Annotated in this window: 47 protein-coding genes and 1 pseudogene (2 of these 48 cut by a window edge); 15 read left to right on the forward strand and 33 right to left on the reverse strand. The window is 52.7% G+C overall.

The window, feature by feature from the left end:
• Positions 1 to 496, forward strand: the end of a protein-coding gene (locus H2508_RS03845; protein ID WP_182169049.1) for a heavy metal sensor histidine kinase. Its footprint begins 956 nt before the window's first position; the window shows 496 of its 1,452 coding nt (coding positions 957-1,452); its start codon lies beyond the left edge, outside the window; the stop codon is at positions 494 to 496.
• Positions 497 to 1,606: 1,110 nt separating this feature from the next.
• Positions 1,607 to 1,777: a hypothetical protein gene (locus H2508_RS03850; RefSeq protein WP_182169050.1), complete on the forward strand. Its 171-nt coding sequence runs from the start codon at positions 1,607 to 1,609 to the stop codon at positions 1,775 to 1,777.
• 518 nt (positions 1,778 to 2,295) lie between these two features.
• On the opposite strand, the gene H2508_RS03855 is transcribed toward H2508_RS03850, so the two are convergent.
• Positions 2,296 to 2,487, reverse strand: coding sequence for a CsbD family protein (locus tag H2508_RS03855; RefSeq protein ID WP_220463570.1), 192 nt, complete (start codon positions 2,485 to 2,487; stop codon positions 2,296 to 2,298).
• A gap of 603 nt (positions 2,488 to 3,090) precedes the next feature.
• On the opposite strand from H2508_RS03855, the gene H2508_RS03860 reads away from it, so the two are divergent.
• The gene (locus H2508_RS03860; protein ID WP_220463571.1) at positions 3,091 to 3,591 is read left to right on the forward strand and encodes a lipid-binding SYLF domain-containing protein; all 501 of its coding nucleotides are present in this window, start codon (positions 3,091 to 3,093) and stop codon (positions 3,589 to 3,591) included.
• Positions 3,592 to 3,726: 135 nt separating this feature from the next.
• Here the strand turns inward: H2508_RS03860 and H2508_RS03865 are convergent, their stop codons facing one another.
• From H2508_RS03865 to H2508_RS03885, 5 genes are all read right to left on the reverse strand, one after another.
• Positions 3,727 to 4,992 carry a cytochrome P450 gene (locus H2508_RS03865; RefSeq protein WP_182169052.1) on the reverse strand — a complete coding sequence of 422 codons (1,266 nt, stop codon included), beginning with the start codon at positions 4,990 to 4,992 and terminating at the stop codon, positions 3,727 to 3,729.
• Between the two features lie 119 nt (positions 4,993 to 5,111).
• Entirely contained in the window at positions 5,112 to 6,284 is a 1,173-nt protein-coding gene (locus H2508_RS03870; RefSeq protein ID WP_182169053.1) for an amidohydrolase family protein, read from the reverse strand.
• An 82-nt stretch (positions 6,285 to 6,366) separates the two neighbouring features.
• Entirely contained in the window at positions 6,367 to 7,200 is an 834-nt protein-coding gene (locus H2508_RS03875; protein WP_182169054.1) for an enoyl-CoA hydratase-related protein, read from the reverse strand.
• An 89-nt stretch (positions 7,201 to 7,289) separates the two neighbouring features.
• Positions 7,290 to 9,023 carry a class I adenylate-forming enzyme family protein gene (locus tag H2508_RS03880; RefSeq protein ID WP_182169055.1) on the reverse strand — a complete coding sequence of 578 codons (1,734 nt, stop codon included), beginning with the start codon at positions 9,021 to 9,023 and terminating at the stop codon, positions 7,290 to 7,292.
• 43 nt (positions 9,024 to 9,066) lie between these two features.
• Positions 9,067 to 11,301 (reverse strand): TonB-dependent receptor, encoded by a 2,235-nt coding sequence (locus tag H2508_RS03885; protein WP_182169056.1) that lies wholly within the window; start codon positions 11,299 to 11,301, stop codon positions 9,067 to 9,069.
• A 467-nt stretch (positions 11,302 to 11,768) separates the two neighbouring features.
• Here H2508_RS03885 and H2508_RS03890 point away from each other — a divergent pair, with 467 nt between their 5' ends.
• The 3 genes from H2508_RS03890 (at position 11,769) to tmpT (ending at position 13,920) form a co-directional block, all read left to right on the forward strand.
• Positions 11,769 to 12,614 carry an SDR family NAD(P)-dependent oxidoreductase gene (locus H2508_RS03890; RefSeq protein WP_182169057.1) on the forward strand — a complete coding sequence of 282 codons (846 nt, stop codon included), beginning with the start codon at positions 11,769 to 11,771 and terminating at the stop codon, positions 12,612 to 12,614.
• Between the two features lie 80 nt (positions 12,615 to 12,694).
• On the forward strand, positions 12,695 to 13,234 hold the full coding sequence (locus H2508_RS03895; RefSeq protein ID WP_182169058.1) for a DUF924 family protein: 540 nt from the start codon (positions 12,695 to 12,697) through the stop codon (positions 13,232 to 13,234).
• Positions 13,235 to 13,281: 47 nt separating this feature from the next.
• Positions 13,282 to 13,920, forward strand: a complete 639-nt coding sequence (gene tmpT, locus H2508_RS03900) for a thiopurine S-methyltransferase (RefSeq protein ID WP_182169059.1) — start codon at positions 13,282 to 13,284, stop codon at positions 13,918 to 13,920.
• A 32-nt stretch (positions 13,921 to 13,952) separates the two neighbouring features.
• On the opposite strand, the gene cydX is transcribed toward tmpT, so the two are convergent.
• The 5 genes from cydX to H2508_RS03925 are packed head-to-tail and all read right to left on the reverse strand — an operon-like array spanning position 13,953 to position 20,112.
• Entirely contained in the window at positions 13,953 to 14,099 is a 147-nt protein-coding gene (cydX, locus tag H2508_RS03905; RefSeq protein WP_182169060.1) for a cytochrome bd-I oxidase subunit CydX, read from the reverse strand.
• A gap of 17 nt (positions 14,100 to 14,116) precedes the next feature.
• Positions 14,117 to 15,277, reverse strand: a complete 1,161-nt coding sequence (gene cydB, locus H2508_RS03910; protein WP_182169061.1) for a cytochrome d ubiquinol oxidase subunit II — start codon at positions 15,275 to 15,277, stop codon at positions 14,117 to 14,119.
• A gap of 5 nt (positions 15,278 to 15,282) precedes the next feature.
• Positions 15,283 to 16,896 (reverse strand): cytochrome ubiquinol oxidase subunit I, encoded by a 1,614-nt coding sequence (locus tag H2508_RS03915; protein ID WP_182169062.1) that lies wholly within the window; start codon positions 16,894 to 16,896, stop codon positions 15,283 to 15,285.
• Between the two features lie 25 nt (positions 16,897 to 16,921).
• Positions 16,922 to 18,520, reverse strand: coding sequence for an amino acid ABC transporter ATP-binding/permease protein (locus H2508_RS03920; RefSeq protein WP_182169063.1), 1,599 nt, complete (start codon positions 18,518 to 18,520; stop codon positions 16,922 to 16,924).
• A complete protein-coding gene (locus tag H2508_RS03925; protein ID WP_220463572.1) occupies positions 18,517 to 20,112 on the reverse strand; it encodes an ABC transporter ATP-binding protein/permease in 1,596 nt (531 codons plus the stop codon). Before H2508_RS03925 ends, H2508_RS03920 begins: the two co-directional genes overlap by 4 nt.
• A 276-nt stretch (positions 20,113 to 20,388) precedes the next feature.
• On the opposite strand from H2508_RS03925, the gene umuD reads away from it, so the two are divergent.
• Both umuD and H2508_RS03935 read left to right on the forward strand, forming a co-directional pair.
• Entirely contained in the window at positions 20,389 to 20,820 is a 432-nt protein-coding gene (umuD, locus tag H2508_RS03930) for a translesion error-prone DNA polymerase V autoproteolytic subunit (protein ID WP_182169064.1), read from the forward strand.
• A complete protein-coding gene (locus H2508_RS03935; RefSeq protein WP_182169065.1) occupies positions 20,808 to 22,061 on the forward strand; it encodes a Y-family DNA polymerase in 1,254 nt (417 codons plus the stop codon). The genes umuD and H2508_RS03935 overlap by 13 nt, the downstream gene beginning before the upstream one ends.
• 27 nt (positions 22,062 to 22,088) lie before the next feature.
• Here the strand turns inward: H2508_RS03935 and H2508_RS03940 are convergent, their stop codons facing one another.
• Together H2508_RS03940 and H2508_RS03945 are read right to left on the reverse strand one after the other, a co-directional pair.
• Positions 22,089 to 22,856 carry an SDR family NAD(P)-dependent oxidoreductase gene (locus H2508_RS03940; RefSeq protein ID WP_182169066.1) on the reverse strand — a complete coding sequence of 256 codons (768 nt, stop codon included), beginning with the start codon at positions 22,854 to 22,856 and terminating at the stop codon, positions 22,089 to 22,091.
• The gene (locus H2508_RS03945; protein WP_182169067.1) at positions 22,856 to 23,686 is read right to left on the reverse strand and encodes an SDR family NAD(P)-dependent oxidoreductase; all 831 of its coding nucleotides are present in this window, start codon (positions 23,684 to 23,686) and stop codon (positions 22,856 to 22,858) included. Before H2508_RS03945 ends, H2508_RS03940 begins: the two co-directional genes overlap by 1 nt.
• Before the next feature lie 351 nt (positions 23,687 to 24,037).
• Between H2508_RS03945 and H2508_RS03950 the strand changes: the two genes are divergently transcribed.
• Entirely contained in the window at positions 24,038 to 24,907 is an 870-nt protein-coding gene (locus H2508_RS03950; protein WP_182169068.1) for a TlpA disulfide reductase family protein, read from the forward strand.
• Positions 24,908 to 24,942: 35 nt separating this feature from the next.
• Here H2508_RS03950 and H2508_RS03955 read toward each other — a convergent pair whose 3' ends face one another.
• The gene (locus tag H2508_RS03955; protein ID WP_182169069.1) at positions 24,943 to 26,361 is read right to left on the reverse strand and encodes a dihydrolipoyl dehydrogenase; all 1,419 of its coding nucleotides are present in this window, start codon (positions 26,359 to 26,361) and stop codon (positions 24,943 to 24,945) included.
• Between the two features lie 233 nt (positions 26,362 to 26,594).
• On the opposite strand from H2508_RS03955, the gene H2508_RS03960 reads away from it, so the two are divergent.
• Positions 26,595 to 27,344: a succinate dehydrogenase iron-sulfur subunit gene (locus H2508_RS03960; RefSeq protein WP_182169070.1), complete on the forward strand. Its 750-nt coding sequence runs from the start codon at positions 26,595 to 26,597 to the stop codon at positions 27,342 to 27,344.
• 201 nt (positions 27,345 to 27,545) lie between these two features.
• Entirely contained in the window at positions 27,546 to 27,761 is a 216-nt protein-coding gene (locus H2508_RS03965) for a DUF3820 family protein (protein ID WP_182169071.1), read from the forward strand.
• A 41-nt stretch (positions 27,762 to 27,802) separates the two neighbouring features.
• Here H2508_RS03965 and H2508_RS03970 read toward each other — a convergent pair whose 3' ends face one another.
• Entirely contained in the window at positions 27,803 to 28,771 is a 969-nt protein-coding gene (locus H2508_RS03970) for a zinc-dependent alcohol dehydrogenase (RefSeq protein WP_182169072.1), read from the reverse strand.
• Positions 28,772 to 29,005: 234 nt separating this feature from the next.
• Here H2508_RS03970 and dauA point away from each other — a divergent pair, with 234 nt between their 5' ends.
• Entirely contained in the window at positions 29,006 to 30,751 is a 1,746-nt protein-coding gene (dauA, locus tag H2508_RS03975) for a C4-dicarboxylic acid transporter DauA (protein ID WP_182169073.1), read from the forward strand.
• A gap of 69 nt (positions 30,752 to 30,820) precedes the next feature.
• On the opposite strand, the gene H2508_RS03980 is transcribed toward dauA, so the two are convergent.
• The 6 genes from H2508_RS03980 to H2508_RS04005 form a co-directional block, all read right to left on the reverse strand.
• Complete coding sequence (locus tag H2508_RS03980; RefSeq protein ID WP_182169074.1) at positions 30,821 to 32,302, reverse strand: sensor domain-containing diguanylate cyclase; 1,482 nt, start codon at positions 32,300 to 32,302, stop codon at positions 30,821 to 30,823.
• Between the two features lie 254 nt (positions 32,303 to 32,556).
• A complete protein-coding gene (locus H2508_RS03985) occupies positions 32,557 to 33,429 on the reverse strand; it encodes a hypothetical protein (protein WP_182169075.1) in 873 nt (290 codons plus the stop codon).
• A 227-nt stretch (positions 33,430 to 33,656) separates the two neighbouring features.
• The gene (locus H2508_RS03990; RefSeq protein WP_182169076.1) at positions 33,657 to 34,460 is read right to left on the reverse strand and encodes a DODA-type extradiol aromatic ring-opening family dioxygenase; all 804 of its coding nucleotides are present in this window, start codon (positions 34,458 to 34,460) and stop codon (positions 33,657 to 33,659) included.
• On the reverse strand, positions 34,453 to 36,351 hold the full coding sequence (locus H2508_RS03995) for a propionyl-CoA synthetase (protein ID WP_182169077.1): 1,899 nt from the start codon (positions 36,349 to 36,351) through the stop codon (positions 34,453 to 34,455). Before H2508_RS03995 ends, H2508_RS03990 begins: the two co-directional genes overlap by 8 nt.
• A 61-nt stretch (positions 36,352 to 36,412) precedes the next feature.
• Positions 36,413 to 37,552: a cell division protein ZapE gene (zapE, locus tag H2508_RS04000; protein WP_182169078.1), complete on the reverse strand. Its 1,140-nt coding sequence runs from the start codon at positions 37,550 to 37,552 to the stop codon at positions 36,413 to 36,415.
• Between the two features lie 59 nt (positions 37,553 to 37,611).
• Positions 37,612 to 39,402 (reverse strand): acyl-CoA dehydrogenase C-terminal domain-containing protein, encoded by a 1,791-nt coding sequence (locus H2508_RS04005; RefSeq protein ID WP_182169079.1) that lies wholly within the window; start codon positions 39,400 to 39,402, stop codon positions 37,612 to 37,614.
• A 197-nt stretch (positions 39,403 to 39,599) separates the two neighbouring features.
• On the opposite strand from H2508_RS04005, the gene H2508_RS04010 reads away from it, so the two are divergent.
• A complete protein-coding gene (locus H2508_RS04010) occupies positions 39,600 to 39,815 on the forward strand; it encodes a hypothetical protein (RefSeq protein ID WP_182169080.1) in 216 nt (71 codons plus the stop codon).
• A 10-nt stretch (positions 39,816 to 39,825) separates the two neighbouring features.
• Positions 39,826 to 41,994: a TonB-dependent receptor gene (locus H2508_RS04015; RefSeq protein ID WP_328799333.1), complete on the forward strand. Its 2,169-nt coding sequence runs from the start codon at positions 39,826 to 39,828 to the stop codon at positions 41,992 to 41,994.
• A gap of 130 nt (positions 41,995 to 42,124) precedes the next feature.
• On the opposite strand, the gene H2508_RS04020 is transcribed toward H2508_RS04015, so the two are convergent.
• The 6 genes from H2508_RS04020 to H2508_RS04045 form a co-directional block, all read right to left on the reverse strand.
• On the reverse strand, positions 42,125 to 42,766 hold the full coding sequence (locus tag H2508_RS04020; protein WP_182169082.1) for a glutathione S-transferase family protein: 642 nt from the start codon (positions 42,764 to 42,766) through the stop codon (positions 42,125 to 42,127).
• 24 nt (positions 42,767 to 42,790) lie between these two features.
• Complete coding sequence (gene purU, locus H2508_RS04025; RefSeq protein ID WP_182169083.1) at positions 42,791 to 43,648, reverse strand: formyltetrahydrofolate deformylase; 858 nt, start codon at positions 43,646 to 43,648, stop codon at positions 42,791 to 42,793.
• A gap of 106 nt (positions 43,649 to 43,754) precedes the next feature.
• On the reverse strand, positions 43,755 to 44,567 hold the full coding sequence (fdhD, locus tag H2508_RS04030; protein ID WP_328799307.1) for a formate dehydrogenase accessory sulfurtransferase FdhD: 813 nt from the start codon (positions 44,565 to 44,567) through the stop codon (positions 43,755 to 43,757).
• Between the two features lie 47 nt (positions 44,568 to 44,614).
• Positions 44,615 to 45,562 carry a 2-hydroxyacid dehydrogenase gene (locus H2508_RS04035; protein ID WP_182169085.1) on the reverse strand — a complete coding sequence of 316 codons (948 nt, stop codon included), beginning with the start codon at positions 45,560 to 45,562 and terminating at the stop codon, positions 44,615 to 44,617.
• A 12-nt stretch (positions 45,563 to 45,574) separates the two neighbouring features.
• Complete coding sequence (locus H2508_RS04040) at positions 45,575 to 46,417, reverse strand: SDR family NAD(P)-dependent oxidoreductase (protein ID WP_182169087.1); 843 nt, start codon at positions 46,415 to 46,417, stop codon at positions 45,575 to 45,577.
• Between the two features lie 58 nt (positions 46,418 to 46,475).
• Positions 46,476 to 48,128 carry a M28 family metallopeptidase gene (locus tag H2508_RS04045; protein ID WP_182169090.1) on the reverse strand — a complete coding sequence of 551 codons (1,653 nt, stop codon included), beginning with the start codon at positions 48,126 to 48,128 and terminating at the stop codon, positions 46,476 to 46,478.
• Positions 48,129 to 48,379: 251 nt separating this feature from the next.
• Between H2508_RS04045 and H2508_RS04050 the strand changes: the two genes are divergently transcribed.
• Positions 48,380 to 50,536: a carboxy terminal-processing peptidase gene (locus H2508_RS04050; protein WP_235964805.1), complete on the forward strand. Its 2,157-nt coding sequence runs from the start codon at positions 48,380 to 48,382 to the stop codon at positions 50,534 to 50,536.
• Between the two features lie 408 nt (positions 50,537 to 50,944).
• Here the strand turns inward: H2508_RS04050 and cysG are convergent, their stop codons facing one another.
• The 6 genes and pseudogenes from cysG to H2508_RS14970 form a co-directional block, all read right to left on the reverse strand.
• Entirely contained in the window at positions 50,945 to 52,330 is a 1,386-nt protein-coding gene (cysG, locus tag H2508_RS04055) for a siroheme synthase CysG (protein WP_182169092.1), read from the reverse strand.
• A gap of 6 nt (positions 52,331 to 52,336) precedes the next feature.
• Complete coding sequence (gene serS, locus H2508_RS04060) at positions 52,337 to 53,644, reverse strand: serine--tRNA ligase (RefSeq protein WP_182169094.1); 1,308 nt, start codon at positions 53,642 to 53,644, stop codon at positions 52,337 to 52,339.
• Between the two features lie 151 nt (positions 53,645 to 53,795).
• Positions 53,796 to 54,944, reverse strand: a complete 1,149-nt coding sequence (locus tag H2508_RS04065) for a glycosyltransferase family 4 protein (protein ID WP_220463573.1) — start codon at positions 54,942 to 54,944, stop codon at positions 53,796 to 53,798.
• Between the two features lie 70 nt (positions 54,945 to 55,014).
• Positions 55,015 to 56,088 carry an EpsG family protein gene (locus tag H2508_RS04070; RefSeq protein WP_182169096.1) on the reverse strand — a complete coding sequence of 358 codons (1,074 nt, stop codon included), beginning with the start codon at positions 56,086 to 56,088 and terminating at the stop codon, positions 55,015 to 55,017.
• Between the two features lie 11 nt (positions 56,089 to 56,099).
• On the reverse strand, positions 56,100 to 57,434 hold the full coding sequence (locus tag H2508_RS04075; RefSeq protein ID WP_220463574.1) for a phenylacetate--CoA ligase family protein: 1,335 nt from the start codon (positions 57,432 to 57,434) through the stop codon (positions 56,100 to 56,102).
• Between the two features lies 1 nt (position 57,435).
• Positions 57,436 to 57,671, reverse strand: a pseudogene (locus tag H2508_RS14970) (CapA family protein); it runs 865 nt beyond the window's last position.

Here is a 57,671-nt window from a genome sequence, read left to right on the forward strand (position 1 = left end):
GATCAAGCCTAAGTTTGAGGCCTTGGACTTAGCCACGGAAGTGCAGGCCATACTGGAGTTTTTTGAAGCTTTGGCTGAGGAGGAAAACATCCAGCTGCGATTGCAAGGCCGCGCACCGAAGATATTGGGTGACAGGGCCATGCTTCGCAGGGCAGTGTCTAACTTGCTGTCAAATGCATTACGCTATACGAAATCTGGTGAACAGATAACGGTACAGCTGGCTACAAAAGATAGTGGTGAGGTTGCGTTGTCGGTACAAAATACCGGCTCGGAAATTCCGGCAGAGCTGCAGGGAAAGTTATTTGATCGCTTTTACCGCGCTGATCCAGCGCGAGCTCGACAAAGTGAGGGGGCCGGACTGGGGCTGGCGATTACCAAATCGATTGTCGATGTCCACGGAGGACGGGTACAGGTGTCCAGTGATAAAGAACTCACTAAGTTTATTCTGATTTTCCCGCCAATGGGATATGACTTGCTGCTAGGAATCAATGATTAGCTGCAATATGGGCCTATGCATCCTCAACATGAGAAATCATGGCTTTACTTTCCTGACACAGCAGCATTGAGCCCAAGTATAGAATTTCTGCGATCTATTGTTGGATCTAGCCGCACAACACCGACTCATAAGTATGCGATAGCTCTCATGGTTAGAGATTAGAGCCGCTGATATTAAAATCCTGCGCCTAGAAGCGCATGCATATTCACCCAAAATGCTGCCGCCTTGATCAATGCAAGGGGGATACTTTGATACGCCAAGATTCCCATCAGTGTATTTGGAATGGGCGGTGGGAAGATCGTAAGCCCTTAGTACAGCAATTAGATGCCAGCCAGCCAGACAGCCAGCGCATATGAATAATTCCAGTCATTTCAGCGCTTAACTCATTCTCATATGTCTCAAGGTAAGTGAGAATAGGGCTTAATTCTCATTGAAAATGAGATTTACCACTACAGACAAAGGCTATTGTGGCTATCCCCAGTCTATCCACATGTGCGTATAATATATATTATGTTAAATTAGATGTTTGAGCACATAGTTACACACAGGCTTAGTTATGCCCAAGCCCTACCTGGATACTAATCAGATATCTGGCTCGCCTAAGTGCCTAGGCTAGATAAAAGACAGCTTCAACAGTCAAAGCACTAACACTCGTTCGATCGTGAGCCCCTAGTGCTTACAAAACAGCTTGCTGTAAAGACAACACTGCTAAGGCAGAAAAACTTTCGGCTTGTTATTTGCCAGAGAAATTATCATTTGCAGCAAAGCATTTACTAGAAAGGAATTGCCGACAGAATTTGCAAAATTAATTATTGTGTTTTCTATTCACTGCATAAAAAGAACTATCAGCTCGATAATCAAAGGAACCATCATTGGCTGCGGCTACGGCTACGGCTACGGCACAAGTAAGATAGCTTTTGCAGTAGCGAGTCAGTCTCTATAACAATGCGACAGCAGCCATATCAGTGAGCTCCAATCTATTCTCAATAATCGCCCTTAGGCTCAGACCGCAGGGATCCCTGACTTCCCTGCCCTTATAGCTTTAATAATTTGCTTGAAATCCGGCTACTCAGCCTATTATCTACAGCCGATTTGTAGCCAAGGGATTAGATGTCCACAATAAATATGAACAGCCTGTGGATTACTCGTGGTCAAGGTATGTACAAGGAGCTGCAAGCCGCATGCTTAGTGGCTTCAAGTTTCACTGCTCATATTTTGTACAGTGTGATTATCGACAGTGAATACTTTGACTTTACAGAGATAAATGCTGTTAAAGCTTGACAGTGACCTGCCCTTTTCCGCCGTAGCAGCAGTACTTTTGTTTATTGCTGCTCAACTGAGCCCAGTTTATCCAGAACCTTGCTGACGATGCTGTTGCAGCGCTGGCCAGCAAACTCGTGCACCTCGACACCGACGGAGTCGCTGTATTCCATCAGTCGTTAAAGAGATTTTGGATTCAACTATTGCACAGTTCTCTCGTGCAGAACCCTGCACACTGCATTCATCACCTCGAAGCGGCCTCTTCGTCTAGTCGCAATATAAATGCCCTACTCGCGTTCTAGGCCGATCATAGTGCGCCCCGCTTGTGCACAGGAGTGCGAGTATCTACTTCAGTTCGCTTTGATCTTCAATTGTATTTTTGGCTAGTCAAAAAAAAACCGGCCTAGACAATATTGCCTAGGCCGGTTTCTTAAAGTCTTAGCTATTGATGTACTGACAGATCAGAGCATCAGTTAAGTGATGATGCGAGAAAATAACCTATATTCTCCATATTGCATGTCATCTCAAAGAATTAGGGCTCAGGATTTATCCATCTTATCCTTGATGTCCTTTTTGAGATCGCCGTATTTTCCTTGTGCTTTACCAATGATTTTTTCAAGCTTACCTTTTCCTTCGAGTTTTTCATTACCCACAAGTTCGCCAGTAGCTTCTTTTACCTCACCTTTTACTTCTTTAGCTTTACCCTTTACTTGGTCCTTGTTAATACTCATGTCCTGCTCCTGATATTTTACAGCGGCTAGTTGCGGCGGCTTTGCTATAGGCTTAGCCGAGTGGCGTCGGCAAAAAGACGCTGACTTTCATTAAGCTCAATGCACTATAAGCAATTCTCGGCGGCCCGAGGACAGTCTAAATCCCGTGGCTCAGACACAATATGGCAGTTATTTCCTGCACAGTCTGTGCGCTAGGACACAGATCTGCAGGCCTTGGAGCATGCTGCGACTGCCGAATTCGCTTGAGTTGGCAAGGAGCTAATAATGACTCAAGAACTGATTATTCGCCGTTAGGGTGTCACTGAGGCGGCCAGAGACCTACAGCGCGGCGGCTTTATCCACTACCAAGGCAACTAGGCAAAGTTTTTCTCTGTTTAGTCCTTCCGCTTATATCCGCGATATGTCTGCTAGCGCACGGACTTCTCCTGCCCTGCAGCCTAGTCTTAGTGTCGGCAGCACAGATGTGTGCTTATCAAAGCGTAGGCAATACTCCAACATTTGTTGCTGTAATTGCAAAGCTCACTGAGTAGGAAGGAATAAGAAATGTTCAAAATCCAAAGAACTATAATCAACATCATGATGACAGTGCTTGCAGTCGCCGGAATGAGCGTAGCAAACCTGGCAAATTCAGCTACCGCAGAGGATCTCAATAAGGATTCTATGCAAGCATTGGAGACGCTTTATGAAACCCAATCCGTGGCAGAAACCCTGTCACAAAACGCCAAGGCCGTACTGGTATTCCCCAATATCGTGAAGGCGGGTTTGGTATTTGGTGGTAGCTATGGCGAAGGCGTGTTGCTCGAGGGCTCGAAAGTTCTCGATTATTACAACTCCGTTACGGCATCTTGGGGTCTACAGATTGGTGCGCAGTCCTATGGTTATGTCGTCTTTCTGATGACCGACAAGGCCCTTAACTATCTGAAAGAATCCAATGGCTGGGAGCTTGGTGTGGGCCCAACTCTAGTTGTGGTTGACGAAGGAGTAGCAAAGAATTTGTCGACATCCTCACTGAAAGATGATGCCTATGCTTTCATCTTTAGCCAGCAGGGTCTGATGGCAGGTGTCAGTGTTGAGGGTACCAAAGTTTCCAAGATCGAGCGCTAAACGGGGCCGGCTCCACTGCCCCTTAGGACTTAGCTCTCGGCTTAGTAGCTGAATGAGCTAGCGACATTCACCGGGACCTAGCGCCGCTATAAGCCAAGCGGCGCTAGGCAAAAGCCTGTTAAGCGCAGCAATAGCTCATGCCGCTGGCTCTGGATCAAACTCTATCGGCATGGTCTTCATGGTATGGGCGAAGATATTGCGCATGTAGCTGATATCGCCTACCAACCTCGGATTTCTCAGGCGCGGAATGATTTCCTCAAACATCACCCTCAGTTCCAGCCTTGCCAAAGACGCACCTAAGCAGAAGTGCTCGCCAATACCGAATGAGCGGTGTTGCCTGGACAGGCCTTTCATACGCTTGGCTCGGTGAATATCAAAGACCATGGAGTCATCGCCAAAGACATCTTCGTCATGGTTAACCGAGTGATAGCTGAGGAGCACCTTGTCGCCTTCCTTGATCTGATGGCCATTAAATTCGACATCTTGCATAGCTGTGCGCCGCATGAAAATAAAGGCTGTGTGGAAACGCAGAATCTCCTCGATGGCATCGGGAATATCTTCGGGATGATCAACGAGGTGCTGCAGCTGATCGGGGTGGCTCATCAGTAAGCGTAAACCGTGGCTGATAACGGTTCTGGTTGTCTCATTGCCGCCAACCAATAACAACAGGAACATCCAGGCAAACATTTCGCTGGTGACTTTTTGACCATCTACCTCTCCCTCTAGTAAGGCAGCAGCTACCGTACTGGTGGGATTCTTTTTTTGCTGCTCGGCAATTTCTGCCGCATAGGTCAGCACCTCCATGACCGCCATCTGCCCTTCTTCTGGCGTCGTGGCGGCATCGGGGTCGTCGGCAAATGTCATGGCGTTGGTCAGATCGAGAAAGCGCTGACGGTTGTCTGTTGGCACACCTAACATCTCAAGGATTGTGATCAGGGGTAGCTCTGCTGCTACCTCGTTGACGAACTCACACTCCCCTCTCGAGGCCACTCGATCGACAATCTCTTTAGCATGCTGACGCAGGATGGGCTCCATCTCTGCGACGGCTCGCGGGGTAAAAGCATCACTGACCACTTTGCGGTATTTGATATGGCGCGGCGGATCCATATTGATAATGGAGTTCTCGGCCATAAGCTGAGTGGTCATTTCAGCGATTTCTCGCTCCTCTTCCTTAGGTTCCTGGGGAAAGGGTGTCTTAACTGAGGAGGAAAATATCTGTGGGTTTTTGGAGACAAAATCTAAGGCGTCGCGCTTAACCGCCACCCAGTAAGGGACTCCCGTTAGCGGATCATCCATTTTGACGAGGGAGCCGCGCTCCCGAAAGCGCGACAACAGCTCGTAAGGCACGCCATCCTGATACAACTCTGGATCGGCGAGGTTGGCTAAAGGACATTTACTCATTGTTAACTCCTATCGATAACTTAAACCCGCATATCACTGCGGTCATTATTATTTTCATCATGCACAACACTAGCTATCGATCAGCTCGATATACCTCCGGTTAAAGGCCTGCCCTGCGCTTAGGACAGTAAGCTCATGGCGTTATCGTGCATCACTAGCTTGCGCTCTTCATCGCTAAAGCCTTTTAATTCATGCACAAAATCCAGCGGATTAGGTAGACCTTCCGCATGGGGATAATCAGAGCCAAAGAGGATGCGCTCGGCGCCAATGGTAGACTTCAGCTGCAGCAAATCATCCTCATAGTAAGGCGCTATCCAAACGTGCTCCCGAAGCTGCTCAACTGGGTCGCGCTGGAAGTCTGTGGACATCTGACCATAAGCTTTTTTCAGTTTGGCGATCAATGTCGGCACCCAGTCACTGCCCGACTCGATGGAGGCCACGCGGAGTTTGGGGTGTCGTTCAAATACGCCATGACAGACCAGCGAGGCGATGGTGTCGTGGATAGCGGATGCAGAGAGACAGCCAATCAGAGGATCGGTATCGAAGGCTTTGAACTTGGCATTACCACCCCACATTTCCAGATGTCGACGATAACCGGAGTCACCTGAATGGTAGGCCACGGTGATGCCAGCTTCAGCCACTACCGACCAGAAGCGATCATAGTCTGGATGTCCGGGTGAGCGCCCACCATCTTCACCGTAGGGAATAGGCCCAGGCACCATGGAAATCAGACGCGCACCCCGAGCAATGACAGCCTCGACTTCTTTTACGGCCCACTCGGGGTCCATCAGGCTAATGTAGGGTGCTGCGTAAAGCACATCTTGATAGCTAAAGCCCCAATCCTCTTCTAGCCAGAGGTTAAAACCGCTGAAAGCTGCACAAGCCGCTTCAGGGTCACCGCGCAGAGCTTCTTGCATGCCCACGCCGAGGGTGGGAAACATCATTACACCGCGCAGTCCCTGCTGTTTAATTTGATCGACACGGACATCGCGGTCGCGATAGGCGGGGTTAATCGGTTCAAGTTCACCAAAGAGCTCGACGATGCTCTTGTTCTCTGGGTTATTGCCGCGAAAAAACTCGTCGAGAATACCCGGCTTAGCGACTGGGTCAAAAGTCGGGTTGGGGATAAAGTTATTGATTTTACCGCCCACTAACAGCCGCTTCCGTCCGTTAATCTCAGCCCACTGAATACAGCGGCGCTGCATCTTTTTGTCCACGTGACGGGTAAAGGCATCCTCCGCCTCATAGTAGTGGTGATCTGCATCAAATGGTTTGAAATCGATAGAGGCCATAATCAAATTCCTATTGCTTCAAATATGCCAAGGCCCTTGGGCCACTGGTGAAATAGAGCTTCGCAAGTGAGCTATAAGCGCCCTACTTCTTCGCATTGCTGGTGCGGTAGTCACCGTGAGGCGCATCGCGCTCTTGTAGTTTAGCTGTTAGGTTCTGTTTTGCTTCAGCCATCCATTGCTGGAAACTTTCCTGATTAATACCCAGAGCACAGAGCTCGGTGCCCATGCGGATGGCTGTTCGGAAGCCCTGTGCTTCCATTGCCCGATGCACCAGGCGCTTATTGATCTGCAAGATGTCAGGATTGGTGTGAGTGATTCTCTTGGCGATTCCAATCACATAGTCGTCTAACTGATCTTCAGGTACCGCAGCGTTAGCCCAGCCTAGCTCAACCGCTTGCAGGCCAGTGATTGAGTCACCGGTCAGCATCATTTCCATTGCCGCGCGCATGCCCACGATATGTGCATGGAAATGCATATCGGGCACGCCAAAACGCACTGCTGGATAACCTATTTGGGCATCCTCGGCGCAATAGACCAGATCACAACCGGTGGCTAATTCAGAGCCACCGGCCAGGCAGTAGCCGTGCACCTGAGCAATTACTGGTTTGGCCATATCCCAGATGCTCATCCAGCCATCGGTGACATGACGTGGCCACTGGCTGTCACCTTGAGCGGTAAAAAATGGCAGCTCATGGCCTTCATTACCATTGGCCAAATCATAACCGGCAGAGAAACAGGTACCGGCACCGCGAATAATAGACACCCTGATCTCAGGATCCATATCGTTTTTTTGCAGCTGTTCGAGGATGGCCCCTCGCAGTGGATGAATAAGCGAGTTTCGACTCTTGGGTCGGTTCATGGTTAAGCGAGAAACACCTTCTGCCGGCGTATCTACTATGAGAATGTCATCAGTCATACTTCACTCCAAAATTTTATAATAATTGTATTTAACGAAGGCCACTTAGGCAGACTTAGCCGCTCGGGCAGTTGACAGCTAGCAAGCCTCTATACCTCGACAGTTGCAGAAGTGGCTTGAGCCATGGCGGCATTATTAGCGCCATAATTCTGGGACAGGACATGCTTGAGTATCTTACCGGTCGCATTCCTCGGTAAAGGGCTGTTGGTAAAATGAATGCTCTGGGGCACTTTATAATGAGCGAAACTATCGCTCAGGAGCTGCTGTAAAAGCTCAGCGCTAATATCTGCTCGATCATTTAAACGCACTACGGCAACAGGCACTTCGCCAAAGGCCTGGTCGGCAACGCCAATCACCGCGGCCTCCGCCACGCCCTGTACCTTCTCTAGGGCATGCTCAATTTCAACAGGAAAGATGTTTTCACCACCGCGGATGATGACGTCTTTAGAGCGACCTGTAACATGTACACAGCCGCCCTCATCAATATGTCCTAAGTCGCCACTGGGGAAAAACTCGGGGACGGCTTCATTTCTTCCCCAATAACCACTCATCAGCGTGGGCGTTTTAAGATGTAGTTCACCGCTGACACCCGGGGGCAATTCCTGACCGTTTTCATCCCGCACGCTCAGTTCAACAATCGGATGGACGAAGCCGGCCGCCGTTTTCTTTTGCTGTAAGGCAGCCCCCACAAAGGAGCAGCCGGTCGCGTTAGTCTCTGTCATGCCCCAACCAGCGGCAGGGGCTGCAAAGGCTAATTGATCAGCAATGGTGTCCACCAAACGCTCCGGTGTAGCCGAGCCCGCCACACCAACACTCATCAATGAATCCGTGTTGTGCTGGGCAAACTCAGGGTGGCGCAATAGCTCTTCCAGCATGACCGGTGCACCGCCAAGCAGTGTCACTTGATACTTTTCAATGAGCTTTAAAGCCTTCCCTGCATCCCACTTAGGCATGATCACAATACGAATTTGTGAGCGCAGAGAATTAAGAAAACCAGTGTGTAAACCACTGACGTGGAATAAAGGTAAAGCGAGTAAAACTGTGTGCCTGGGTATCTCCGGCGGCTGTTTGCTACTAGCGGGTTTATCAGTATTAAGCTCTTGGTTCATGAGCGTCATCGCTGCACCCATGACTTCCAAGTTGTACAGTGACTGAGTCACTGCCCGGTGGGTAGAACAAGCGCCCTTTGGAAAGCCCGTCGTCCCCGAGGTATAAAGAATCATCGCCGGATCCTCTGGCCCGACTAGGTTGAGCTCTCGGCTAAAGGGTTGATGAGCAGCTTGGCATAGCTCCTCAAAGCGATAGGCATCTACGGGCCTATCCGAGGCGCCCACGACGGCTAGCTGCAGAGGATAATCAGCCGCTATCGCCTGTAGATGCTGGTATCTTGGTTCATCGCAAAAAGCGAACTTGGCGCCCGAGTCGCGCAGCATATAATCCAGCTCTTGCTGCTTGCACCAGCTGTTTAAGGGTACCGCTATGGCGCCTAAGTCGGTGATAGCTATAAAGGCGACCATCCACTCAGGACAGTTGCGCATGGCTATCGCGACCCGCTCGCCCTTCTCAATGCCAATGTTGTCACGAAGAAAAGCACTGACTGCTGCTGCACCATCTAATAGTCGCTGTCGCGACCAACTATCCTGTTCATAATGGATAAAATCATAATCAGCAGCCTTGGCTGAAGATTCATAGATATCCAATAAAGTCGCAGGAGCGTTGCGATAGAGCTTATGTCTGATGCCAGCTAAGTCCCTCTCCTCAATCTCGTAGGGACCACCTGGCTGAGTGAGAGTCAGCAGGATCTCGTCTAATTTTAACCGCACATTGCTCATAACTTTTAAACCAAATCCTGCTTTCGATAGTTATTTAGAAAAAACGGCGCACTTCTAAAGTCACTGTTCTCTCGCGAAGAACGTTGACTAAACCATCAGTGGTTTGAGCCCGCACTACGCCAGAGCTAATCACTCTCTCGTTGGTCAGGTTGCGCCCCATCAGAGAAATACGCCAGTTCCGATCAGCATCCTCAAAGCCGACACCAGCATTCACTTTCCAGAAGCTATCCTGAATAAAAAGCGGGTCGTTGGTGACGGTCGTGTGGAAATCGTCGCTCCAGGTCGTATCGATCGAAATATCCATATTGGCACCATTGGCCAGTGGGTAATCAAAGTAAGCACTGAGACCAAAGGTATATTCAGGCGCTCGGGGCAGACTCTTGCCATTTATGTTTTGCAGTTGTGTGTCTGGGTTACAGCCCTGCTGTTCAGTTTGGAACAAGTAACACTCGACAAAGAAGTCTTGGTAGCTACCATCGTTATAGGTGGCATTACCGCGTATGTTCAGATGCTGGCTCGCCTGCCATCCGATACCCACTTCCACCCCAATCGTCTCGGCGCCGTCGGCATTAGTAACGACAAATGAAGCGGTATCGGGTTGATAGAGGTTTACTTGCGTATCCGTAAAGTCATAGGCGAAAGCGATGACATCTAGGCTCATGCGTTGATCAAAGAAAAAGCCCTTATAGCCTATCTCGAAGCCGTCGACAGTTTCTTCATCAAACAAGTAGTCAGCCAACTCATCATCGGCATTAGGCATACTGGTGATGGATATACCACCTGGCTTAAAGCCCTCTTTATAAGAGGCGAAAGCTGTCGAGCCGTTATCAAAGGTCCACTGCAGAGTAGCCGCTGATGACCAGTTGTCGGTCTTAACCTTCGGGTTAACTGCCCAGCCCGCCGGTTTCCACAGGTTGAGGCCAATAATGTCAAACCAGCCGTTGACAAAATGAAGCTCTCGGATCACGTCTAAGTCGACTTCGGTGTAACGAGTACCGATAGAAAAGGTCAGTGCTTCGTTAATATCCCAGGTCAACTCACCATATACGGAGACTGTCTCTTCCTCAGATTTGGTGCGACTCGTGGTCGAGTTATGGCTACCGGTGACAGGGTCCGGCAGGTTTAAGAACAGCTGTGCATCGGCGTATCGCTCTAGGTCCGTTGAGGAATAGATACCGCCAAAGAGGTAATTTAAACCATTATCAAAATTACTCGAAACCCGTAGCTCTTGGGAAATCGTCTCATATTTATGCTTTTTCATATGCACCGAGATAAGACCCTGAGAGGCTGCCAAACCGGTCTCATACTTCTCGGAGTAACTGCCGTAGCCAGTAATAGCTGCTATATCCCAGTTGTCATTTAGCTCCCAGTCAACAACCAGAGAGTTGGTCCAGAACTCCCAATCCCCATACACTTTGTTGGCATAATCAAGTCCGGGTGGCGCCGGGTAAACCGAAACTTTATTATCGATTTTACAGTTGTCGGTCATCTCATAAGCAGCGCCAAGCACTCGCAAGTCAGAAGGTATCCCAGTAATTTCTGTGCCACCTAGAGCAGGCCCTCTACAGAAGACGGCCTGAGTCCTAGTGCCGGGGCCATCATCACTGACTTCTGAATACTGAGACTTAAATGTCACATTCAAGTTATCGGCAACTGCCCAAGCCAAGCCGCCGCGAACAATCACTTCTTTAGAAGCGTCCCAATCCTCACCGGCAAATGGAGGCGCCTCATTTTTTAACCAACCATCAGACTCCGACCACTTGAGGGCAAGTCGTCCATTCAAGTTATCCAGTAATGGCCCCGAAACCACGGCTTCGACATAGTCTTGTTTAGCTGAAAACTCATGCCCCACAGCAATATTGCTCTCAAATTCAGGGGTGGGGTCATTGGTATGAATAACGATTGCACCGGCAACAGTAGACTTGCCGAAATACATCGCTTGAGGGCCCTTCAAAATCTCAACACTGCCGATATCGAGGTAGGAAGGAATAATGAACTCTGCGCGATCATAGAACACATTATCAACCTCCAAACCGACCGATTGCGCAAAACCGGGGTTGGTGGTGTCAGCACTGATACCGCGTATAGACAGCGAAGGCTGAGTGCCCTCTCGGCTCATCATCACACCGCCACCAGCTAAGGCGCTGACATCCTCCACGGACTGAATGCCATAGCGCTGCAGCTTTTCGCCATCCAGTACCATGACCGAGATGGGCGCTGACTGCAGCGACTCCACCTTGCGGCGGGCCGTCACTAGAACCTCTTCCAATCGAAGCGACTCTTCAGCATGTACCGTTACTGCAAGTGGAGGTGCAGCAAGGCATAGCGGCAGTATAGAAGCACTGCATAAAGAACGAATTTCAAATAATCTAGATCTCATTGTTATATTTCCCAGATTGCAGGTTTCATTCGTAAATCAATAATTGATTAAAGCGTCTTACTAAACTCAGATACTCCTATCTACCCAACTCTGAAGTTGATGGTCTTGCTATAAAAACAGGGGCTTTTTTCGCCCCATTAAGCTAATCCTGATCTCCATACTATATAAATTGAAACATGTGTCAATTATTCATTATTAAGTGATTAAAGCCCCTTAGACACTGTAATATAGCCACTATCAGCGTAAAGCTAGCGGCAAAATAGACTGCTGGGTATAACTGAGTATGCTCGTCCGCAGACAGGCCATTGTTGGCTCTCTGCCCTAGCCCAAAATCAATAATAAAAGGATCTCAGATCATGAATGGCTTTTTAGGCAAACACGCCTTAATCACCGGCGGATCAGGTGGCATAGGCGCGGCCACTGCCCGGCAATTCTTAAGCGATGGCGCCTCAGTCAGCTTACTTAGCAGAGGCCTCGATGCCCTTGAGCGCACCGAAGAGAGCTTGCGCAATGAATTTGGTGAGCGAGCACAAATCCAAGTGCTAGCCGGCGACGCCTTAAATGCTCAGGATATGAAACAGGCGCTGCAGTCGGCTCATGACTTTGCCGGACGCTTAGATATCTGCGTTTCTACGGTTGGCGGCGGGGCCATTCGGCCACTGCTCATGCATGATGAAAATAGCTTTATGGATGAGCTAAGGCTTAATATCCAGAGTGCCTTTTTGATCTTGAAATACGCCACGCCGCTAATGAAAAGCAAAGGCGGTTCGATTGTCTGCGTATCCTCAGATGCAGCAAAACTTGTTTTCCCCTGGCTGCCAGCTTACACAACGGCCAAGTCAGGACTGGAGGGCCTAGTGAGGGCGGCAGCGGAAGAGCTATCGCCGTTTAAAATTCGTGTGAATGCGGTTCGCCCGGGGCTCACCCGTACCGAAGCGACCCAAAGCTTATTTGAAAATGACGCGATATATAAGAAATTTGCCGAGGAAAAACCCCTCGGTCGTCTAGGCGAACCGGAAGATATTGCCCACGGTATTCGCTATCTATCTGGCCCTGAATCAAGCTGGGTCACTGGACAAAGCTTTGCTATCGAAGGCGGCAATGAACTCAGAAAAGCTCCCGATATGGCGCTGATGGTCGAACATATCTTTGGCGAAGAAGCCTTCGAGCAGGTTAAAAAAGGTGAGCTACCTTTCGGTTAAAAACTTCTTAAGCCATCAGACAGTTGGAATAAACAGGGCTAATGCTAAGCTCAGTAAAACATTGGCAAAAGGAGACCCTGATGTACCAGCAAGTATTAGATTTTTGGTTTAAAGAAGCCGGCCCATCCACCTGGTTTGACAAAAATCTCGCCTTCGATGAAATGCTCAGTGAACGTTTTTCAGAGCTGCTGAAGCGAGCCGCCGCTGCAGAGTTTTATACTTGGCGCAGTAGCTTCGAGGGCCGTCTCGCTGAAATCATTGTTCTGGATCAGTTTTCCCGCAATATCTACCGCAACAGCCCCAGTGCTTTTGCTCAGGATCCGATGGCTTTAACCCTCGCTCAGGAAGCAGTGGCGGCGGGCGCACTCGACAAGCTCAGCAGCCTCGATGAGCGGAAATTCCTGCTAATGCCCTATATGCACAGTGAATCGAAGCTCATTCACCAACAAGCGGAGCTCCTATTCAAGGACTACACTGACGAACAAACCCTCAGCTATGAGATTAGACACAAGGTCATCATTGATCGCTTTGGCCGCTACCCGCATCGCAATGACATTCTGCGCCGCCCCTCCAGCGCCGAAGAAATAGAATTTTTAAAGCAGCCAAATTCCTCTTTTTAACCTAGGCTAAATATAGCCTCCATAACTTTGGAGTTGGGTGCACAGTGATGAACGAAGAATTTTGGCATGAAAAGTGGGCCAAGAATGAAATTGGCTTTCATGAAAAAGATGGCAACCGCTTACTCAGCGAGCACTTACATCAGCTCGCTTTGCAGCCGGGGCAGCGCATACTGCTGCCCCTCTGTGGTAAAACCCGCGATATCGCTAGGCTGCTAGCACAGGGCTACCAAGTCGTGGGGATTGAATTAAGTGAGCTGGCAATCGAGCAGCTTTTTGAAGAGCTTGAGATTAAAGCCAAGATCGCCCAAGCAGGCGAGCTGTCGATTTACAGCGCTGACAGTATCGATATTTTTGTCGGCAATATCTTCTCGGTCGATGAAAACACTCTGGGGCATGTTGATGCCATTTACGACAGAGCCGCTTTGGTCGCTCTGCCAGAAGTATTGCGCATGGAATACGTCGACCACTTAGCGAGGATCGCTCATCAGGCAGCGCAACTGCTCATTACCTTTGAATACGATCAAAAGGCAATGGATGGCCCGCCCTTCTCGATCACTCAGGCAGCGATCAAGCAGTACTATGGCGATGCCTATCAGATAGAGCACATTGCCAGCGAAGCCGTATCGGGCAAGCTCAAAGGCCTAGTGGAAGCCAGCGAGGATGTCTGGCTACTTAAGCCTCGCTAAAAGGGCAGCTCGCTAAAAGCTTCGCTGCCCAGTCATTGCCCTGACTGTGACTTATCCTGCTGCTCGCGCACTGCATTCTGCGCCATCAGGCGATCACTCTGCATTTCTAACCACATGGCGTTAATAACTGCGAACATCGCTGCTAAGGGCAGGCCTAGTATCCAAGCGAAATACCACATTGCTTAATCCCTTATAATCAGTAAGCGGAGTGAGAGTCGGTGACATCGGCTTCCGTCACCTTGCCCCAGAGCACACGGTAAACCCATGCCGTGTAAGCCAGAATGATGGGCATGAAGATGGCCGTTGACACCAGCATCACAAAGAGGGTTTGGTGTGAGGAGGAGCTATCCCAGACCGTCAGGGAAGAGCGCGGGTCCAGTGAAGACGGCAATAGGAAAGGAAACATCGTCAAACCGACCGAGGAAATTGTGCCCAGAATGCCCAACTTAGACCACAGCAAGGTCGATCCCTCGCGCCCTGCCCTCAGTCCCAGCACGGTCATTGTCATACCCAGCAAGCCCAGTAACGGCGCCACAGCGGCCCAAGGGCGCTCACTGTAAGTGCTCAGCCAAGAGTCACTGCGCACTACCTCACTGTACAAGGGGTTGGAGGGGCCATTGGCCACCACCTCTCCAACTAAGGCATAGCCTTCAATGCCTGTGGCCAGCCAGATCCCGGCCAGCACATAGCCAGCAATCATCAATAAACCAGAAACTGTGCCAAAGCGACGGGAGCGCTCTGCCACTACGCCCTCAGCCTTAAAAGACAACCACGCCGCACCATGAGTGACCAACATGGCGAGTGATACCAAGCCGGTCAGCAGTGCAAAGGGGTTCAGCAGACCGGCAAATTTCGCGTAAAAAGCCCCTTCATAGCGGGAGAATAAATCCGCGGTGAGCTCAAAGGGCACTCCCTGCAAGACATTGCCCACCGCCACGCCGAATATCAAAGCTGGCACCGCGCCGCCGATAAACAGGCACCAGTCCCAACTTGAGCGCCAGCGCGGGTCCTCGCGCTTAGAGCGATATTTAAAGGCCACTGGGCGCAAGATCAGCGCCGCCAAAACCGTAAACATCGCCAGGTAAAAGCCCGAGAAACTCACCGCGTAGAGCGGCGGCCAAGCGGCAAAAATGGCACCGCCGCCGAGGATAAACCAGACCTGGTTACCCTCCCACACCGGACCCACGGTGTTAATCACTACGCGGCGCTCGACATCGGTTTTGCCGACAAAAGGCAGCAGCGCGCCCACGCCCATGTCAAAGCCATCGGTCATAGCAAAGCCGATCAACAGCAAGCCCAGCAGTGCCCACCAAATCACCCGCAACACATCGTAGCTGATCAATTCATGCAGAATCATAAGCCTTACTCCCTTAATGCTTGAGTCTGGTGGCTCAAGTCTTGATTACCACTGAGCATCTGTTGGTGCTGGATATTCCACAAGCGGGTCTCTTCAACATCTTCAAAGGGCCCTTTGCGAATGTACTTCAGCATTAAAGCGACTTCGATAATCAGCAGTACTGTGTAAAAGACCACATAGCCAATCAGCGTCAGCAGCAAATCCATCACTGACAAGTGACTCACCGACAGCGCCGTCGGCAGCACCCCATCAACCGTCCAGGGTTGGCGGCCGTACTCGGCCACAAACCAGCCTAACTCGGCGGCAATCCAAGGTGCTGGAATGATAAATACCGCCAAGCGCAAGGCCCAGCGCGGATAAACTTGCTGGCGGAAGCTCGAGCGCCAGAAAAAGTAAGCCATCACAATAATAAAGCTAAAGCCCAGCGCCACCATCAGCCGGAAGGCCCAAAACAGCGGGAACACTCGCGGCAAAGTATCCTCAGTAGCTTGCATGATCTGCGCTTCGCTGGCTTCGCGCGGATCCTCTACATAGCGTTTTAGCAAGAAGGCATAACCTAAATCGGCGCTGTGTGCTTCAAAAGTCGCACGCACTTCAGGGCTGCTCTGTTGACGCTGCTCACGAATTGTCATCAGCGCATCGTAGGCGATGATGCCGGAGCGAATCCGCCCTTCAGATTTGTCCAGTAAGTCGTTAATGCCCGGTATTTCTGTGGTCAGCGAACGGGTGCCGATCAAGCCCATGGCAAAGGGAATATGCACGGCATATTTAGTTTCCCGCGCTTCTTGGTCAGGCAGACCAAAGAGGGTGAAAGATGCCGGTGCCGGTTCGGTCTCCCACATCCCTTCCATGGCCGCGAGTTTCATCTGCTGACTATGAGTGGTGGCATAACCTGATTCATCACCCAAGACCACCACCGACAGCGCAGAGGCCAGACCAAAGGATGCTGCCACGGTAATGGAGCGGCGCGCCAGCTCTTCGTGGCGCCCTTTAAGTAAGTACCAAGCCGACACTCCTAGTACAAAGACCGAAGCTGTGACATAGCCTGCGGACACCGTGTGCACAAACTTGGCCTGGGCAACGCTGTTGAACATCACGTCGAAAAAGCTGGTCATCTCCATGCGCATGGTCTCGGGATTAAACTCCGCGCCGACCGGGTTTTGCATCCAGCCATTGGCGATCAGAATCCACAGCGCGGAAAAGTTGGAGCCAATTGCTACCAACCAAGCAACGACCAAGTGCGCGATTTTGCTGAGCTTGTCCCAGCCAAAGAAAAACAAACCAACGAAGGTTGCCTCGAGGAAGAAGGCCATCAAGCCCTCTAGGGCCAGCGGGGCACCAAAGATGTCCCCGACGTAGTGGCTAAAGTAGGACCAGTTCATGCCGAACTGGAATTCCATAGTGATACCGGTCGCCACGCCTAGGGCAAAGTTAATACCAAAGAGGAGGCCCCAGAACTTGGTCATCTGGCGCCAGATCGGCCGATCGGTCATCACATAGACCGTCTCCATGATCGCCACAATGACCGACAAACCTAGCGTCAGCGGCACAAACAGAAAATGATACATAGCCGTTAAGGCAAATTGCAGGCGCGATAACTCAACGATATCGAGATCCATTCCCTACTCTCCTACTTGTCGCTAGCTATAAAGCTAAGTGCCGCTCAAAAATTGGGTGATCCACAAAGCGGTGTAAATTCGCCACTATCGCTGTATCTGGCAGAGCGGCGCGGATACCCCGCAGCACGCGGTCGGCGGTCTCGGCATCCAAACCTTCGCTGGGCTCATCCAGTAACAGTAACTGAGGCCGTTTTAGTATTGCCCTGGCCAGCGCCAATCGACGCGCCTGTCCACCGGACAGACCCGCCCCGCCCTCGCCCAAACGCGCATCTAAGCCGCCGCGTTCGGCAATCACTTGATCTAAGGCCACAACTTGCAGTGCCGCCCACAGCGCTTCGTCGCTGGCATCTTGGGCAAGCTGTAGATTCTCTCTAATGGTCCCGGCAATCAATGCACTGCGCTGCGGAACCATACATACAATACGCCGCAGTTCGCTGTCTGGCCACTGCTGCGGCGGCCGGCCCAGGACGGTGATGCCCTCGCTGTCGAGCAAGCCAGCAATTTGCAGCATCAAGCTCGTTTTACCGCTACCGCTAGACCCAGTTATAGCAAGGCTGTCACCGGCTTCAAGACGCCATGTCGTAGAGGATACTTCGAGCTCCAATAGAGCTGAGTTTAACACATGGGAAGGCGCTTTTAAGGCTGTTTCCGCGCTGCGCGCTGCGCCGCCGGCAATACGCTGGGCAGCGCCGTACATGCGACCAAAATCGGCAAAACCGCGCCGCAAAGGCGGTAGGGCTTCAGCCAAAGCTAATGCCACAAAGACCCCAATAGCCGCTAGCGCTGGGCCAGTGCCGCCGGCATTGACTAAGCGCTCGCCAAAGAACAAGGCCAAAACGCTCACCCCAGCGACCAGTAGCGACAGCAACAAGCCCGCGCCCCGCTCCTGCCGATCCAGTGCCTGGGCTGAGTGCCTCGTTTGAGCATCAAGCGCTAAGAGCTCTGCTTCACGCTCAGCCAGCCCTGCCGATAGGATCAGCGAGTGGCGGTGCCGAATCGTATCGATCAGCGCACGTCGCAAGCTTTGCTGCTGCAGCTCCAACTCGGCCGAGGGCGATTGAGTCCTGCGGGCCAGGCAGTAAAGAATGATCAGCGCCAGCGGCACATAGCCCAGCAGTACTGCAGTCGCAAGGCTCCAAGTGACCAGCCAGGCCAGCGCCAAAAACACCGCCAGATGTGTCAGCACGGCTGCAATACCCGGCAATAATAGCCGCAGCAAAAGACCGTCGAGTGCATCCACGTCCGACACAATGCGGGTCAGCACGGCCTCACTGCGCAAACTGGCCAAGACCTTAGCACCCTGCTGTGCCTGACGGCGCAGCAACATCACCCGCAGCGCGGCCAAGGCCCGCAAAGTGGCATCGTGGGTCAATACACGCTCGCCGTAGCGCGCTGCGGTGCGCCCCAGCGCCAGGAAGCGAACACCAGCCGAAGGACGAAACACATCAAATGCGATACCAATACCGGCTATGCCGGCCATAGCCGTCGCCGTAATAAACCAGCCCGACAAACCCAGCAGGGCAATGCCCATCAACAAGGTAAGCACTGACAGCACCGCCCCGCGCAACAGGGTCTTGGGCGCCGAGGCCACCAGCAAAGCGATAACTGAGATCAGGGCCTTCATGGGGCCACCTCGATAGCGCGGTCCATCGCCGCCGCCAAAGCGGGGTCGTGTGTGGCCACTAGCAGGCTGTGGCCCTGCTCTTGCAGCCGCAGTAAAGCGCGAATTACTGCTGCTGCGCTCTCTGGGTCTAAGTCTGCGGTCGGCTCATCGGCAATAATTAATTCACGCCCGCTGAGTATCGCCCGGGCGATCATCAAGCGCCGCGCCTCGCCCCCAGATACCCCGCCGCCACTTTCACCTAAGCGGGTCTGCAAAGCATCCGCTAAACCAGTCACCACCGCCTCCGCTTCGGCCATCCTCAGCGCCGGCCAAGGGTCAAGACCTCGGCCTTCCGGGTCGAGCCACTCAGCTAAACTTTGGTCAGGAAACTGCGGTGTCTGGGGAATCAGCGCAATACGGGCGCGCCAAGCATCGGCATTGCTATCACTCAAAGCTTGGCCACACACCATGAGCCTGCCTTCTTTTAAGGGCAGCAGGCCGGCTATACAAGCCAGGGTGGTACTTTTGCCCGCCCCACTTGGCCCCATCAAGGCCAGTGACTGTCCAGCACTCAAAGCTAAGTCAGGTAGTGCTAGCGCCTTGCCGGGCAGTGCTGCGACGGCAGCGGCTAAATCAATGCTCAGAGGCCCCTCTAAGGGCTGCGCTGCGTTGCCGCTGCCGACAAAAGCCACTCGCTCGGCTGCATCTAAGTCTTCGAGCTCACTGGCCACCGATAAACCCGCCGCACGATCGTGCCAAGCCGCCGCCAAATCCCGCAAGGGCTGAAAAAATTCTGGGGCAATCAGCAAAATAAAGAGGCCTTCTGCCAAGCCCAAAGTATTGCCCCAGGTGCCAAAGTTGATCGCGCCCAATAGCGTAAAACCGACAAACACCGCCAGCATCGCCACGCCGATAGCACTGAATAACTCCAGCACTGCCGAGGATAGAAAAGCAATGCGCAGAACGGCCATAGTCTTTAGCCGCAGGCCCTCAGCGCGCTCACTGAAGTCCCCAAGGGCTCGGTCGACGGCACCCAACAGGCGAATATCAAGCATGGCTGAGAGGCGCTCCATCAGCATCGCGTTCATTGAGCCGATCTCATCCATTTGCTTGCGCGATGCGCTTTCCGCCGCCATCCCCACCAAGACCATAAAAACAGGGATCAAAGGCCCCGCTATCAGGAGAATCAGCGCCGCCACCCAGGATAGCCAAAAGCACAGCGCCGCCAATACCAGGGGGATGACCGCCACGCGCACCATGGCAATGTAATAGCGAGTAATCCAAGGCTGCAACAGGGGCAGCTTTTGCACCATCAGCGCGGCAATTTCAGCGGAGCTATGCGCCGACCGGGCCCGCGCTTCGCGCTGAATTAAGGCGCTGCGCTCCCGGGTAATGGTGATATCGGCGGCCTTAAACAGATAGCCACCGGCGCAGTAATCTAGCACTGCACGCAGCAGTGCCGCAGCTGCGAACACCAGCAGCGCCACCGCGCTATGCTCGCTGCTGCCCTCGACCCAAGCGGCCACTACCCAGGCCACCGCCGCCGCTTGCAGCGGCCACATCAGCCCGGCAATAAGGCTCAGCGCACTGGCGATGCCTAAGTAAGAGGACACTGGGGCAATAATCCGACGGCTTGCCCGCTGTTGCGGCTTAATAGATCGCTCCTTTTGCTCTGGGTAATCGTACCACTAGGATTAGCAGGGCCACCTAGGGCGGCGCCTACACTAATACCAGAAGCAAGGGGCCGGGCCCAGCCTTGCCAGGCGCCGCTAGCCGCTAAATCTCAGTTGGTATCACTGCCGATACTGCCTCAGGACTTCGCAGCCCTTGTCTACAGGACTATTTCCATGGATACTGTATGAATATACAGTTTTGAATTGATAGCTACCATGAGCATAGAGCGAATAGCCGACTTTGAAGCCCGGCTCGATGTATCCGCGCCCTACTTCCGTCACCGTGTGCCGGCGGGCTTTCCGAGCCCCGCTGATGACTATATGGACGGTAAGCTCGATCTCAACGAGCATTTAATTCAGCACCCCGCTGCGACCTTTTTTTGTCGCGTGAGCGGCGAGTCGATGCGGGATATTGGCATTTTCGACGGCGACTTACTGATCGTGGACCGAGCTGTTAAAGCTTCGCATGGCGCTGTGGTCTTAGCTGCCGTAGACGGGGAGCTAACCTGCAAGGTATTAGATTACCACCAGCAGCGTTTACTGTCGGCCAACGCCAACTACCCTCCCCTTGCCATCCACAGTGAGCTAAGCTTAGTGATAGAGGGCGTTGTCACCCATTCCATTCGCAATCATCGATGTTCGCGCTAGTCGACTGCAACGCTTTTTATGCCTCCTGTGAGCAGGTTTTTCGCCCCGACTTGCGCGGCAAAGCGCTGGTGGTGTTAAGCAATAACGACGGCTGTATTGTCGCTCGCTCAAAAGAAGCCAAAGCACTGGGCATTCCGGATCTGCAGCCCTATTTTAAAATTAAGGGGCTACTGCAAGCCCATCAAGTGCAGGTGTTTTCTTCCAACTATCCGCTCTACGGCGATCTCTCCCAGCGTGTCATGGACACCCTGAGCAACTTCGCTCCAGAGATTGAAATCTATAGCATTGATGAGATGTTTCTGCGCCTCGATGGCTTGCCAGATCAGAGCAAAGTCTTTGCTCAATCGATTCGGGATACGGTCTGGCAGCACGTTCGCATACCGGTCGGTGTCGGTATCGCCCCCACTAAAACACTGTCTAAATTAGCCAGCAAAGCTGCCAAAAAAATCCCCAGCTGTCAGGGCGTCTGTGTACTGGATGCGCCACACAAATGGCAGTGGCTGCTCAAGCGCGCAGCCCTCACTGAGGTCTGGGGAGTGGGCAGCAAAATGGCGCAGCGTTTGGCTGCACTGAATATCCACTCGGCCTGGGATTTGGCCGCGGCCAACCCCAAAATAGTGCGCCAGCACAGCTCTGTCGATATGGAAAAAACCATCGAGGAGTTGAACGGTCGTGTGTGTTACGAGCTGGAAGAATTTCCGGCGGCCAAGCAGCAAATTTACTGCAGCCGTTCCTTTGGCGCCCCGCTCCATAGCCTGCAGCCAATTCAGGAGGCGCTGACACTCTATACCACTCGCGCCGTAGAAAAGTTGCGCGCCCAGCACAGCCAAGTGTTGACTCTCAAGGTGTTTATCCACAGCTCGCCATTCAAAGGCAACTACCACAGCGCCCAGCGCGTGCTGCAACTGCCCTACCCAAGTGACGATCTGCGGCTGATCAACAAAGCGGCCCTGCAAGGCCTGGCCAGTATTTACCAAGCCGGTCACGCCTACACCAAAGCCGGTATCGGGCTGATCGAGATCTTGGATAAAAGCCAGCAACAATTGGACTTGTTACAGGGCGGCCAGGGACACCGAGCCGACCGTCTTATGGATGCCTTGGACGCGATTAACTCGCGTCACGGCAAAGGCACGGTATTTTTAGCCTCCCAAGGCACTTCAGCCACCTGGAAAATGCGCAAGGACTTCGTCTCGCCAGCTTATACCACCAGCTGGCGAGAGCTACCTCGAGTGATCGCCTGAGGCTGGCACTCGGTTAATCAAGCTAGGCTAAAAAGTGTGGGGGTTGACCATCACCCCGCCATCCACATCCAAGGTAGTGCCAGTGATAAATGAGGCCCGATCCGAGCAGAGGTAGGCCACCGCATCGGCGACTTCTTCCGGCTCGCCCAGCCGGCGCATGGCGTGCACTGTGGCGGTGTTTTCTTCAGCCCCGGGCACCTTGTCAAAATAATTGAGCATGGCTGGCGTGCGAATACCGCCGGGGTTGATGGCATTAACACGAATGTTTTTCTGGGCATATTCCGCAGCCGCGGTTCGGGTCAATGCAATCACGCCGCCCTTGGCTGAGCTGTAAGGTGCCTGCATGGTCTCGCCGCGAACCCCTGACAAGGAAGCGATATTCACAATGGCGCCGCCACCCTGCTTCAGCATTTGCGGGATTTGATATTTCATACACAGCCAAACGCCCTTCAAGCTCACATCATGGGCCAGCTGCCAGTTCTTTTCTTCGACATCGACCAAGGGCGCGAAGCCGCCACCGAGCGCGGCATTATTACTCACGCAATCTAAGCGGCCAAAGGCAGCCACGCACTGTTCGACCATGGCTTGCACCTGATCTTCCTTGGCGACATTGGCGTGAATAGCCACGGCCTCTCCGCCCTGGGCGCGAATCATAGCGACAGTTTCTTCGGCGCTTTCTATGGAGTAATCAACCACCGCGACTCTGGCACCGTCTTTAGCAAAGGTGAGCGCCGTGGCGCGGCCAATGCCACTGCCAGCGCCAGTTATCAAGCCGACTTTATTTGGCAGCAACATTAAGCCTGATCCGTAAAGAGCTTCTTATGCAGCTGCGGTGCAAAAATAACCGCGCGATCATGCTGCTCTAGGGCTGCCTCGCTAGTAGCCAGCCAGTGGATGATCTCAGCAATGGCTTCGGGAGGAGTCGGCTTAAAGCGCGCGGCAATGCTGTCATCGAGGCCATTGGCCTTCATCACCTCGGTCAACACAAAACCCGGCTCCACGGAGAAAAAACGCACACCGCTGTCTTTGTGCTCAACGCGCAGGCTCGGCACCATGCGAATTAAAGCCGCTTTGGAAGAGGGATAAACAAAGCCCCAGCCACCTTCATCGGCCGGTGCTGGCGGATCGGTAATCGCAGAGCCAGAGACCATATTGATCACCGCGCCGCTTTTTCTTGCCAACATGCCAGGCAAGAGCTTTTTCACTAAGGCCAGTGGCGTTAGGACGTTGCCCATATAGATATTTTGCGCTTGCTCAATTTCCACATCGAGCACCCGCTGCATATTGCCCGGGCCTTGGTAGCAAGCGTTATTGAACAGTAAGTCGACCTGGCCAAAATGCGCTATGGCTTGATCCGCCGCCGCTAAAACAGAATCGATATCCAAAATATCCGAGCGAACGCAGAGTACCTCAGCGCCTTCTTTTCTCGCGGCTTCAGCAGTAGACTCCAGGCTGCCCGGCAGTGCGGTGGAGTTCGACTCCCAGCTACCGTATTCGTTCTTATCGCCTTCCTTGAGGGTGCGCGCGGTAAGCACTAGGTTGTAGCCATTTTTGGCTAACTCGATGGCAGTGCAAGCGCCAATGCCGCGGCTTGCGCCGGTGATAAATGCAACGGGACGTGACATGCTAGCGGCCTCCCAGTGAAATAGCTTGCGGCGCTTTGGCTTGACTTGCTTGCTGATAGCCCCGAGAAGTTTTCATGATCATGCTCTGCTCCCTTGTTATTCAATCTTATCTTGGCACTGCCCCAAACTGCGGGCGGCGAATAGTGAAGCGCTTCAAGATACGGCGCTTAATCTGGGCTTTCAATGACAATGTCGCAGCCCTGAGCACAACTAAGCCTAAGAAAATGAACTTAGGCAGTCATCTTGCCTCTTAGAAAAGGAATATTGTGTGATGCCCAAGTATTTCAAACCGCCATCGCGCACTAACAGCTGCAAAAGCAGTAACACTCATCGAACCAAGGCAGGGAGCTAATGCTGTCATTTAACCTGGGGCCACTGGCCCTATCGGTCTCCCAAGCGCTAATGATTGGCGCTTTTTTAGTGGCCTTGCTGATCGGCAAATTAACTGCCGGCCGGCGCGATATCGCCATTGGCGATGTTCTATTCAACCTGGCATTGATTGGCTTTATCGCCGCGCGCTGTGCTTTTGTGGCGCGCTACTATAGTAACTATGGCCTAGACCCTGTGGCCTGGATTGATATTCGCGACGGTGGTTTCGATGTAATCATCGGGCTCATTGTGGTGCTGCTCTACGCGGGCTATTTGGCCCTGCGCCAAGCAGCACTGCGCATACCACTGGGCGCTGCTTTGCTCGGGGGCTTAGTCACCTGGGGCTTAACTGGCGGTCTGCTGGGGCAGATTGAAAACCAAGCGAGCCGCCCACCCGAACATACGCTTTATACACTCGATGGCCGCGCCATCGATTTAGCCAGCTTACAAGCGGAAAATGCCAATCGTCCCATGGTGGTCAATCTCTGGGCGACCTGGTGTCCACCCTGCCGAGCAGAAATGCCGCTCTTGCAGCAGGCTCAGCAAGAGCGCAGCGATGTCTTGTTTGTCTTTGTTAATCAGGCAGAGAACGCAGCAACCATTGAACATTTCATGAGCACAATGGACTTAACAATGGATCATGTCGTTCAGGATCGGCATCGAGACATTGGTCGCTTAGCGGGCTCAGCCGCCCTACCCACCACCCTGTTCTACAATGCCGAGGGCCGTTTGGTCGACAGCCACCTGGGCTTACTGTCTAGCGCTACGCTGGCCCAGGCACTAGATCGCCTCGGTGCTGCAGAGGATAGTGCTAAGCCAGCAAGCCCCAGGCCAGCAACGACCAGCCCATAAACAGCAGGGTTAAAAATAGTCGATGGACTGGGCCGCTAACCTAGGGCCCAGTCTGCTGTCTCACGACAGAGTGGCAAATCGGGCTGGCTGCGCTGCTTGCCAATCTCCCGCCGCAGAGCTTGCAGCGCGCTGCGCAGGCCCTCCTCAATGGTCGGATGATAGAAAGGCATCTGCAATAGTTGATCAACGCTCATATTTTGCTGAATCGACCAAGCCAGTAGGTGCAGCAAATGCTCGGCATCAGGGGCCACTAGCTCCGCGCCAAGCAGGCGGCCATCTTCGGCATTGGCATAAAGTTTTAACAACCCGGCATTGCGCCCCGCCATGAGCGCTCGGCCTTGCCGACTGAAGTCGACACTGCCGCTGACCACGCCACTTTCGGGTAGCTCATCGCGCCTTAAACCAGCGTAGCCCGCGCCGGGTTCAGTAAACACGATAGCCTGGGGCGTGCGCCGGGCCAGACACTCCGCCTCGGGATGCAGGGCGTGATAGGCCGCAATGCGTCCTTCATCTGCCGCCTCGTGCATCAAGGGGCGCAAAGCGCTGATATCACCGGCAATAAATACCGGCAGATCAGCTACCCGCAGGGTGATTGGATCAAACAGGGGCACTCCACGGCGGTCGAGTTCCACTCCTAAGTTTTCAAGACCGAGACCCTCAACATTGGCCCGCCGTCCCAGCGAAGCCAGCACCCAATCGACCTCAACTTCATGCCCCGCGCCCTTCATCAGCACGCCGCCATCACTGTCATGCAATGTCACATCGGCATTAGTAATAACCGTCATTTGCTGTTTGATGACCTCAAGCATAGAGGCATTGAGATCTGCATCGCGCAGGCCGGCCACATTTGGGCCGCGGGTAAATGCATGCACTTCGCAGCCTAGCTGAGCAAAGGCCTGGCCCAACTCCAAGCCAATCGGCCCCAATCCGACCACGCCAATACGACGGCCTGGGGCCTCAAGCTCAAAGACCTCGTCGGAAGTCACCACACGATCACCTAGCGCACGCCAAGCTTCCGGCAGGTTGGGCCGGGTGCCAGTGGCAATGATCACGCTCTGGGCTTGAATCCGCTCGCCATTGACTTCCAGGGTGTTGGCATCGAGAAAACGCGGCTGGCCATGAATGCTGTTTTTGCCAAGTGACTTAGACAGTTTAATCGGGCCCGCGATAAAGCGATCACGCCAGCTGCGCACATGAGCCATGACAGCGGCCAAATCGACCTCGAGGGCCTCGCCACCACGAATACCACTGGCTGCCAGCCACTCCCGACGGCCGTGGGCATGGGCCACTTCGAGCAGCGCCTTTGAGGGCATGCAACCGACTCGGGCGCAGGTGGTTCCATAGGGCCCGGCGTTGATCAACAGCACATCATCTGTGTAGCGCTGGGCCTCTTTTAATGCGGTCAGTCCAGCTGTACCGGCGCCAATAACGACGACTTGTACTTGTCTTGTCATGTCTTCTCCAAAGGATTCAATAGCATCTGATAAAGCCGAATGAGTGATGGCCTGGCAGATACCGACACTGTACAGCGCTGAGCCACAGTATAGCCTTCAAACTACTGCCTAAGTAAGCGCTGCTACCGCGATTAGCCAGCATTCATGTTCTGACCTAGACTGGAATCATATCCCACTAAGCAATCGCTTAGAGCAATGCGCTGCCCTAGTGCAATAGCGCCGGAGTTTGCCTCATGAAAGTGTCGATTTACCGCTACCTGCCAGAGGAGGATGATCAACCTCGGATGCAGGACTATGACTACGACTTGCCGGAAGGCCAAGATATGATGGTGCTCGATTTACTCGAGCAGCTAAAGCGAGAGGATACCACGCTCAGCTACCGCCGCAGTTGCCGCGAAGGCGTTTGCGGTTCCGATGGTATGAATGTCAACGGCTACAACTGTCTGGCTTGCATCACGCCGGTATCGAGCCTGCTCAAGGGCGGCAGCCTACCCTCAGGGCAAGTCATTAAGCCGCGGCGCAGCGAGGCCGATATTGTCATTCGCCCCTTGCCTGGCCTGCCGGTGATTCGCGATTTAGTGGTGGATATGGATATGTTCTACAAGCAGTACGAACGTATCAAGCCCTACCTGATCAACGATAAGCCGGCACCGCCTATTGAGCGCCTGCAATCACCCGAAGAGCGCGCCAAACTTGACGGCCTCTATGAATGTATTTTGTGCGGCTGCTGCTCGACGCAGTGCCCCTCATGGTGGTGGAACCCAGAAAAATTTATCGGCCCAGCTGGCCTGTTGAACGCCTATCGCTTTTTGGCCGACTCGCGCGATACCGCCACCGAAGAACGCCTAGCGGCCATGGATGATCCCTTCTCTGTGTTCCGCTGCAAAGGCATACTAAATTGCATTTCTTTTTGTCCCAAAAAGCTCAAGCCCCGCGCCGCTATTGGGGAGATTGAAAAAATGCTATTGCGCCGCGCAACATAAATCGCCTGAGCCCAGCCTAGCGGAACGGCCCTCGCACTGCGCAGCACAAATAAGGCTATTTTCTTGAGGGAGGGCTAGTAAAATTAACACGGCGGTCTATTGCCCTATATCTTGCGGCAATTACTCAGCTTAAAGGGCAGCCATATCAGCTAAAACTGTTGTTTAATAGGCCCCTGCCCTTATCAGACAGTTAAAGACAAGATGGACAGCAAAGACTTAGTGGAAGCCATTAATCAGGTGATGCCTTATGGCAAGTATAAAGGCCGCCAGTTACTGGATCTGCCGGAGCCTTACTTGGTTTGGTATCACAGCAATGGCTTCCCCAAAGGCAAACTCGGTTCGCAACTGGCTTTAATCTACGAGGTTAAACTCAATGGCTTGGAAGGCATGTTGCGGCGCTTCCAGCGCAAACCCTAATCAAGCACCCAAGTCCAGGCTAAGTGCAGCCTTGCTGCTCCTTAGGGTTCCAAGACCACTTTGATCGCGCCGGCACGGCGATCCCGCGCAGTGGCAAATGCCTCTTCGGCCGCCTCTAATGGAAAGCGATGCGTGATTAATGCTTCGCCAATCTCCGGCTTGCTGGCCAAGATGGCCGCGGCGATGTCCACATCCCGAGCTGGCCCCGAGCGGTTGTACTGCATCGCAGGTATCAAGTTAATCTCTTTCGCGCAGATCTGATCGGCGGGTAAGTTCAGGCCTTGCCAGTAGCTGGCCAGCATAATAATGCGGCCGCCGCCGCGGGTCATGGCCACGCATTGGCGCATCGATTCATCGCTTCCTGCAGCATCAATCACTACATCAAAGCCTTCGCTGGGGGCTTCATGCAAGAGCTTCGCACCAAGGCGTGCACCCGCTTCACGCTGTCTGTCGTGCCGGGCCAGCAGCTCAACCTTGGCGCCACTGACTTGGGCACTGACCACAGCACACAAGCCAATCGGCCCTGCACCGACAATCGCCACTCGCTCAGCGGGCCGCAGGCCAGCGCGCCGGGTGCCATGCACGGCAACCGCCAGGGGCTCTACTAGACAAGCGTCACTGACCGCCAAGCCTGCGGGCAGGCGCACTATCGATGATTCAGCTACTAGGCATTGCTCGGCCATGCCGCCATCCTGCCCTACGCCAATAATGGCTGCTACGCCGCGAACGCAACGGTGATAGTCGCCATGCTGACAGGCGCTGCATTCCCAGCAAGGGTCCAGTGGCTCCACGGCGATGGGGCTGCCATCATCTAAGTAGCCAGCAAACTCATGGCCTAAGGTTGCCTGCAAAGGATAAGCCGCGATCATATGCAAATCTGAACCGCAGATGCCGGCACTGGCCACCCGCACTCGCACACCTGGGCCCTGGGGAATGGGCACATCGAGTACTCGCGCTTGATGCTCGACACAGCGCACGGCTTTCATGGTATTACTAGTGTTTGTGCTCATTGCTCAGCTCCGCAAGGCCGGTACTTATTGTTATGCTGTGTGGCAGAACTTGTCACTGTTAAGCTCCTTTAGGCTTAATGATTGAAACCGAGGGGCAAAACGCCTTATAAATAAGGCACTATCACCAAGGCATGTAAATTGGGGGCCCCGCTTATTCTTAGATAATAAGCGACTAGCCTATTGAACACGAACTTCGCTCAGGCTACAGCGCAGATTTGTTAAGGAGTCTTCTACATGGCGCAGCGCAAACATCTCTTATCACTACGTTTGGGACACGCCCTGCGCGAAAGCTTGGCGGAAGGCTACGGCCGCCCAGAGTTACTAAGAGATATTATTGCGGGCATGACGGTTGGGGTGATTGCCATTCCCCTGGCCATGGCGCTGGCGATTGCCAGTGGCGTGCCGCCAGAATACGGCCTCTATACCGCGATTATTGCCGGCGCTTTTATTGCGCTCACCGGGGGTAGCCGCTACAGCATCTCCGGCCCCACCGCGGCCTTTGTGGTGATCTTATATCCGCTGACTTCGGAATATGGTTTAGCGGGCCTGCTGCTCGCCTCCATCATGTCCGGCATCATTTTGATTATCATGGCCTATGCCCGCTTAGGGCGCTTTATTGAATACATTCCCCAGTCGGTCACCTTAGGTTTCACCGGCGGCATTGCCATTGTCATCGCCGTGTTGCAAATACCTGACTTTATCGGCGTCGACATTGGCAAGATGCCCGAGAGCTTTATCGGCAAGCTCGCCAGCATTGGCCAACACTTCAGCCAACTCAATATTGCCAGTGTTATCACAGCCCTATTCACCCTGGCGGTAATTTTCTTGTGGACCAAACTGCGCACCCGCATTCCGCCTTTTTTACCTGCCCTGGTCTTGGCAAGTTTGTTGGGAGTTGTGCTGAGCATGGCTGGTATGCCGATTGACACCATCGGCTCGCGCTTTCAGTACGCCTTAGCCGACGGCTCCATGGGCGCCGGTATACCGCCCTACTTGCCGACCTTTGACTGGCCTTGGAACCGGCCCGGCCCCGATGGTCAAAGCCTCAGCCTGTCGCTCGACCTAGTCTCTAAACTCTTACCCGCAGCCTTCGCCATTGCCATGCTAGGGGCTATTGAATCCCTGCTCTGTGCAGTAGTGCTCGATGGCATGTCGGGCAAGCGCCACAGCGCCAATAGTGAATTACTGGCCCAGGGCATGGGCAACGTTATCACCCCATTTTTTGGCGGTATCACCGCCACCGCCGCTATCGCCCGCTCGGCAACCAACTATAAATCCGGGGCGGTTTCGCCCATTGCCGGTATCGTGCACGCCATCGTGGTGTTGCTGGGCTTACTCTTGTTGGCCAAAGCATTGGCCTATGTGCCAATGCCCGCCATGGCCGCCTTGTTAATGGTGGTGGCCTGGAATATGAGCGAAGCCCACAAGTCGGTCAAAATATTAAAAAAATCCCCGCTTGGGGATATTCTGGTTCTCTTAACCTGCCTCTCGCTGACCGTCTTGTTCGACATGGTAATTGCCATCACCGCAGGTGTGGTATTAGCCTCTTTGCTGTTTATGAAAGAGATTGCCTCTTTAACTCAGGTGCTAGATATCACTGACGATAGCAATTATGTGCAGTCTAAAGTACCGGAGTGCTGGAAGGTTTTTAAAATCCGCGGCGCCCTATTCTTTGCCGCCGGCGACCGAGTATTTTCAGAGCTGGCGCAGAAAATTGATGGCTTAGAGGGCGTCATTGTGCACATGCACTACAGCTCTTATCTCGACAGCGGAGGTTTAAACGCCATTGACCGCTTGATTACATATTGCGACGAACACCAGACCAAAATCCGTTTTTCGTCCTGGCAGTTCCAACCGCTAAAAACCTTGGCTAAGGCGCGCAGTGAACAACTCGGCCCCTTGGATCTATCTTATTCAACTTTAGAAGAAGCCATTGAGGATGCCAGGCGCATCAAAGCGTTGCCAGGCTCAGAAAAATGAGTTCTGCCAAGGTTCTAGACTGTCTCCTACTGCGGAGCTAAAGGACCGGAATATTAAGCCAAGCGCCCGCTAGACTAGGGGCGCTTGGCAATGCCGATTCCGCCCAGCTTGCTTGGCCCGGTACAATGCCTGATCGGCACTTTTGAGCAGGACATCAGCCGCCACTGCCTGCTTAGTATCCGGCTTAGGCTGCCAGGTCACGCCACCGGTGCTGACAGTGATCGCTGACTGCAAGCCAGCAATATCGGCCACCACCTGACTCAGTCGCTGAGCGACGGCATGACAACCAGCTTCATCGGTATCCGGCAGTAAGAGCATGAACTCCTCGCCACCCTGGCGAATGGCACTGTCGTTAGCTCGGGCTAATTTTCGCAACTCAATCGCTAAGCTGCGCAGGGCAAGGTCCCCTGCCGGATGGCCAAAGTTATCGTTGTAACGTTTGAAGTGATCGACATCGATCAATAGTAAAGACAGTGGCTCGCCACTGCGGGCGCTGCGCTGCAACTCCTCGGCCAGTCGCTGATCTAGTTCACGGCGATTACCGAGCTGAGTTAAGGGATCAGTGGTAGATAACACCTCCAGCTGATGATTCAGTGATTGCAGCTCGCTTTGGCGCTCGAGTAACTCGGCTTCAGCGCGCTTTTGCGCACTAATGTCCTGAATCTGTGAGACAAAATAAGCCGCTTCGCCGGCTTCATCGCGGACCATAGAAACACTGAGCAGAGCGTGAATTTGCTGGCCGTTTTTGTGAAAGTAGCGCTTTTCCATGCGATAGCTATCCCGCTTACCCTCGAGTACCTCGCCTAGAAAAGCCAGATCCAAATCGAGGTCCTTCGGGTGAGTCAATTGCTGGAAATCGATACTTAAAAGCTCGCTGTCGCTATAACCGAAGATCTTGTTCAGGGCATTATTAACCCGCAACCAACGCCCCTCAACACTCACCAAAGCCATGCCAATTGGCGCATATTGGAATGCACTTTCAAACAGCTCGGTGTTTTCTCGCAGAAGGCTGAGCGCTTCTTGGCGGCGGCGATCCGTTTGGTCCTGCTCAATGACTTGGCCGATACGCCCAGCCATTAACTCAATCAACTCGACATCGACCTCATCAAAGGCTCGCTCGCGCTGCTCAGGCGCGGTGAAATTGATGGTGCCATAGATTTCGCCCTCGACCCAGATCGGCGCTGCTAGATAGGCCTCAAGGAGCATCTGGCGGTAGGCAGGATGCTTAGCGAAGCTGGCATCTTTAGCGGCATGGGCAACTGCCATACTTGTCTGCTGGCTGATAACCGCCGAGCAGTAGGTATCTCCAAGAGGCAGCTTATCGCCCACCGTAAGGCCAGTGGTATCGGGCAGCACTGCGAGGATGTGGTATTGATCATCACTGATGCGGCTGATGATGCCCACTGGCATGTCGAATAAACGTATCCCCGTCATGAGATAATCAGCATACAGTTCGCTATAGGACCCGTAGCGGCTTAAGCTTAAGCGGTGAAACTCGCGGAAGCAGGCCGTTAAGCGATCAAGACCAGTATAGCTTTCTAAATCTGTCATGAACTGAAGCATCTATACTGTGAACCAAATAGTATTCTACTTAGTGTTCTGCCTTCAGCGAAAGTAAATTTCTCGGACAAGCCTAAGTCTTGGTAATTCTCAGAGTGATAGCTAAAGTCGAGTGGCTGCACTAGCTAAGAATTGGATGTAGAAATAGGAATTGGAGATAGAGGGCGCTAACTTTAAATTAGGGAACGGCGTCCCCCGCATTCGCGGGGGATAAAAATACTCAACTAAGCCAAAGCCCTGGCGACTTATAGCTGCCGTCTGCGCTGATTCATGGCCAAAGCTAGCAGTACAACCAAGCCGGCCAATAGCGAAGTAGCTAATGCTGAAAGAGTCGGTACCGCTTGAGGAGTACTGGCTGCTGATTTACAAGCCGTACCTGCCGTACTGAAGCAGTAGCCCTGATTCGATAGTACCGAGTCGCCGTTAGCGTAGCTGGGGTCATCGGATTCAACAAAAATAATCTCAATGCCATCGCTGCCATCGGCGTTCTCAATACCGCTCACTTTGTCATCGGCATCATCAAACTTGGCATCTTTGATAGCAATCTCGATATCTCCAGTCGCTTCGTGAAGAATGATCTCGAAGGTATTGATAGCTAACTCGGGTTCGTCGTAATCAGCTACGTCATAAAAACCAACAATAAACTCGCGGCTGCCTACGGCGCCCCGAGTTTCCGCGCGAATAATGCCACTCTCACGCGTATCCATATCTTGCCACCAGCCCGCTATAACATTATTCGGGTTGTTGCTATCCGGGATTGGGTCGGCACTACAGCAGCCATCCTCTCCACTGGGAGAAAATGAAATAAAGCCATTGGAAGATACTTCAACTTGGGTGTAGCTATTGCCGTAGTAATTAAAGCTAAAACCAATCGGCGTTGTGGCGGTGTCATCGTCTTCGTTATCTAGGCCAAGATCAGTACCGCTAGTTCTGATGTCACGCAAGTTCAAAGGAACAAGTGTCCCTTGGTAACCATAAGCGTCCGGGCCTGGAAAGCTGACTGCTTGCGCTGTACTGGACAGCATGGTGCTTAAAAACACTAAGGCCGCCATTTTACGAATTGCTGCGCCAAAGCCATGAGGATGAAGTTTTATCAGGGCTAGTCTCTGCTGAGTCATATCGAAATCACTCCAGTAGTGAGATTTATGTTATCTCTGTCATTATTATTATCGACGACAAACCATCTTATCGATAAGAGCTATTGCTACTAGGCCATTGTTAACTATCAATAGATAATTAATAAAAAAACCCAATTTCAGCCTAGCACAATACGAATGGACTTTAAAACAGCTAGGCTAAGCCACTTTGGCCCCTAGGCAGCGCAACTTCAAGCTGCCATAGACATCTATTCCCAGTAATAACAACTGCCCAGCATGCGCAGCATATTAAAGCGATAAACCGCGCTCGCTGCTGAAGCTGAGGCGCCGTAGCAGACATGCAGTGGCAGTAGGTGCTCTTCCCGTGGATGGCAGTAGCGCGCGTGGGGTGCAGTGCTCCATTGCACAAGGCGCTGTTCGCGCTCGGTCTCATCCATTGACTGCTCGCCCAAGGTCTCGACTAGCCAATTTTCAAAGGCTTGGTTGCGCTGATAAATATCGGGATCGGGCTTGCCAAAATAAGCCTGCAAGTTGTGAAAAGAAGAGCCCGAACCCAGTAGCAAAACATTGGGTCTCTCTAGCCTTGCCAGGGCCTTGCCCATGCGGATATGCGCCGCTGGGTCCATGGAGCGCAGCAACGAGAGCTGGATACAGGGGATCGATGCATCGGGATACATGATCTTTAAGGGAATGAACAAGCCGTGATCAAAGCCGCGCTCGGAATCAGCGGCCGGGGCCAAGCCTTCCGCCGCTAAACACTGGCGAACTTCCGCGGCCAATTCGGGATGCCCCGCCACCGGATAGCTGATGCTGTAAGTTTCTGGCGGAAAACCCGAGTAGTCGTAATACAGCGGCGGCGCAGAGGCCTCAAGTACCGTGGCAACATCTGCTTCCCAGTGGGCACTGACTACAATGATCGCCTCGGGCCGGGGCATGTTCGCTGCCAGTTGCTTTAAGGTCGCTACCAACTCCATATGTGCCGGATCCCCCATCAGCGGCAGTGGGCCGCCGCCGTGGGAAATATACAGGCTACGCAAACTCCGCTCACTCATTGCGCAAGTCCTTAAGCTGTGCCGCCACTTCATCCACACTGGCTGGATCATCAATGGTCGATGGCACCGTGTAGTCCTCACCATTAGCCACTTGGCGCAATAGCTTGCGCAGGATTTTGCCGGAGCGGGTCTTGGGCAGGCGCGGCACTACCAGCGCCCGTTGGAAGCAGGCAATGGCGCCAATATCCTCGCGAATCCGGGCCACCAATTCTTGCTCTAGGGCCTCAGGCTCAATTGCTGCACCATCTTTAAGAATCACTAAACCCAGGGGCAATTGGCCTTTGAGCTGATCGTCAACGCCGATCACCGCACATTCGGCTACCGCCCCGTGAGAGGCCAGAATTTCCTCCATCTCACCGGTAGACAGGCGGTGCCCTGCCACATTGATCACATCGTCAGTGCGGCCCATGATAAAGACATAGCCCTCTTCATCCCGGTAGCCACCATCGCCAGAGACATAGTGGCCGGGATAGCTAGAGAGATAGCCCGCTAAAAAGCGTTCGTGGTTACCCCACACCGTACTCAGGCAACCGGGCGGTAGCGGCAAACGCAAGGCAATCGCCCCCTGCTCACCGGCGGGCAACTCAAGTCCACTGTCGTCGAGAATGCGTACATCGTAGCCTGGCACGGGGAGTGAGGAAGAGCCCGCTTTGCTCGGCTTGGGATCCAAGCCCATTAAGTTGGCACAAATAGCCCAGCCGGTTTCCGTCTGCCACCAGTGATCAATCACCGGTTTGTGCGAGTGTTCGCGCAGCCAATCATAAGTGGAGGGGTCTAAGCGCTCCCCTGCGACAAAGATATATTGTAGGTGATCGAGATTGTGCTGCTTTAATTGGGCGGCCTCGGGATCTTCCTTGCGAATGGCTCGAAAGGCAGTGGGCGCAGCAAACAGCGCTTTCACCTGATGCTCTTCTACCACCCGCCAGAAAGCAGCTGCATCAGGGGTGCGCACAGGTTTGCCCTCGTAGAGCACGGTAGTGCAGCCTGCCAACAGCGGCGCGTAAACAATGTAGGAGTGGCCCACTACCCAGCCCACATCCGATGCCGCCCAAAACACCTCACCGGGGGCCATGTCGTAAACCGTTCTCATGGAATAGCACAGGGCCACCGCGTGGCCGCCATTATCGCGCACCACCCCCTTGGGCTTACCGGTAGTACCCGAGGTATAGAGGATATACAACGGGTCAGTGGCCCGCACTGGCACGCAATCTGCCGGCTCAGCACTGGCGATGACTTGGGCCCAATCCAAATCCCGCCCGCTGGTCAGTTCGGCTTGGCACTCAGGGCGCTGCAGCACGATACAAGAGGCTGGCTGCTCGCTGCAGAGTTCTAGGGCTTTATCGACTAAGGGCTTATAGGGAATAACGCGATCGACCTCGATGCCGCAGGATGCGGTCACCAAGACTTTTGGCTGGGCATCATCAATGCGCAGCGCCAACTCATTGGCCGCAAAACCGCCGAACACCACCGAGTGAATGGCGCCCAAGCGGGCCACCGCCAGCATGGCGATGACGGCCTCTGGCACCATCGGCATATAAATCACTACGCGATCGCCCTTGCTCACCCCCTGGGCACGCAACAGCCCGGCAAAGGTAGCCACGGCATCGCGCAGCGCTAGATATGTGTACTTGGCTTGTTGCTGAGTGACGGGAGAGTCATAGATCAAGGCCAGTTGATCGCCGCGGCCCGCTTCGACGTGATGATCGAGCGCCATATAGGCCGTATTCATCTCGCCATCGGCAAACCAGCTCGCGACACCATCGGCATCACTGCGCAAAATTTCAGTGGGGGCGCGGTACCAAGGCAAGGATGCCGCCTGCTCCGCCCAAAAGCCCTCTGGGTCCTTTAAGGATCGCTGATATTCTTCCTGGTAATCGCCTTGTTTGCTCATAAGCCCCTCCTCTTTGCCAGCTTTTCAGGATAGCCGAAAGCAGCGGCTTTCTGCTAGTGGCCTACTCGCTTGCCGCTCTGCCAAAGCGCTGCAACTGCATTTCCTGTAAGCGGCTCAGGGTGCGGCGAAAGGGAAAGGCTAAGTGGCCAGAGCTGTAGAGCTGATCCTGTGGCAGCGCCGCTTCGATATACAGGGGCACTCCGCGGTCATAGCACTCATCGACTAAGGCAATAAAGCGCCGCACGCTGTCATCTTTGATCGACAGCTTAGGCAGCTTGCGATCTCCGGCGGCCACTTGCTCCGCCGCATCCTCAGTGCCCCGAGCGATGCCTTTAGTCTGCTCAGTAGAACTCAGCTCCGGCACCTTGCCCAGCAAGATAGCCGGAAAACGATCGCAGAGGGCAATGAAGTCTAAGGCGGAAAAAGGCTGTTCACAGAGCTGATCAAAGTGCAGCCAAAGCGCTGCCTCGCTCTGTGCCTGCAATGTTAAGCGCCGGTTATTGATGCTTATCGCTGCCTGACTCACTGGCAACCCAGCGCTTAATTCAGCGAAGACCTTGGCCAAGGCCTCGGGCTCATTGACCCAGTAGCGCGTGTGGCCAGCGCCCGGGTGCAGGCGGTGATCTTGGGGGCCATCCACCGCGACGATCTGCATATTGCGCTCAATCGCTGCAATGGCGGGCAGAAAACGCTGGCGGTTAAAGCCATCGGCGTAGAGCTGTGAGGGAGCTTGGTTGGAGGTCGCGACAATCACCACGCCGGCATCAAACATGGCCTGAAACAAACCACCGAGCAGCATGGCATCGCCGATATCCCCGACAAAGAGCTCGTCAAAGCAGAGCACCTGCAGCTCCTGGGATAGTTCCTGTGCCAGTAGCGCTAGGGGATTTTCTCTGCCGCTCAGGGCAAAGAGGCGCCGGTGCACCCACTGCATAAAGTGATGAAAGTGCTGGCGCCGTGCTGGCACCCGCAAGCTGCGATGAAAGGCATCCATCAGCCAGGTTTTACCCCGGCCGACCGGGCCCCACAAATAAACCCCGCGAGTACTGCGCGGCAGCTTGCTGTGCAGCGCCTGAAAACAAGCCTCAAGCGCTGCCACCGCCCTTTCCTGCGCCCGATCCTGGACAAAGCCCTGCTGCTGTATAGCGTCGTGGTAAGCTTGCCTCGGTGAAGGCCAGCTCTCGCTTAGGCTGCTATCCATAGTCAGTCATGGCCAGAGAGGCTTTATCCAGCCGCCCAGTGCTGCACAGCAGCGCCGGCTTAAAAGCTCTCCTCGAGCAGCGCCATAATGCTTTCAGGGTCGGCCACCATGGACTCGGCCAAAGCGCGAGTACGGGGCAGCAAACGCTGGAAGTAGAATTTAGCGGTGGTGACTTTAGCCTGGTAGAAAGCGGCATCGCCTTCACCGGCTGCTAGCTTCTGCTGCGCGACTAAGGCCATACGCGCCCAGATATAAGCAAAGGTCACGTAGCCGGAGTACATCAGGTAGTCCACCGAGGCGCTGCCAATGATGTCTGGGTTCTTCATCGCGCCCTCACCCACTTGCTGGGTCAGTGTGCCCCACTCGGCATTCAGCTCCTGCAGGCGCGGAATAAAGGCCGCCATCTCAGCATTGTCCTGTTGCTCCTGACAGAACAGGTGAATCACTTTGGTGAAGTTCTGCAGTAGCTTGCCGCCGCTACCCATCACCTTGCGGCCAATCAGGTCCAGGGCTTGGATGCCGGTAGTGCCTTCGTAAACCGTGGAAATGCGGTTATCGCGAGCGACTTGCTCCATACCGTGCTCGGCAATATAGCCGTGGCCACCGAAGACTTGCATGCCAAGGTAGGTCACTTCCTGGGCGGTTTCGGTGCAGAAGCCTTTGGCGATCGGAGTCAAAAACTCGAGCAGGGCATTGGCTTGCTCGGCCTCTTCGGCTGAGCCATGCTTACTTAGGTCAATCTGCTGTGACAGCCAGTACAAAAAGGCCCGTGAACCTTCACTGATCGCGCGCTGGGTCATCAGCATGCGGCGCACATCGGGGTGCACGATAATTGGGTCGGCTGGACCGTCGGGATTTTTAGGGCCGCTGATAGCGCGCATTTGCAGGCGCTCTTTGGCGTAGGCCACAGCGCCCTGATAGGAGCGCTCACACATGGTCAGGCCCTGCAAGCCGGTGCCAATACGGGCGAAGTTCATCAGTTTGAACATCACTTTGAGGCCTTCGTTTTCCTCGCCCAGCATAAAGCCGCGGGCGCCGTCGTAGTTCATCACACAGGTGGCCGAGCCATTGAGGCCCATTTTGTGCTCGATGGAGCCACAGGTGACATTATTGCTGTCGCCGAGAGAGCCATCTTCGTTGACCCAGATCTTGGGCACGATAAACAGAGAAATACCCTTAGTACCTTCCGGCGCTCCTTCCACTCTGGCCAAAATCGCGTGGATGATGTTGTCGGTCAGATCCTGCTCACCACCGGAGATAAAAATCTTGGTGCCGCTAACTGTCCAGGTGCCGTCGCCATTGTCTGTTGCTTTAGTGCGCAGCAGGCCCACATCGGAGCCACAGTGAGCCTCGGTTAGGCACATAGTGCCGCCCCACTCACCGCTCAGAAGCTTAGGCAGGAAGCGCTGTTTTAACTCTTCAGTGCCGCCATTGAGCAGACAGGATACCGGCGCCCCAGAGAGGCCGCTGTACATACTCCAGGCCCAGTTGGCTGCGCCGACCATTTCGTTGACAAACATACCGATCGAGCTGGGCAGGCCCTGTCCGCCCTCCTCGGCCGGGATGGTCAGTGACTGCCAGCCACCTTCGCCCCACTGGCGATAAGCTTCGGCAAAGCCATCGGGGGTGGTGACGCGGCCATTGTCAAAAGTACAGCCCTGTTCATCGCCAGTGCGAAAGGTGGGCGCGACCACCTCTTCAGCAAATTTCGCCGCGTTATCGAGAATCGCGTCTAAGAGCTCCAAACTGACTGTCTCACAGCCGGACAAGTTGGCGTAGTGCTGCTCACTATCGAGAAAGTCCTTGAGCACAAACTGCATGTCTTGGCGTGGCGCTGAGTAGGCAAGCATAGAAAGATCCTTTGTTATCAATCGTGTTTAAGAAGTTATTGGTATTTGGCGCAATAAAATAGGAAGTAGCGAGCAGCATATCAATTTTATTGGAACTATTAGTAGACATCTGTACCGTAAAGGATAAGTATTTGACCTTGCAGGGGTTGAACAACAATCACTGCTACTATAAATAAAGCAATAATAGAGGTGTCCACGTGAAAAAAGCCCAACAGCGCAAGCTCAGCTTCCGCCAACTCTGCCCAATGGCGGCGGCCATATCTGCCATACTCGCAGCGCCGGTCAATGCGCAACTTGAGGAAGTGCTCGTCACTGCTCAAAAGCGTACCCAGACCATCCAAGACGTTCCCTCATCGGTCTCTGCTATCTCTGCCGATATGCTAGAAAAAACCAATACTCGGGATTTCCAGTGACCTGAACAAAATTACCGCAGGCATTGCGATCACCGGTGGCGCCGACGGCTTTGGCAAAGTGATTCGTATTCGCGGCGTCGGCACCAACTCCTATGTGCCAGCGATTCGCCCTGCCGTGGGTATCTTTATTGACGATATCCCTCTAGGTGCCCCGGAGTCGGCTTATAACAACATGGCCGACATTGAACGCATCGAAATCTTGAAGGGCCCCCAGGCCACACTCTTTGGTAAAGAGGTGTCTTCCGGTGCCATCTCGCTCTTTACCCGGCGCCCCGACACCCAGTTGATGGATGCCTACGTGGAAGGCAATTTTGGCAACCTCGGTAAGCAAGAGTTTCGCCTCGGCGGTAACTTGCCGCTGGGCGATCACTTTGGTCTGCGCGCCAGTGTCTATAACAACCAGAGCGATGGCTCGATAACCAACATCAGCTACAACAACAAGCGTATGGGCGATGTCGAGGCCACCGGTTATCGCCTGCGCCTACTCTGGGAGGCCAGCGACAACTTCTCCGCCATCCTCGGCTATGAAGATCACGACGTTGAAGTCTACGGCACCAATTCACTGGCTCAGGAGCACGGCGACCTGTACACCATCTGGGAGCAAAGCGTGCTCGGCATCAGCGACCCCGCCCAGAGCAAGCTAGATATTATCGATCCTTACTCGCGCAAGAATAGCCACTCAGCGCCCAACGGTTTGCGCAACTCGCTGACCAAAATCTGGTCGCTGAACATGAACTGGGAAATCAACGACAACTGGTCAATCACCTCGGTGACCAGTGACCAGGAGTGGTCGAACTTAACTCCCGGGGATGATGGCAGCGGCTTTGTGAACTCCGCGGGACAGCGTGTTTACGACACGGCAGACACCTCAGTGGGCCCTTACAAGCTCAATGATTTCTATCAGGATGCCGCCACCGATACCACCACCCAAGAGTTGCGGGTGAACTGGGAAGACGGTGACTGGTCTTCGGTCTTTGGTGCCTTCTACGCCCAAACCGACACCATCAGCTACGTGCCCTTCTCCAACCTGCTGGGCGCCTTTGGGCCCAACTTAATTATTAAGGCGGCCGGGCTCTCTGATCTGCGCGAAGATATCAGTGAGTGGGCGCTGTTCAGTCATAACATTTACAGCATTCGCGAGGGCTTGGATCTGACCTTTGGCGCGCGCTACTCCAATGTGGAAAAAGAGTCGCTAAAAGGGCAAATGCTCGGCGTGGGTCCACTGGCTGACCTCAATAGCCCCTTTGTGCCGGCCACCCTGTGGGCGGACAATATTCCCAAGCAAAAAGACAGCTGGGATGAAATATCCGGCACGGTCAAACTGACCTACTGGCTCAACGATGAGATCTCCATTTACGGCGGCTGGGACCGCGGCTTTAAAGCCGGTGGCCACAACGTCTGTAAAGGCGATTTGCCAGAAGCCGATTGCCCGCCGCCCTTTGCTTCAGAAATTGCCGACAACTTTGAAATCGGCATGAAGAGCCGCCTCTTTGATAACAGCTTGGTATTCAACACCGCACTGTTCTACCAGAGCTATGATGATTACCAAGTGGATATTCAGGATGAGGAAGGCATTGGTAACTCAGTACAAAATGCCGCGAAAGTGAAAATCCAAGGCATCGAGGCCGAGTTCCAGTGGCTAGCCACTGATCAGCTGCGCATTGATGGCAACCTGTCTTATGTCGACGCCCGCTGGGATGAGTACGCCGACGCGGAGTGCTTGCGCCCGCAGTACCAGGCCATCGCCTGTACTCAAAACCCTAACGGCAGCTTCACTCAGGATTTAGGCGGCCAGCGCCTGAACTACACCAGCCCTTGGACCGGTAACGTCAACGCCACCTACAGTGGTGACTTTGGCAATGGCATCGGCTGGTATGTGCGCGGCGAAGTGGCCTTCCGCGATGACCGCCTGTTCTTCCCTGATCTGGACCCCGATGTCCGCGATGGCTCTTACACCCTGCTCAATGCCAGCGCCGGCATCAGCGCCGCCGACGGCACTTGGGATGTGATCTTCTGGGCTAAGAACCTGGCCGACGAAGAGTACCTGATTAACGCCGAGCGTAACCGCGACCAGAGCAACCCAAACTTTGGTGGCACGCCCTATGAAGGCTATCGGGTAACTGCGGGTGACGAGCGCACTTACGGCGTCACCTTGAAATATCGCTTCAACGAAAGCTAAGGCAAATAAAAACGGCGCAGAGCTTGCTACTCTGCGCCGTTTTTTTCGTCTTCAATTTATCGCCTTAGCTACGAGTACTCAGGCTCAAACGCGCTAATCATTCACGCTAGCCAATCAACAGCCCTAGAACTTAAAGCGATTTAAAGTTGCTCGTTTCCTCGCCAATCACCACCACCTTTTGAAAGGCCTCTCGCTGCTTCATACGCTGTAAATAAGCTTGCACTTGGGGCTTATACTCCCCTTCTAAGCCTAAGATTTCACCCAGATACAAAGCGTAAGTGATGCAAATATCGGCAATAGTAAAGCGATCGTCGCAGAGGTATTCACGGCTCTCTAAATGCGCATTCAAACGCTTCAGGCGCGATAGATACCAGCGGCGATAATCCTCAGCAACTTGCGGCAAGCGTCGCTCAGGGGCCTCAAAATAGCCGTAGCGCAGCACCAAAGTTTGAGGGAAGGTCAATGTCGCATCACTGTGAAACAACCAATTGAGGTAATCGCCATACTCAGGGTGATCTGCTTTAAGGCCAAATTCATAGCGCTGATAGCGCTCGACTAAGTACAGCGGAATGGCGCAGGACTCGGTCATCTGCAGCTTTGCGTCATGGAACAAAGGCACCGTGCCCAGTGGGTTCAAGTTGAGGTAATCCGGATCGAAAACTCGCGGTGGAAAGCTCAGTAGCTCCAGCTCGTAGTCCAAGCCCAGCTCTTCTAGGGCCCAGAGCGCCCGCAGGGAGCGCGAGTTATGGCAGTGCCACAGTTTGATTGACATGTGATTAACTCCGGTCGCAAATTCTTAGGTGAACACCACGGTCTTGTTGCCCTGCACCAGCACCCGGTCTTCCAAGTGATAGCGCAAGCCCCGGGCCAGTACGGTTTTTTCCACGTCTTTACCCAAGCGCACTAAGTCCTCCACGGTATCGTGATGACGAATACGCACCACATCCTGCTCGATAATTGGTCCTGCATCGAGCTCTTCAGTCACATAGTGACAGGTGGCACCGGTTAACTTAACGCCGCGCTGGAAGGCTTGGTGATAGGGCTTAGCGCCGATAAATGAGGGCAAGAAACTGTGGTGAATATTGATAATGCGGTTGGGGTAAGCCCGGCAGAGCCAGGGCGGCAAAATCTGCATATAGCGCGCCAGCACGATGGTATCGGGCTTGGCCTGATCAATTAATTGCGCGGTCTGATCAAAGGCCGCCCGCTTACCCTCTTCGTCCTTGGGCACTGGCACGTAGTGATAAGGCACCCCGTGCCACTCCACCAAGCGGCGCATATCTTCGTGGTTAGAAATCACACAAGCCAAATCAAAGGGTAAGTCACCACTGCGCCAGAGGTGCAATAAGTCGGCCAAGCAGTGCTCTAACTTACTCACCAACAATACCACCCGCTGGGGTACCTCAGAGTCCGTCAGGCGCCACTCCATATCCAGCTCTTGCGCAATTGGTATAAAGGCTTGGCGAAAGCTCTCCGCATCCATATTCAAGGTATTGGCATCGACCACATAGCGCATGTAGAACATGCGGGTTTCGATATCTTCATACTGGTTGGCGCGGATAATCGAGCCACCATGCTCGGCAATAAAACCAGTGATTCGGGCGACAATGCCCACTTTATCGGGGCAGGTTCCTAGTAAGGTGTAATTACGCACGGCGCTATCGTTTCCTGTAGCAGCAGACTTTGATTTGTGGCGCTGTACATTAGCACTATCTGCACGCGCAAGCAGCCCCAGTGCTTAACTAGCAGTGAATTAGCGCTTATGGCGAGCCATGGGGATTATGATAAATCACGTGGCGGCCCGGCCTTGCGAAGGCAATCAACAGCTGCCCGGCTTGCCGCGCCATATCAATCGCCATAGCAGTCGGCGCCGATACCGCTACTAATGCGCCAATACCGGCAGCACAACTTTTATGTACCATCTCATAGCTGGCCCGGCTGGAAATCAGCGCAAAGCCCTCAGATAAAGGCTGAGTAGAACCTTGCAGGGCGCCAATTAACTTATCCATGGCATTGTGGCGACCAATATCTTCCCGCACTAAGACAATCTCACCCTGGCTATTACAGAAGGCTGCCGCATGGCTCGCGCCAGTTTGCTGTTGTAGGGGCTGATGATTAGGTAAGGCCACAAGTGCCCGCTGCACTGCGCTAGCAGAGAGCTGTGGCGCCACCACCGGCTTAATGGGCCTGACTGCCTCAGTTAAGGATTCAGCACCGCATAGGCCACAGCCGGTGCGCCCGGTCAGCGATCGGCGGCGCTCGCGCAAGGCAGCTACACGCTCACTGGCAATGGCCATCTCGACCCGAATGCCCTGCTCGGCCTCGACGATCTCTAAGTCATAGAGCTCAGAGGCCTGCTGGAGAATGCCCTCGCTGAGGCTAAAGCCTAAGGCAAAGTCCTCGAGCTGCATGGGGCTGGCCATCATCACCGCGTGGGAAATGCCCTGATAGACCAAAGCCACCGCGCACTCTGCGGCAATTTGATCGCTAGCGCGCTCAGTCGCCTCGCCCTGCTCGTAAACCTCCACTGAGGCGCTGATATGGCCCTGATCGGGCGCTATGGACTTAGGCACTGAAGCACCTTTAGTGAAAGGACTGACAAAGGCGGTGGCGAGATAACTTAACTCGCCTTGCAGAGATTAATCGCCTGCCCCGTTTTTAAGAAGCTTTCGATATTGGCAAAGACGCTCATTACCATATCCACCCGGGCATCTGAGGTGGCACTGCCGACATGGGGGGTCAGGCAGACATTATCCAGTTCCAGTAAGCCCGGATGAGGCTCGGGCTCAAACTCAAAGACATCCAAGCCCGCTGCGGCTAAATGGCCCTCGCGCAAACACTCAACCAAGGCCGCCTCATCCACTACCGCGCCGCGACCGGTATTCACTAACACGGCGCCCTGCTTCATTTGCTGCAAGCGCTCGGCGTTGATGAGGTGCTGGGTAGCGGAGTTAAGCGGACAAGTGAGCACCACAATATCGCTGCTGCCCAGCAGTCCAGCCAAGTCCGGTTGGTAGGTGGCGCCTAATTCAGCCTCGGCCTGCGCTTTGCGATTGGGCCCGTAGTACTGCACCTTTAAGTCAAAGCCCTTGGCGCGCTGGGCCACGGCTTGACCGATGGCACCAAAGCCTACGATGCCTAAACTCTTACCGTAGACGCGATTACCGACCCGCTGCTGAGCCTGAGCCCACTCACCTTGGCGCAGTAGGCGCTCAGCGTCACTTAAGCGTCGGCAGGCAGCTAGAATCAAGGTGAAGGTCAGATCTGCAGTATCTTCAGTGACTTGCGGCGTATTACTAACCTGAATTCTACGCTTTTCGGCGGCCGCCAAATCAATATGATCGGTGCCCACGCCAAAGCTGGCGATCAATTTGATGCTCTCGGGCATGCTATTAATCAGCTCCGCAGGCACCGCATCCAGAGCGGTGCAGACATAAATACAGCAACCTTCCATGGCAGCGCTATTGGGGCCACTGACCACTACTTCAGCAAACTGCCCCAAACCTTGCATCATCGCCGGAGGAAGCTCGCGGGACATCGCCAGCTTCACTGCATTCACATCACTCATACTTTACTCGTATTAAAAGTTAAAACCGTTGCCATTAATTACCGGCACGTTAGTCCATAAATCATTGGGGTCGCGGTACCAACCCGCAGCGGCCAGTGCGCCACCGTCGAGGTTCAAGGTGGTGCCAGTCATCCAGCTAGAGAGTTCAGAGGCCAAGAACAGCGCAGAGCCGGCGGCATCTTCTGGGCTGCCGAAGCGCTCTAATGGTATCCAGCGCCGGGTGTGGTGCTGATGCTCTTCGGCAATCAACTGCGAGGGGCGCACTTGTTCAGTTTCAGTGGTTTCCGGGGCAATCGCATTGACCCGAATGCCTTCTGGTGCCAGTTCCAGGGCCAGACTGCGGGTGAAACCGGTTATCGCATGCTTGTAGCTGCAATAAGCGGTGGCCATGGGAATGCCGCGGAAAGCTTCAATGGAGGAGATACTAATGATTGAGCCGCCTTTGCCACGCTCGCGCAGCAGCGGAATGGCGGCTCGAGTGACCATCATAATCGACTTTAAGTTACAGCCGTAAAGCTGCTCAAGTTCTTCATCATCACAATGCTCGAAGGGCTTGATAATACCCAGAAAATCACCCACGTTATTGACCAGCACATCTAAGCCAGCAAAGCGTGATTTCACTTCAGCCATAAAGCGATCGACATCCCCTCGCTGGGTCACATCGGCCTGGATTACCAAAGCCTCAGTACCCTGTTCAGTCAAGGCCTTTTGCAGATCACTGCAGTGATCTGGATTGATTTCGGCTACCGCAATGCTGGCGCCCCGCTTGGCAAAGGCCTCGACAATCGCTCGGCCAATCCCGGCGCCACCGCCAGTGACTAATACGGTCTTGCCGCTAAAATCCAGATCCTGCATATCCTTTTCCTATTGTTATTGATTTGTTATGGCTTGGGCTTGTTTAAGCACTTAAGCCTTATTTCCCAGCGCGGCTCTCATCGCGCACGGCGCGAAACTCATCGCCTTCCACCCAGTTGGGCCACTCTTCGCTGTTGGCCAGATCACGGGCAATGCGGTAGTAAAGGCGCAAGTCAGCCATAGTGCCGCCCCAGTCCCAATTGGGATCGTATTCATCTTTGGGCGCGTGGTAACGGTTCTCGCCGTAATCTTTGGCTGCTGCCATGCCCGCTTCTACGCCGCCATTGACCAGGTCCATGCCGCCCTTAAAGTAGAGCATTGGCACGCCGCGCTTAGCCAGGCTGAAGTGATCGGAGCGGTAGTAGAAACCTTTTTCTGGAGTGGGCTCGGCCTTAACTTCACGACCCGCCTTTTCCACGGCGCGCTCTAGGTAGGCATCAAGCTCTGACTTGCCTTTACCGACCACTACCACGTCTTTGGCCAGACCAGTCATGCTAAAGGCGTCCATGTTCACACCGCCCACAGTGTTCTCCAGCGGATACACCGGGTTTGCGGCATAGGACTCAGAACCTAATAAACCAGACTCTTCCGCAGTTACCGCCAAAAACACAATGCTGCGCTTCGCAGGGCCGGCAGCTACATGGGCTTGGGCCAATGCCACTAAAGCAGCTGTGCCGGTGGCGTTGTCGATAGCACCATTACAAATATCATCACCGGTTTCATCGGCGCCGCAGCGGCCCAAGTGATCCCAGTGGGCGGTGTAGAGTACATATTCATCGGGGCGATCTGATCCCGGCAGAATGCCCACCACGTTTTTAGACAGCTGCTTCTCTATTTTATTGTCAAAAGACACCGAGGCCTTAAGGCCCAGCTCTACTGCTTTAAAGCCAGGCTTTTTGGCAGCAGCGCTCAAGGCGGCTAAATCTTGGCCAGCAGCGGCTAGCACTTCCTCGGCTACCTCATACTGCAGCCAGCCATTGGCTAAGGTTTGATCCATATGGCCATGCTCGGCATCGGCCACGTGCTGTGGGCCTGTATTGGAAGATTCCACTACATTCCAGCCATAAGCAGCAGGCTCGGTGTCGTGCACAATCAGCGCTGCCGCAGCGCCCTGACGGGCCGCTTCTTCAAACTTATAGCTCCAGCGGCCGTAGTAGGTCATCGCGCGGCCATTAAAGGGCCCTTCTAGGCCTTCAGTTTCATAGTCGGGGTCGTTGACTAGGATCACTACGGTTTTGCCAGTGACATCGACATCGGCGTAGTCATTCCAGTCGCGTTCTGGGGCGTGAATGCCGTAACCGACAAAGACCATCTCGCTGTCTTTGACTTCGGTGCGCGGCGTCACCCGATCGCTGTAGAGCACCATCTGCGGGCCATACTGATAGCTCAGCTCCTGCTCAGCCCCTTTAATCACCAGTGGACTGACGTTCTCAGCGGTAATTTCAACCAGTGGCACATCCTGAAACCAACTGCCATTATTGCCGGGCTTGATACCGGCGGCGCTGAACTCTTTTTCTAAAAGGGCTAAGGTTTTCTCTTCACCGATAGTACCCGGAGCGCGGCCTTCAAAGGCATCGGAAGACAGCTCCTTGGTCAGGCTCTTCATGGTATCCAGCGACAATTGCGGTGCATCGGCAGCGGCAACAGTGGTGGTGGCGCCAGCTAGCGTCAGGCAAAGTGCGGGCAGTAGTGTGCGATAGTGGCTGTGCATCAAATGGACTCTCAGCTGAAAATTGAGGGCCGATTGTTACACTTGGTCAGCACTAGCTCAAGTGCCGCTAACGCTGTAGCTATAGCAGCGGTATAGCCAGCTGCCCAGCAGGCAGCGAACTTTCCCGCCACCAGCGGCTCTAAACTGATACTATTTGACGCTTTCAGACAGTGCTTTACACTGACTTGCCGCTGGATTTTAGCTCCAGCCCGATAACAAGCGACACGACCAGTCACTGAGGTAAACTTATTTTGACACGCACCCTCCCCCTGTCGGTATTTGCGCAGCGCTCATGGCGCAGCGCCTTCCTTGGCACCCTGCTGTTAATCCTGCTAGGCAGCACCACACCGGCCTTGGCCCTGATCGAATACAGCGACCTGCAGCGTGAAACCATTGTCGAAATGATCGAACAGCTGGAAGAGCGCCACTATTCCAAGCTGCGCTACGATGACAACCTCTCCTCCCTGCACCTCGACAACTACATCAATAGCCTCGACCGCGGCAAAATGTTCTTCACCGCCGCCGATCGGGCCGAGTTTGAGCAGTACCGCACTAATATGGACGAGGCTTTGCACGCCGGCTTATTAGATGCCGGCTTTACTATCTTCAACCGCTTTCAGCAGCGCCTCGAAGAGCGCCTCGCTGACCTGGTGGAAACCCTACCCGAGCGCATCGCCAAGATGGACTTCAGCATTGACGAAGAGTACATCATCGATAGTAAAGAGCAGCCCTGGGCCGCCTCCGACGCCGAGCTAGATGATCGCTGGCGCAAGCACTTAAAAAATCAGGTGCTCAGCCTGCGCATGACTGAAAAACCCGACGATGAAATCGCCGAGACCCTGGTGAAGCGCTACCGCAACCAGCTCCAGCGGGTAAAACAGTACAACAATCAGGACGTCTTTCAGATCTACGCCAACGCCCTGACCGAACTCTATGACCCGCACACCAACTACCTCTCCCCGCGGCGCTCAGAGAACTTCAACATCAATATGAGCCTGTCACTGGAAGGCATCGGCGCGGTATTACAGGCAGAGGACGAGTACACCAAAGTCGTGCGCCTAGTCGCTGCCGGCCCTGCAGATAAGCAAGGTGAGCTTAAACCTTCCGACCGTATTGTGGCCGTCGCCCAAGATACTGACGGTGAGTTTGAAGACGTGATTGGCTGGCGCCTAGATGAAGTGGTGGAGCTGATTCGCGGCCCCAAAGACTCCATCGTGCGCCTGCAGGTCCTGCCAGCCAAATCAGCTGCTACCGGTGAGCGCAAAACTATCACTATCGTGCGCAACAAGGTTAAGCTAGAAGAGCAGTCCGCCCAGAAGAAAGTGCTGGAAATCCCTAGCGGCGATAAAACCCTGAAAATCGGCGTAATCGACATCCCAGCTTTCTATATCGACTTCGACGCCATGCGCCGCGGTGAAAAAGATTACAAAAGCACCACCCGGGATGTGAAGCGCCTACTCAAAGAGCTGCAAAACGAAGACCAAGTGGATGGCATTGTAGTCGACCTGCGCAACAACGGCGGCGGCTCCCTGCAAGAAGCCAACGAACTCACCGGCTTATTTATTGAGTACGGCCCCACCGTGCAGATTCGTCACTCCTCACGCCGAGTGTGGCGCGATGGCAAACGCCTGCGCGGCCCCTACTACGAAGGCCCCTTAGTGGTCATGATCAACCGTCTCAGCGCCTCAGCCTCAGAAATTTTTGCCGGTGCGATACAGGACTACCAGCGCGGTATTGTGGTGGGCGATCGCTCCTTCGGTAAAGGCACCGTGCAAACCCTTATTCCCTTAACGGAAGGTCAGCTCAAGCTTACTGAGTCCAAGTTCTACCGCATCTCCGGGGATAGCACCCAGCACCGCGGCGTGGTGCCCGATGTCACCTTCCCCGCCATCTACGACCACGAAGAGATTGGCGAAAGTGCCTTGGACCACGCCCTGAGCTGGGATCAGATCAACCCAGTGCGGCACCGCAATTACGGTGACTTATCTAGCGTCGTACCAGAGCTGACCCGCTTATTCCAAAGCCGCAGCGAAAATAACCCAGACTTTGTCTACCTCGAAGACCAAGTCACCCTGGCCGATGAAAGCCGCGCCATCAAGTCCCTGCCGCTGAACGAAGCTGCCCGCAAAGCCCTGCGCGAAAGCCGCGAAGCCAAAGCCCTGGCCATTGAAAACAAGCGCCGCGCTGCCTTAGGGGAAGAGTTGCTCACCTCACTGGAATCTGAAGATAGCGCCGATGATGAGGAAAACCTCGCCGCAGAAGAGGCTTTAGCTGAAAATGATGAGGAAAACGACAGCAAAGACGACGTATTGCTCACCGAAGCAGGCAATATCTTAGTCGATGCCCTGCTGCTGAAAGAGCGCCGCTATGCACAGCATTCGCCTGAGGAGCTTGAGGCGACAGACTAAATAAAAGCGGCCGGCTCTCCTCTTTAAGAGAGCCGGCCCACCTTTCAGCCTAGCTGTACATCCCCTACTCCCTATCTAGCTCCACTAATCAAGGTGGAGGGGGTTAGTTGGCTCAGCGCCTATAACTGGCCACGACTAGTGTCTCTAGCCTCTAGCCTCTAGCCTCTAGCCTCTAGCTCAGTATCCCATGCTTTAAAACACAAACCTTAGTGAACAAACCACAGGCATAAAAGAGTCCGCATCCAATAGGCACGGCCTTTTGTAGTGTCGTGAGCCGCGGTTATTTAAGCCACTACTTACAGAAAGCAGTTATAGTAAGAACGTCAGCCTGAGACAGATGACCTGCAGTATTCATTATACTCAAACTTCTACAACTAAAACGGAGCAGTTGTTAAGAAGTGGCAGCGACTAACCTTCCTCTGCAAACCAAGCCAATTCGCGATGTAATCGAACCACATTGCCAACAATAATCAAAGTTGGGGCTTGTGGCTTCGCTTCTGCCACAATGGCTTCAATAGTCGCCAGTGTACCAACCAGCGTCTTCTGGGTGGGTAAGGTCGCTTGCTCTACCAGGGCCACTGGTGTCTCTAGCGCTCGACCATGGGTTTGTAATTGGGTGCAAATTTCACCCAAACCCACCAAGCCCATATAGAAGACCAAGGTTTCTGTCTCAGAGAGAAACTCGCTCCAGTCGTGCCTAACTTCATTGCCTTTCAAGTAGCCCGCCACAAAACGCACGGATTGGGCGTAATCGCGATGGGTTAAGGGAATGCCTGCATAACAAGCTGCACCGCTCGCAGCCGTGATACCCGGCACTACCTGAAAAGGAATATGGTGCTGAAATAAGAGCTCAATCTCCTCCCCACCCCGGCCAAAAATAAAGGGGTCGCCGCCTTTTAAGCGCGCAACTCGCTTACCCTGCTGGGCCAGTTCTAGCAACTGCCGGTTAATATCTTGCTGAGGCACCGCATGGTCCGCGCGCCGTTTGCCCACATAAACCCGCTCGGCATCCCGCCGCGCCATATCCACAATCGCAGGATTCACTAAGCGATCGTAGAGCACCACATCAGCGCGCTGTAAGAGTCGTGCTGCCTTAAAGGTCATTAGGTCTGGGTCGCCAGGGCCAGCACCAATCAAGTAGACTTCGCCTTGCTTTAGCGTAGCTAAGTCAGCTAGCTGCTCACGCATGAGTTTTTCTGCTTCAGCTTCCCGCCCTGCCAGTACCAACTCGGCAACAGCACCGTCTACCATCTCTTCAAGAAACAGCCTTCGCGGCCCTTCCTCGTGAATACGCTCATTAATCAAGGGCCGCATACGCCCAGCAAATTCCGCCAAGCGTCCGCTGGCCGCAGGCAGCAACGCTTCAATATCACGTCGCACTTTACGCGCTAAAACTGGGCTATGGCCGCTACTGCTCACTGCAACCAACAAAGGGCTGCGATCCACAATAGCAGGGAAAATAAAGCTGCACAGTTCAGGGGTATCCACCACATTGACAGGTAGACCCAAAGCGCCAGCATCCTGATGCACCTGGGCATTCACAGCTTTATCGGGCGTCGCTGCAATTACCAAGCTTTGTCCTTTAATATGCTCGGAAGCATACCTGCTTTGCAGCCACAGGCCTTTATGCTGCTCCAGCAACACAGCTAATTCAGCAGAAACCTCTGGCGCAACGACTGTCAGATACGCCCCCGCTCGCAACAGCAAACGAGCCTTACGCGTAGCTACTTTACCACCACCGACTAATAAGACATTCACAGCCTGTAGGCGTAAGCAAATAGGCAGGTATTCCACGTTTTTTTAAGCCACTTCAGGCTTAAGTTCTTTTAAGCCACCCATATAGGGTTGTAGCACCTCAGGCACTGCAATGCTGCCATCTTCTCGTTGGTAGTTTTCCATTACTGCAACCAGTGTGCGCCCTACTGCTAGCCCCGAACCATTCAAAGTGTGCAATAATTCTGGCTTGCCAGTTTCCGGGTTGCGCCAACGCGCCTTCATGCGCCGCGCCTGAAAGTCACCAAAGAGTGAGCAACTAGATATCTCGCGATAAGCAGACTGTCCCGGCAACCACACTTCTAGGTCATAAGTTTTACGGGCAGAAAAACCGATATCGCCAGTGCAAAGCACCACCTTGCGATAGGGCAGCTCAAGCAACTGCAGCACTTTTTCAGCATGGCCAGTGAGCGCTTCCAGTGCAGCTTCAGATTGCTGTGGCCGCGCTAAATGCACCAGTTCCACCTTCTCAAACTGATGCTGACGAATCATACCTCGGGTATCGCGGCCATAACTGCCCGCCTCACTGCGAAAACAGGGGCTGTGGCAGACAAAACGTATGCCCTGCTCGCCAAGTTCTTTATCCTCAAAAATACGAGCTCGCGCCACATTGGTGACAGGCACTTCGGCCGTGGGAATCAAGTAATACTCAGAGTCACCTTCCAGCTTAAACAGGTCTTCTTCAAACTTAGGTAACTGCCCAGTACCACGCAAGGAATCACTGTTGACCATATAAGGCACATAGATTTCTTGGTAGCCGTGCTGCTCAATATGCAGGTTCAGCATAAATTGCGTGAGCGCACGCTGCAGGCGGGCCAGTGGCCCGTACATCACTGTAAAGCGTGAGCCGGTAATCTTGCCTGCAGTTTCCGCATCCAAATGGCTCAGGCCTTCGCCCAAGGCCACATGATCTTTCGCTTCAAAAGCAAACTCAGCAGGCTCACCCCAGCGCGAGACTTCAAGGTTATCGTCTTCACTGGAGCCATCTGGCACATCTTCCGCTGGAATATTGGGCAACTCCATCAGCCAGTTATTCAGCTCTTGCTGAATCGCATCGGCCTCTGAGGTCAGCTGATCTAATTGGGCCGCAATTTTCTCCAGCACCTCGTTGACCTGGGCCTTAGCGTCTTCCACGCTAACACCCTGCCCAACTAGCTTGCCTATTTGCTTGGAGGCACTTTTACGCTCAGCCTGCAGCGCCTGGCTATCCACATCAGCTTGCTTACGGCGAGCATCTAGCGCCTCAAAAGCCGCCACATCAAAAGCCACACCACGCCGCGCCAATTGCTCGGCAACTTCCTGGGGCCGCTGCCGAATGGCTTTTATGTCCAACATTGATCTATTTCCCGTCTGCTTGTTACAAAATGGCGGCTATTGTAATGCTTTGCTTAGGCCAAGGTACAGAATGTAAAGATTAAAGCCCCTACTGGATAGTAGAGGCTTAAAAAATGATATCCAGATAAAGCCTGCTCGTTTCTGTTTTTAATTAGTGCTTACTTACCTCACGGATAGCTTTTAAAGTAGCATCCACAACCACTTGTTCACTAAAGTTTTCCTCAACATTCTTACGTGCCGCTCCCCCCATAGCTTCTCGCTCATGAACAGGTAAATGGAGCATTTTTGTCAAGGCCTGAACCAAAGACTCGACGCTGCGAGCTTCACAAAGAAAACCATTCTCACCATCAGTGATCACATGGCGACAACCCGGCACATCAGTAGCTACTGATGGTAGGCCCATGGCGCCGGCCTCTAACAAAGAACGAGGCAAACCCTCCCGGTAAGATGGCAGCACCACACAATCAACCTGTGCAAGCACCTCCTCCATTGCATCTGTGGGACCTAACCATTCAATAAAAGGCTCATTAGCCCAACTCTCTAATTGAGACTCTGTAATGGCAGACACATTGCTAACGCCTGCAAAGCCACATAGCCACAGCACAGCTTTTTCACCACCAAGATGGAGCTGTGTTATCGCCTCAACTAGCTCATGCAGACCTTTGTCAGCCAGCATTCGGCCGGCATAAAGGAAACGGAAGGGACCATGGTTAGCCTGACGTATTACTGGATTAAAACGCTCTAGGTTTACCCCTGACCCAGGCAAAAGTACAAGGCGATCGTTTGGCACAAGATTATTATTGATCAGAAGTTGCATATCTTCCGCATTTTGGCAGAAAACTCGCTGTGCTAAAGGCTGGCTGGTTTTATAGAGTAATCGCACAATCCAGGCGACAGGGCCCGTTCGGATGAATGCAGTCCCTAAACCAGACACATTATTTATAACTGGAATACCAAGAATACGGGCAGCCCAAGTGCCATATACGTTGTTTTTAATAGTGAAGTGTAATGCAGCAACTGGGCGTAAACGACGGTAATGTCGCCAAAATTGAACAACCAGACCGATATCTTTAATTGGGTTAGATCCCTGATTGTCCATACGTATAGGCTGCCATTCACAGCCTAATTCTGGTAAACGGGCGCTATAATCATCCTCTGGTGATAGACAGACTACGCGATAGCCTTCGGCTAACAAGCGACCTATAGTTGATGCACGAAAGTTGTAAAGGTACCAAGAAGTATTTGCTGATAACGTAATTAAATTATGCTTAATCGTTATATTTACTACCGAAACGGTCAAAAGTAAGCCCCTCAAAAAACCAAAAATTATAATTGTATCTTTTCAGGTGCTACCTGTAAGTTCATTCTATTCATAACACTTCAAAGGGGTAGAACTTATAAGGAATCCAAGCATATGAAACACGCCCGGCAAACAACCAAGTGAACTGTACAAAAAAGCAATATAAAACAAGTATATAAATAAGAAAACCTTTGAACCGGCTGCCACCTAATGCACGCGGAATATGTGATATAACAAAAAGCTGCAAAGGCAATAGGTAAAGCGCTATACGATCAATTGCAGTAGTGGCCGGAGAAACTAATAGCAAGAATAGACATACAACTGAAGCATATGAAAACAAAAGCATCATTTTGTATTCACTACTCTTAATTTTAAATTTATTCTTGAAGGTCAAAAAAAATATTGCAGGGAAAAAGCACATAAGGACACGTATTAGTGCACCTGTTGAATGATACTCTGATAAAACGTAGTTTTTATATAGCGCGTCAACAGAATCACTTAACAATGTGAAATATAATAGTAAAGATAGAACTAGCAACAAAAAAGCTCTAAATATTTTGTGCTTTGTATTCATCAATAAAGCTACTGGTATCAAAATTATGGCTGTTTTATGAAACAATGAGGCAATAACGATGGATGTAATGAAGCCCAAAAGCCCTCTATGAATCAAGAAATAAAAAGCCAACATGGACAAACCAATTGCAACTGACTGCCTAGTATATCCCATGGATATTACGATCACTAAATAAGGTATAGCAGCGAGCAACGCAAGTGATGGGCGAGGTTGCATCTGACAAAAACTATTTAAGCCAAGCAAGAACAGTAAACCACAAACCAAGTTAACACCGTAAATGCCAAAGCCAAGATTATATGACAAGTAGTTTAGTAACCTATAACCTGGGTCACTCATAGTGAGGACATCGCGAAATGATGCAATATCCATTCTTTCATAAGCATCTAAATAAGAAAACCAATCACCACCAACCTCATGTCGAAAACCAACCAAGATAAAAATTAGGAAAAGAGTTACTGCATAAACAGGTGAAAAGTCTCCAATTTTAATTTTTTTGCCATTGTATATCCTATCTTTTTCGGTATAAACGGATAACAGTGCCAAAACAAACAAAAACCAGTATACATGCATATAAAACCTTCCTAATCAATAAGATTTTTCACTATACGAAACTTTCCACTTTTCTCAGTGGGTATTGATTTTACAAGGTTAAATACAAAGCGAACTTCAGCTCCCATCCTTGCTCGAAGAGCTGAAATAAATTTTTCTTTTTGAAAGGAGTTAAATTTAGGACCAGGTACAACAAATATTTCAATCTCGTCTAACGTGCGCTGAACAATTTGAAAACAAATTATTCCATCAACACCTTTTGTCGAGTTACTTATATTTCCCAAATTCACTTGACCATACTCAGGTGAAACTAGAAAATCATTTGATCTTCCATCAATGGAATCAACAATGGGAAATGTACTACCGCAAGAACAATGTTGTCTCGATGAAAGAGCAACACTATCACCGATCTTATAACGGATTAAAGGGGTACCATGCGTTGTAAAAGAAGTAACCAATAGCTGCCCCCTAATGCAAGGATTAAAATCATCATCTACAACTTCAAATATACCAGTTAAAGGATGGATATGTTTATTTGATTCCTTACACTCTAAAATGAATGGAGCACCCTCAGACGAAGCATATTGATCCCTCAAATTACAACCCAAAACTTCTTCTATAACTGCTCGATGTTCAGCTAATACAGTTTCTGCTGTTGGAAAAAAAACTTTGACCAGACCTGGGTAAGTTGCTCCACGTTCCTTAGCCATTTTACAAATTAAAAAAACACTAGAAGGAAACCCAACAATAAACTCAGGCTTAAAGTCACATAAGGCATTCCAGTAAGTAACAAAGTTTTTTTCATTTATATGGAAAGTTGAAAAAAAACGAATTTTATTGATCCAATCGTCTCTAAAACAAATACCGCTATCGACATCTTTTTGCGTAACTAAATCTTTACCACTAAACCAAGCTGTTCTTTTTCCTAACTCATAACCGTGAAGGGAGCGAAAATTATCTAAAATAGCATACCTTTCTTGAATGTCCTTTTTTGTGTAGACCACTTTCATCGAGGCACCAGTAGTACCTCCGGTGTAGCTAACCAGCCCCTTTGAATCGGTTATAGTCTGAATTTTATCTAAATAATTGATTAAATCTTCTTTTTCTAAGATGGGAAACTCAGAAAGCAACTTGTTCTTGCAACCTGCGTACCAAGCCGAATTGCTTGTTGCAAACAGTAAAAATTTTTCTAATTTATCTTGCTGTAATTTTGACCATTCCGGCTTATCGAGCTTATCAAAACTTTTGTATACTGCACGGAGCTGCTTGTACTGCCCTCCATGACGTACCTTATACTGATAGGTGTTATAGATAGATATAATTAGACTTTGCACCCAACCTGGGAGCATCTTGAAATACTTGTTCAAGTTATGCCTTTAAATAATTGACGAAATTTGATCTATATAACTTTGCGTTGCGCCTTGAATTGAGTGCTAGCTTTAGATAATGAATATTTAATCTTTTAAGATACCATTCCAAATCTCGACTTGCCGTTCGTTTTTTCTTATGTCTTTTGAGAATTTCGCTGCGTTCCTTAATGAAGTCATCTAATGCTCTATCAACTAAGCTATTTCGTACAGTAGTTATAAAGTTATCTTTTTCAG

The organism is Sediminihaliea albiluteola (genome assembly GCF_014077625.1).
Lineage (GTDB): Bacteria > Pseudomonadota > Gammaproteobacteria > Pseudomonadales > Halieaceae > Sediminihaliea > Sediminihaliea albiluteola.

Excerpts from the sequence above, each read along its gene's own strand:
- H2508_RS04020 (WP_182169082.1), bottom strand. The coding sequence starts at position 42,766 with ATGTCAATCAAACTGTGGCACTGCCATAACTCGCGCTCCCTGCGGGCG.
- H2508_RS03850 (WP_182169050.1), top strand. The coding sequence starts at position 1,607 with ATGTCCACAATAAATATGAACAGCCTGTGGATTACTCGTGGTCAAGGT.
- H2508_RS03890 (WP_182169057.1), top strand. The coding sequence starts at position 11,769 with ATGAATGGCTTTTTAGGCAAACACGCCTTAATCACCGGCGGATCAGGT.
- H2508_RS03995 (WP_182169077.1), bottom strand. The coding sequence starts at position 36,351 with ATGAGCAAACAAGGCGATTACCAGGAAGAATATCAGCGATCCTTAAAG.
- H2508_RS03965 (WP_182169071.1), top strand. The coding sequence starts at position 27,546 with ATGGACAGCAAAGACTTAGTGGAAGCCATTAATCAGGTGATGCCTTAT.
- H2508_RS03865 (WP_182169052.1), bottom strand. The coding sequence starts at position 4,992 with ATGAGTAAATGTCCTTTAGCCAACCTCGCCGATCCAGAGTTGTATCAG.
- H2508_RS03860 (WP_220463571.1), top strand. The coding sequence starts at position 3,091 with ATGAGCGTAGCAAACCTGGCAAATTCAGCTACCGCAGAGGATCTCAAT.
- umuD (WP_182169064.1), top strand. The coding sequence starts at position 20,389 with ATGAGCATAGAGCGAATAGCCGACTTTGAAGCCCGGCTCGATGTATCC.
- tmpT (WP_182169059.1), top strand. The coding sequence starts at position 13,282 with ATGAACGAAGAATTTTGGCATGAAAAGTGGGCCAAGAATGAAATTGGC.
- H2508_RS03920 (WP_182169063.1), bottom strand. The coding sequence starts at position 18,520 with ATGAAGGCCCTGATCTCAGTTATCGCTTTGCTGGTGGCCTCGGCGCCC.
- H2508_RS03960 (WP_182169070.1), top strand. The coding sequence starts at position 26,595 with ATGAAAGTGTCGATTTACCGCTACCTGCCAGAGGAGGATGATCAACCT.
- H2508_RS03875 (WP_182169054.1), bottom strand. The coding sequence starts at position 7,200 with ATGACTGATGACATTCTCATAGTAGATACGCCGGCAGAAGGTGTTTCT.
- H2508_RS03955 (WP_182169069.1), bottom strand. The coding sequence starts at position 26,361 with ATGACAAGACAAGTACAAGTCGTCGTTATTGGCGCCGGTACAGCTGGA.
- H2508_RS03935 (WP_182169065.1), top strand. The coding sequence starts at position 20,808 with ATGTTCGCGCTAGTCGACTGCAACGCTTTTTATGCCTCCTGTGAGCAG.
- cydX (WP_182169060.1), bottom strand. The coding sequence starts at position 14,099 with ATGTGGTATTTCGCTTGGATACTAGGCCTGCCCTTAGCAGCGATGTTC.
- H2508_RS04070 (WP_182169096.1), bottom strand. The coding sequence starts at position 56,088 with ATGCATGTATACTGGTTTTTGTTTGTTTTGGCACTGTTATCCGTTTAT.
- H2508_RS03915 (WP_182169062.1), bottom strand. The coding sequence starts at position 16,896 with ATGGATCTCGATATCGTTGAGTTATCGCGCCTGCAATTTGCCTTAACG.
- H2508_RS03970 (WP_182169072.1), bottom strand. The coding sequence starts at position 28,771 with ATGAGCACAAACACTAGTAATACCATGAAAGCCGTGCGCTGTGTCGAG.
- zapE (WP_182169078.1), bottom strand. The coding sequence starts at position 37,552 with ATGGATAGCAGCCTAAGCGAGAGCTGGCCTTCACCGAGGCAAGCTTAC.
- H2508_RS03895 (WP_182169058.1), top strand. The coding sequence starts at position 12,695 with ATGTACCAGCAAGTATTAGATTTTTGGTTTAAAGAAGCCGGCCCATCC.
- H2508_RS03950 (WP_182169068.1), top strand. The coding sequence starts at position 24,038 with ATGCTGTCATTTAACCTGGGGCCACTGGCCCTATCGGTCTCCCAAGCG.
- H2508_RS03985 (WP_182169075.1), bottom strand. The coding sequence starts at position 33,429 with ATGACTCAGCAGAGACTAGCCCTGATAAAACTTCATCCTCATGGCTTT.
- H2508_RS04005 (WP_182169079.1), bottom strand. The coding sequence starts at position 39,402 with ATGCTTGCCTACTCAGCGCCACGCCAAGACATGCAGTTTGTGCTCAAG.
- dauA (WP_182169073.1), top strand. The coding sequence starts at position 29,006 with ATGGCGCAGCGCAAACATCTCTTATCACTACGTTTGGGACACGCCCTG.
- H2508_RS03870 (WP_182169053.1), bottom strand. The coding sequence starts at position 6,284 with ATGGCCTCTATCGATTTCAAACCATTTGATGCAGATCACCACTACTAT.
- H2508_RS04040 (WP_182169087.1), bottom strand. The coding sequence starts at position 46,417 with ATGCAGGATCTGGATTTTAGCGGCAAGACCGTATTAGTCACTGGCGGT.
- H2508_RS03855 (WP_220463570.1), bottom strand. The coding sequence starts at position 2,487 with ATGAGTATTAACAAGGACCAAGTAAAGGGTAAAGCTAAAGAAGTAAAA.
- serS (WP_182169094.1), bottom strand. The coding sequence starts at position 53,644 with ATGTTGGACATAAAAGCCATTCGGCAGCGGCCCCAGGAAGTTGCCGAG.
- H2508_RS03945 (WP_182169067.1), bottom strand. The coding sequence starts at position 23,686 with ATGTCACGTCCCGTTGCATTTATCACCGGCGCAAGCCGCGGCATTGGC.
- H2508_RS04045 (WP_182169090.1), bottom strand. The coding sequence starts at position 48,128 with ATGCACAGCCACTATCGCACACTACTGCCCGCACTTTGCCTGACGCTA.
- H2508_RS03940 (WP_182169066.1), bottom strand. The coding sequence starts at position 22,856 with ATGTTGCTGCCAAATAAAGTCGGCTTGATAACTGGCGCTGGCAGTGGC.
- H2508_RS04035 (WP_182169085.1), bottom strand. The coding sequence starts at position 45,562 with ATGAGTGATGTGAATGCAGTGAAGCTGGCGATGTCCCGCGAGCTTCCT.
- H2508_RS03980 (WP_182169074.1), bottom strand. The coding sequence starts at position 32,302 with ATGACAGATTTAGAAAGCTATACTGGTCTTGATCGCTTAACGGCCTGC.
- H2508_RS03990 (WP_182169076.1), bottom strand. The coding sequence starts at position 34,460 with ATGAGTGAGCGGAGTTTGCGTAGCCTGTATATTTCCCACGGCGGCGGC.
- cydB (WP_182169061.1), bottom strand. The coding sequence starts at position 15,277 with ATGATTCTGCATGAATTGATCAGCTACGATGTGTTGCGGGTGATTTGG.